We start from the raw sequence: 51515 nt of genomic DNA on the forward strand, positions 1-51515 counted from the left end.
CTTTGGCGCGGGCAATCGCGGCTTCAACAGCGGCTTTACGCGGATCGACCGCGTCCTGTTCAACCATCACCTGCTGATCCCCGGCCTTACGGGCTTTGGCACGGGCAATCGCCGCCTCGACAGCGGCTTTGCGTGGATCGACCTCCCCATCCGGTTGCGCTGTTTGCGCTTTTTCTGCCTGACGTGCGCGAGCCGCAGCCTTGCGTGCTTCACGCGCGGCGATGGCTTCACTGTTGTCAGGCTTCTCACCTGCAGGGATCACCACCGTCTGGGCAGCATTGGCTTTTTTCTCGCGAACGCGTGCCAGGGCGGCGTTAATGGCATCCTGATCTTTTTCGCCAGGCTGGACGGCGGCCTGCTTATGACGCTCCTGACGGGCCGCTTTTTCACGTTCCAGCCGCGCCTGACGTGCTTCAAAGCGCGCTTTGGCTTCTGCTGCACGTTTTTCTTCCATGGAGATGGCATAAATTTCGGCTTTCTCCTGGCGGAAGTATTGCACCAGCGGAATATTGCTTGGGCAGACCCAGGCGCAGGCGCCGCATTCGATGCAGTCGGCCAGGTTATGCGCTTTGGCTTTATCGTGTAGCTGGCCTTTGCTGTACCAGTAAAGCTGCTGCGGGAGCAGATCCGCCGGACAGGCATCGGCACAGGCGCTACAGCGGATACAGCCTTTCTCTTCCTGCACTTCGCCCATCTCGGTGGAAGAGGGAGCAAGCAGGCAGTTCGTGATTTTGACTACCGGGACATCCAGCCATGGCAGGGTAAAGCCCATCAGAGGGCCACCCATGATCACCATCTGATCGGTACCCGGGCAGAATTCAGCCTGCTCCAGTAAATGACGCACCGGCGTACCGAGGCGCGCCCAGACGTTACCCGGACGGGAGACCGATTCGCCAGTCAGCGTCACGACTCGTTCGGTTAACGGCTCGCCGTCAATTACCGCACGTTTCACGGCATAAGCTGTGCCGACGTTTTGCATCAGCACGCCGATATCCGAAGAACGTCCGCCGTGCGGCACTTGCTTCCCGGTGAGGATTTGCGTCAGCTGTTTTGCGCCGCCAGACGGGTACTTGGTCGGAATGACGCGCAGGGCGATATCATGGCTACCCGCCAGCACGGCGCGCAGCATGGAGATAGCCTGCGGTTTATTGTCTTCGATACCAATCAGCACTTCTCGCGGCTGCAAAATATGCGCGAGGATACGGATGCCTTCCACTACCTGAGCGGCGCAATCCTGCATCAGACGATCGTCGGCGGTGATATACGGCTCGCACTCTGCGGCATTGATAATCAGCGTCTGGATTTTATCGCTACCGCCGCGCAGCTTGACGCCGGTAGGGAAGCCCGCGCCGCCCAGCCCGGCAACGCCGAACTGGTGAATGCGCTCGATAAGCGCTTCGCGGCTCTGGCTGCGATAGTCGCTCCAGCCGTCACGTTCGATCCAGCGATCTTCGCCGTCGGCTTCAATGATCACGCTCAGCTCTGAAAGTGCCGACGGATGCGCCACCGTATGAGGGGCAATCGCGATCACTTTACCGGACGTTGGGGCGTGTACAGGCAGCATACGTCCGCGACCAAAGGTCAGCGGCTGACCGCGAAGGACGGTATCACCTTCTTTTACGCACAACTCACCTTCCGCGCCGATATGCTGCTTGAGCGGCATGACGTAACGCGTCGCCAGCGGAATCTGGCGCAGCGGCGTGCCGTTAGACTGGGTTTTCATCTCCGGCGGATGAATACCGCCGTCAAAGTCCCAGATCTTCTCTTTTCTGAAAGCAGAAAATAACTTAAGCATGTTGTTCCACAGGAATGTTGCGAACCGGAATGGTTTGAAGATCCCACTTCCAGCTTTCGGTAGTCGCTTCAACCGGGCGCAGCGTAATACATTGCGTCGGGCAGGGGGCTACGCAGAGGTTACAGCCGGTGCACAGATCCGCCACGACGGTGTGCATGGCGCGGGTGGCACCAACAATGGCGTCAACCGGGCAGGCCTGAATACATTTAGTGCAGCCGATGCAATTCGCCTCGTCGATCACGGCGAGGGCGCGGACCGGCTCCTGCACATCCGCATCGCCATCAACGGGCTGTGGGTCAACGTTAAGCAGGGCCGCAATTTTCAGCATCACCGCTTCGCCACCGGGCGCACAGCGGTTAATTTTCTCACCCTGAATGCCCACCGCTTCAGCGTAAGGGCGACAGCCAGGGTAGCCGCATTGCCCACACTGGCTTTGCGGCAGAAGCTCATCAATTTTTTCTACAACGGGATCGTCCTCTACCGCGAAACGGCGGGAGGCGTAACCGAGGATAAGGCCAAACGCTAACCCCAGGACGCTAATAGAGGCGATGGCAATCCAGATAGCATTCATTACAACTTCACCAGACCACTGAAGCCCATAAAGGCCAGAGACATTAAACCCGCGGTGACCAGCGCAATCGCGTTACCGCGGAAAGGCGCAGGGATATCCGCAGCGGCCAGACGTTCGCGAATCGAGGCGAACAGGACCATTACGAACGAGAAACCGACGGCGGCGGAAAAACCGTACAGCGCCGACTGCATAAAGTTATGGCCAAGGTTGATGTTCAACAGCGCCACGCCGAGTACCGCGCAGTTGGTGGTGATCAGCGGCAGGAAGATACCGAGCAGGCGATAGAGCGCCGGACTGGTTTTACGCACCACCATTTCGGTAAATTGCACAACAACGGCAATGACCAGAATAAAGGCCAGCGTACGGAGGTAGATTAACCCCAGCGGGATGAGGATCCAGGTATCTATCAACCACGCGCAAATCGATGCCATCGTCATGACGAAGGTGGTTGCCAGCCCCATGCCCATCGCCGTTTCCAGCTTTTTGGAAACGCCCATAAACGGGCACAGGCCAAGGAACTTCACCAGAACGAAGTTGTTAACCAGCACAGTGCCGACAAAGAGCAGTAAGTAATCGGTCATTATTTAGCCTGAAATAAAAAAGCCGCCTATTATCGGACAAACCGGGTCAGGCGACAACAGGTTATCTGTAAGGTTATTACGGGTTCACGAAGGTGTTTTTTACCCGCGTCGACCGTTTGAAATAGGGCACCAGCAGCGCCGCGGCCAGTAACGGGAAAAGTAGCTGGCGGACCGCAAGCACGTCAGACACCGGCGAGAACGCAAACGCCTTGACTGCCAGCAGGACTGAGATTAACAGCCAGATAATATAGTGCTTAGGCACCCCTTTGCGGCGTTTGAAGAAGGCGATGGTCAGCCACAGGGTGTAGTACCACATGCCGATCGCGAAAACGAAGGACACAAACCACATCGCAATATTAAGCACACTTTGCGACATCAGGGTCTGAATAGCGTGAGGGGTGATCAGTGCGGTAGTATAAAGCAGCAGCGCAAGCGATGCGCTTAACAAGGCAACCAGCAGCCATGCCAGTGGGGCGATTAACCAGCCTCCAATGCGTTCTCCAGGCGTTGCGGTCATGAACTCTCCCATAATCTGCGCGAAATGTTGTACAGCCAGTTTGCAGGGCGGAGAGTATATAACATTTCGCGCGGATGGCTACTTTCTTATAAAACGTAACGCCAGACAGACTTAGGCACTTCACCTACGTTGAACAAACGACCGCCGGAGACCAGCTCCGCACGGCGATGATCGGCGGCGCGATACATATTGATGATGTCCTGATTATCCGACAGGGTGTAGTTCAGGTGGTCAAACAGTTTTTCCAGGCTCTCAAGCGAATTGATCTTGCGAAATTTTAATAAATAGTCCTGAACTGTCATATTAATAAGTTTCCATATAAAAGTGAGTAATACCCGTTAAGGTAATTCGTTCGAATAATAAACGGATTAATAAAGACGTAAACAGCCCACTCAGGTAACGCGACGAAATTAGGAGTTTTCTTTGCTGAAATTCAGGCATCAGACGATGCCTGGAAGAGAAGGTTAACCGTGTTCACCTGGGCTGGCAATACGTAACTGACATAATATGTCACTCGTTATTGCAGTAACCGGTTACTTAGGTTGGGCGACTGTGACAGGCTCCGGCGGCTGGTAGTTATCGATGTGGCTGGCAACGCCGAGCAAAATGACCGATACCCCAAGAACAATCCATCCCGCTAATTCAATGATTCGATTAATAATTGATGTCATGACTCGTAATTGTACTTTATCCATAAATACAGGGAGCAAATGTTACAGCGAGGCCTCACCAACGGCAAGCGCTTTGGGAACGGTTCCCTTAAACAAAATCAGAAGGTTAATACTATGTAACGAAAACAACCGCCACAACCTGCTATTTTAAGTCATACGGCACATTATTAATCTGCGCTTATGCCAGGCTTGCCAGTGTGAAATAAGAACGTCATAAAAGAGGACGGCACTATGAGTGATAATATCCGCGTCGGTCTGATAGGTTATGGGTACGCGAGCAAAACGTTTCATGCACCTCTGATAGCCGGAACGCCCGGAATGATGCTGGCAGCAGTATCCAGTAGCGATGCTACCAAAGTCCATGCCGACTGGCCTTCCGTGCCGGTTGTCTCTGAGCCTAAACATCTCTTCAACGATCCGAATATTGATTTAATTGTCATCCCTACACCTAACGACACGCATTTCCCCCTGGCAAAAGCCGCGCTGGAAGCAGGAAAGCACGTCATTGTTGATAAACCTTTTACGGTGACGTTGTCACAGGCGCGTGAACTGGACTCGCTGGCAAAAGGCCTGGGCAGACTGCTTTCCGTTTTTCATAACCGCCGTTGGGACAGCGACTTCCTGACGGTAAAAACGCTACTCAGCGAAGGTACGTTAGGTGAGATCCTCTTTTTTGAATCGCACTTTGACCGTTTTCGCCCGCAGGTAAGACATCGCTGGCGGGAGCAGGCCGGTCCGGGGAGCGGCATCTGGTACGATTTAGCCCCTCATCTTTTGGACCAGGCTGTCAACCTGTTTGGTCTGCCGGTGAGCATGACGGTCGATCTGGCCCAGCTCAGACCCGGGGCGCAGACGACCGATTACTTCCACGCGGTGTTAAGTTATCCGCAGCGCCGCATCGTGCTGCATGGGACGATGGTCGCGGCCGCGGAATCTGCCCGTTATATCATTCACGGCACGCGGGGAAGCTATGTGAAGTTTGGCCTCGACCCACAGGAAGACCGTCTTAAAAACGGTGAGCGTTTGCCGCAGGAAGACTGGGGCTATGATATGCGCGACGGCGTGGTCACGCGGGTTGAAGGTGAGGTACTGGTTGAGGAAACGTTGCTGACGATGCCGGGCAACTATCCGGCCTATTATGCGGCTATTCGCGATGCGTTGAACGGAACAGGAGAAAATCCGGTTCCGGCCAGCCAGGCGATTCAGATTATGGAGCTGATTGAGCTGGGTATCGAATCTGCCAAACATCGCGCCACGCTCTGTCTGGCATAGGGTTCAGATACTGTAGGCCGGGTAAGGCGCAGCCGCCACCCGGCAAAAAGGCTTACGCGGTTGCCACTTTATTCCGCAGAGCCTGCTTCTCTTCCGGCGTCAGGAACGCAATTTCCAGACCGTTGATCTGCGCCTGACGGATCTGCTCGCGGCTCAGACCCGCCTGCGGTGCGGCGTTGTTGTACTCGTGGATGATATCCACGCCCTGTACCGCCGGATCGTCAGTGTTCAGCGAGGCCAGCACGCCGTGTTCCAGGAAGGTTTTCAGCGGGTGCTGCGCGAGCGTTGCCACGGTGCTGGTCTGAATATTGGACGTCAGGCACGATTCAATCCCGATACGCTGTTCTGCGAGGAAATCCATCAGGGCGCGATCTTCTACCGCCTTCACGCCGTGACCGATACGCTCGGCGCCGAGCTCACGAATGGCCTGCCAGATACTTTCCGGACCTGCCGCTTCACCCGCATGAACGGTAATGTGCCAGCCGGCATCGCGTGCGCGGTTGAAGTGAGAGAGGAACAGGCTGCCCGGGAAGCCCAGTTCATCACCGGCGAGATCGACGGCAGTGATGGCATCGCGATGGGCCTGCAGCGCCTCCAGCTCCTGCAGGCAGGCCGCTTCGCCAAACGTACGGCTCATAATACCAATCAGACGGGCCTGGACATCGTAGGTTTCACAGCCCTGGCGGACGCCTTCAATCACGGCTTCCACCACGCCTGCAACGGGCAGGTTGTGGGTCATCGCCATATAGCCCGGCGAGAAGCGCAGCTCAACGTAGTGCAGGCCGTTACGGGCCGCATCTTCAATGTTCTCAAACGCCACGCGGCGGCAGGCATCCAGCGAGGCCAGCATTTTCACGCCCCAGTCGAGTTTGCTCAGGAAGCTGACGAGGTCAGGTTCATTAGAGGTGACCTGAACGTGCGGGATCAATGACTCCAGCGTTTGAGCGGGAAGCGTTAAATTGTACTGGCGGCCAAGATCGAGGATGGTTTGGGCACGAATGTTACCGTCAAGGTGACGATGAATATCAGTTAAAGGCAGGCGTGTATCAATCATGGTCGCACTCTTTTCTGGTTAAAGTGCGCCATATTATAAAAACAAAACGGGGTAAAAAGCTATTTGCGCAAGGGAATATTCCGTTGCGCAAACTGATTACAGGAGCGTGTTAATTCCGGCAATGAGGCGTTTCACCCCTTGTTCCAGCTTGCTGCGCGGGCAGCCTGCGTTCAGGCGCACGAAACCGTTACCTTCGTTTCCGTAGGTATATCCCGGCATGATGGCCACTTTTTGGTGCTCAATCAGTACTTTTTGTAGCTCGTGGTCATCAATACTTAGCGGGCGCAGATCAACCCAGGCCAGATAGGTGGCCTCCGGCGGCTGCCAGTTCAGTTTCGGAAAAGCACTGTTTAATTCCTGCGCGATATACAGCAGATTTTCTTCGAGATAGTGCCTTAGGGCATCCAGCCACGGCGCTCCCTGCTGGTAGGCGGCGATATGTGCCGTCAGTGCCAGTACGGAGGGGGAAGAGAGTCCGTCCCGGCCTTTTAAGGCGCTGAGATAGCCGTTACGGCTCTCTTCTTCACCTATCAGGCCGTAAGCGCCCGTCAGCGCCGGAATATTAAAGCTTTTCGAGCCGGAGGTAAGCAGCGCCCATTTGCCGCGCGCCACCTCATTCCACGGCGTGTGACGATGCGCACCCCACACCATGTCCATATGAATTTCATCGCTGATGACCGCAACGTTATGGCGCACGCACAACTCTGCCATGTGGGTCAATTCTTCGCGGGTCCAGACCTTACCGGTTGGGTTTTGCGGGCTGCACAGGAGCAGGATTCTATTTTCCGGTTTCGCCAGTGCCGCTTCCAGAGCGGCCATATTGCCCAGCCAGCCAGAAGCATGCTTTTCCATCTCAACTGGCACCACATGACGCCCATTGCCTTCAATGGCTTTGTAAAACGCATCGTATGCCGGGGTGTGCACCACCACGCCGTCGCCAGGAGCGGACCAGAGACGAATCAGCTCGGATACCATGTAGATGACGGAAGGGCCATACACGATGGTTTCGGTATCAATGTGGCTGTTAAAGCGCTGGCGGAACCAGTGCGCGACGGCGGCGAGAAATTCATCGTTTTTCCAGCGGCTGTAGCCAAACACGCCGTGGTTGATGCGCTGGTGCAGCGCGTCAGTAATGCAGGGGGCGGTGGCGAAATCCATATCCGAGATGGTGAAGGGCAGCAGGTCGGGCGCGCCAAAACGGTCGGCGACGTAGTCCCACTGTGTACACCAGGTGCCGTGACGATCCACGACGGTAGAGAAATCAAACATCACGTGAGTCCTTAAAGTAAAACCCCCTCAGAGCGAGGGGGCGGGGCATCAGGCTTCTACTGTTCGCATCAGGGTTGCCAGCTCATCTTTCACCGACTGTACCTGCGGGCCGATAACCACCTGCAAATTGTGCTGATTTAACTGTACCACGCCGATCGCCCGGTTGGCTTTCAGGGCGTTGGTATCCACTTTTGACATATCCGCCACCGACAAACGCAGGCGGGTAATGCAGTTATCCAGCGAGGTAATGTTATCCGCACCGCCCAGCGCCGCCAGAATGGCAGGGGTGTTATAGCCGGATTTGCCCACGGTTCCTGCAACCGCCTGTTCGACGCTGGTGGCTGTTTCAACATCACGGCCTGGCGTTTTCAGGTTGAAGCGGGTAATGGCGAAGCGGAAGATGCCGTAGTACACCGCAAACCAGATGGCCGCCACGACCGGTACCAGATACCACTTGGTGGAAAGACCATGCAGGATACCGAACACCACGAAGTCAATCACGTTGCCGTCGGTATTACCGATAGTGACGCCCAGCACCGCCATGACGGTAAAGCCCAGACCGGTCAGCACGGCGTGGATGAGATACAGCACCGGCGCAACAAACAGGAACAGGAATTCGATAGGCTCAGTGGTCCCGCCGACGACGCAGGCGATCACGCCGGAGATCAGCAGCCCTTTAATTTTATGGCGGTTTTCCGGACGCGCGCAGTGGTACATCGCCAGTGCCGCACCCGGCAGGCCGCCAAGGAAGGCTGGCATTTTACCCTGAGACAGGAAGCGGGTGGCGCTTTCAGAGAAGCCATGAGTGGTCGGGCAGCTCAGCTGCGCCTGGAAGATGGTCAGCGCGCCGCTCACATCGTGACCGCACACCTCCATGGTACCGCCCGCTTCGGTGAAGCGAATCAGGGCGACCAGGATATGCTGCAGGCCAAACGGCAGCAGCAGACGCTCACCGGTACCGAAGATCATCGGACCAAAATCGCCCGCGCCGTTAATGATGCGGCCAATACCGTTGATGCCCATCGCAAAGACTGGCCAGATCAGCGGAATGATCAAACCAAACAGACCCATCACCACCAGGGTAATAATTGGTACAAAGCGGGTACCGCCGAAGAAGGCCAGGGCATCCGGCAGGCGAATATTGTGGAAGCGCTCGTGCAGCATCCAGATAATCACCCCGGCGATCACCGCGCCGAGGATCCCGGTATCAATCGACTGGATACCAATCACGCTCTGAATGTTATTGGCTTTCAGCACGGCAGCGTCGGTGGCCGGCAGAATGCCTTTCGCGGTCAGCCAGAAGTTAACCGCCAGGTTCATCACTGCGTAACCCACAAAACCGGCAAACGCCGCCACACCTTTGTTCTCGCGCGCCAGACCCAGCGGAATGGCGATACAGAACATCACAGGCAGGAAGCTAAATGCGAAGGAGCCGACTTTACTCATCCAGATGAAGATCGCCTGCAGTATGGGGGTACCGAGGAACGGGATCAGGGTAATGACGTCTTTACTGCTCAGTGAGCTGCCGATCCCGAGCATGATCCCACAGAACGAGAGGAGTGCCACGGGCAGCATAAAGGTTTTACCCAGTTGCTGGAAAAACTCCCACAGCGATATTTTTTGTGCTGCTTTCGCCGTCATAAAACGACTCCTTTATTGTTAAAATCAGTTTATCTGCTTCAATGCTGCGAGAAGATAAAACGTTTTATCAAAGTTTAGTGCGCGCTAAATCACATTCTCAGGCTTTGACTGGTAGTATAAAGATAACGTATTGATAAAACGTTTTACCGATCTCATTTCAGGGAGTCACGCCGACACATGGCTGTAGCGAAAAAAATCACCATCAACGATGTCGCGCTGGCGGCGGGGGTCTCCGTCAGTACCGTTTCTCTGGTGCTGAGCGGAAAAGGGCGCATCTCGCCTGCCACCGGGCAGCGAGTTAACGAGGCGGTTGAACAATTAGGCTTTGTGCGTAACCGCCAGGCGTCGGCGCTGCGCGGTGGGCAAAGCGGGGTGATTGGCCTGATTGTCCGGGATCTGACGTCTCCGTTTTATGCAGAATTGACCGCCGGGTTAACCGAAGCGCTTGAAGCGCAGGGGCGGATGGTCTTTCTGCTGCACGGCGGACGCGAAGCCGATCAGCTCCTTTCCCGGCTGGATATGCTGCTCAACCAGGGCGTGGACGGGGTGATCGTCGCCGGGGCGTCGGGCGTAGGTAGCGAACTGTGCGAGCGTGCCGCCGAAAAAGGCGTGCCGCTGGTCTTTGCTTCGCGCGCCAGCTACCTGGACGAAGCGGATACGCTGCGCCCGGATAACATGCAGGCCGCGCAAATGTTGACCGAGCATCTTATTCGTCGCGGTCATCAGCGCATTGCCTGGCTGGGGGGTAAAAGTTCGTCCCTGACCCGCGCCGAACGGGTCGGCGGCTACTGCGCGACGTTGATCAAATACGGTCTGCCGTTCCACAGTGAATGGGTTGTTGAATGTGAGTCCAGCCAGAAGAAAGCGGCTGAAGCGATAAATGCGCTGTTGCGAAGCAACCCGACGATCAGCGCCGTGATTTGCTACAACGATGTGATTGCTATGGGGGCCTGGTTTGGCCTGATCCGCGCCGGGCGGCAGAGCGGTGAGGGCGGGGTGGAAACTTTCTTTGGCCATCAGGTCTCGCTGGGGGCGTTCGCCGACGTCGGTGAAAACGCGCTGGATGACCTGCCGATCGTCTGGGCCACCACTCCCGCGCGGGAGATGGGTTATACGCTGGCGGACAGAATCATGCAGCGCATCGAGAATACGGATGTCCAGGCCGGGCACCAGATTGTGGCGGCGCGCCTGGTCACCGTGAAATAAACGCCTCTGCACATCGCCCGGCGGCAACGGCCCCCGATCGTAGGCCGGGTAAGCGTCAGCGCCACCCGGCAATAAAAAACCCCTCGCATGAGGGGTTTTGACGTTTACTGCTGCGGTGCCGCCGGTTCGGCTGGCGCTGCGGGTTCAGCCGGTTCCGGCATCCCCAGCGTCGGCATACCAAACATGCCGACGAAGTCTTCCAGCGGCATTTTGTCGCCGTTGAGCGTAACCTGACCATTGGTGTACTGCAGGCTGGTGGAGATGGTATTGTTTTCCACCTTCGTGATGCGGAACATCTGGCCCATCGCCGCCAGGCCTTTCACCTGCTGGTTCGCCAGTTTACCGGCGTCTTCGTCGCCGTAGCCTTCCAGCTTCGCAATCTGGGTCATAAACTCGGTTGCCATATCCATCGGGATAGTCAGCTTGCTGTCGAGGGACTTCACGCTGCGATCCACTTCCTGCGCCAGCGTCTGCGGTTCACCCGTTGCGGTTGCCGGATCTTTCAGGAACAGAGACAGGTTGAAGTTGGTTTCGCCTTTGCTGTTTTTCCAGCTCAGTGGTGCAACGGTGATCACCGGCTCGCCTTTCAGCAGGATCGGCAGGTTGTTGAACAGCACCGTCATCGCCTGCTGCTGATACGCTTCCGGATTCTGTTGCAGAGCGGTATTGGTCAGCAACGCCTGGCTCTCTTTGCTGTATTTCTGGCTAAATTCATGCCACGCCTGGCCGTCGATATTGCCGATCTTCAGCGAGAGTTTGCCGGTGCCCAGATCCTGGTTCTGGACCTTCAGGCTTTTCAGCGTGTAGTCCAGCTGGGTGTTGATGCTTTTCCCGTCTTTGGAAACGTCGGATTTGCCGTTGACGTCCATGCCTTCCAGCACGGCCATCTCTTTACCTTCAATCGCGATAGCAATCTTATCAACGGAGAGCGTCTGATCGCCGATACGCTCTTTAAAATCGGTCATACGGCTGTTGCCGTCGGCCTTCAGCTTATTGAAGGTGAGCTGAACTTTTTGGTTGTATTCGTTTACGGCGTTGACCAGGCCGCTTTCCGCTTCACCCGTCAGGGAGAAGACATTGCCATCCCGATCCGCGTCGACTTTGAAATTGCCGCCGCTGAAGGCGACTTTCTCATTCTCTTTCTCATAGTTCAGCGCTTTCAGAGCAATATCAGAACTCGTATCACCGGAGTAGCTGATGCGGGTGTTAATGTCGAAAGGGGATTCATTCTTTGCCAGGTCAAACAACGGTTTAGTGACGTCGTTATTCACCAGCACGGTGTGAACTGATGCCATGGACGGTATCAGATTAAACGATTTCAACTGTGCCAGCGGGAGCGGACCGTGGCTGACCACTTCATCCAGCACCACGCTCTGGCCTGGCTTCAGCCAGCCGTTTTCATTACCGGCCATTGGCTTCACCACCAGTTGCATATGGCTGGTGAACACGCCGCGCTGATAGTTCTGATAGCTCAGTTCCAGACCTGCTTCCGGCGCGCTGCGCTTAATCTCTCCATTAGCCTGTGCTACCATCTCAGCCAGACGGCCTTCCAGCTGTTTCCCGGTAAACCAGGAGGCACCCGTCCAGACCACGCCTAACGCTACAATCACTCCAACCGCTACGACCGATTTTTTCATTGCGACTATCCCTAAAATGAAACCAGGCGGTAAAAACCGCCCGGAGATATTAAGCCTGCAACTAGCTTAGCAAGAGTTGTTAAAAAATTCAGTAAGTGCTTAAAGCTTATTGAAAACGCGCGCCAGACGACCGGTACCGCTTACGCTAACCGGAGACTCATTCGCTGCAACGAACGCTGACTCACCGGGCTTAAGTACCAGACGCTGTTCACCTTTGTGCAGCGTGGCTTCGCCTTCGACACAGAACAGGATTGCTGCACTTTCCTGCGCAATGGTGGTTTCGGTCGGGCTCAGGTCGTGCAGGGAGAAGGCAAAATCGTCCACCGGGATCGGGAAGTCCAGCTCTGCACCTGTTTTGACAGGCTGGGTGAGCAGCTCACCTGCCGGTTTTGCCACAAACTTCACGTTGGCAACCAGCTCAGGAATATCGATATATTTCGGCGTCAGGCCCGCGCGCAGCACGTTATCGGAGTTGGCCATCACCTCCAGCGCCACGCCCTGCAGGTAGGCGTGCGGGGTTTCCGCGAACAGGAACATCGCTTCGCCCGGGTTCAGTTTCACCACGTTCAGCAGCAGGGGAGAGAACAGGCCGCTGTCGTCCGGGTAGAACGCGGAAATCAGACGGATGGTTTCCCACGGTTCACCGTGCTGGCTGTCCAGCGTCGCTTTCAGCACCGCCAGCGCGTGAGATTTCTCTTCACCCTGCATATTCAGCAGGCTGGCAAACAGCTGGCTCAGCGCGTCGGCATTCGGGTTTTCAAGGAAGTGGGCGATAGCCTTGTTAGCACCCGCGACCGGTTGCAGCAGGGAAACGATCTCGGAAAATTCGCGGAATGCGTTCATCGCCAGGAACGGGGTCAGCGCAAAGACCAGTTCCGGCTTGTGATTCGGATCTTTGTAGTTACGCTCGGCAGCGTCTAACGGGATACCCGCCGCGTTCTCTTTCGCAAAGCCGATTTCAGAGGCTTTTTTGTTCGGGTGAACCTGGATGGAGAGCGGCTGGTCGGCACACAGGACTTTAAACAGGAACGGCAGTTCACCGAAGCGCTGAGCAACGTTGTCGCCCAACAGCGCGGATTTATCGGCATCGATCACGTCACGCAGGCTGCGTACCTGGCCGCTGGCGTCTGCAATTTTTGAGCTGCTCTTCGGGTGTGCCCCCATCCACAGCTCTGCCATCGGCAGGTTGTTGGGGTTAGCGATACCGTAGAGATCCGTTAACGCAGTTTTACTTCCCCAGGCGTAGTTTTGCACTGAGTTAATGAGTTTTTGCATTATCAAGCCCTGATTCAATTGTGGAATTAACTTCGGGTATTAAAGCAATAAACCACATGGAAGTAACCTGTGGATGTAAAAAGTCGTACTAGTCTCAGTTTTTGTTAAAAAATTGTGTAGGATAAGCTGACTCGCTTTTAAGCCGGGCAGCGGAACATCTGCCCTGAATAAACAGACCGAAGCAGTAAGTGAGAGAACAATGTCGAATAAACCCTTCCATTATCAGGATCCTTTCCCCCTCAGTAAGGATCAGACCGAGTATTACCTGTTAACCCGCGATCACGTCTCCGTTTCTGAGTTTGAAGGACAAGAGATCCTTAAGGTGGATCCGCAGGCGCTGACGCTGCTGGCGCAGCACGCTTTCCACGACGCCTCGTTTATGCTCCGTCCTGCGCATCAGCAGCAGGTAGCCGATATTCTGAGCGACCCGGAAGCCAGCGAGAACGATAAATACGTTGCCCTGCAGTTCCTGCGTAACTCCGATATCGCGGCGAAAGGCATTCTGCCAACCTGTCAGGACACCGGCACGGCGATTATCGTTGGTAAAAAAGGCCAGCGCGTCTGGACCGGCGGCGGTGATGAAGCGGCGCTGGCCCACGGTGTTTACAACACGTATACCGAAGATAACCTGCGCTACTCGCAAAACGCGGCGCTGGATATGTACAAAGAGGTCAACACCGGCACCAACCTGCCCGCACAGATAGATCTCTACAGCGTCGACGGTGATGAGTACAAATTCCTCTGCATCGCCAAAGGCGGCGGTTCGGCCAACAAAACCTATCTCTACCAGGAAACCAAAGCGCTGCTCACCCCGGGCAAGCTGAAGAACTACCTGGTCGAGAAAATGCGTACTCTCGGTACGGCTGCATGCCCGCCGTACCACATCGCGTTTGTGATTGGCGGTACCTCGGCTGAGAGCACGCTGAAAACCGTCAAACTGGCCTCAACCAAATACTATGACGGTCTGCCAACGGAAGGTAATGAACACGGCCAGGCATTCCGCGACGTGCAGCTTGAGCAGGAGCTACTGGAAGAAGCGCGTAATCTGGGGCTCGGCGCACAGTTTGGCGGTAAATACTTTGCTCACGACGTCCGCGTGATCCGTCTGCCGCGTCACGGGGCATCCTGCCCGGTCGGCATGGGCGTTTCCTGCTCTGCGGATCGCAACATCAAGGCGAAGATCAACCGCGAAGGCATCTGGATCGAAAAACTGGAAAACAACCCAGGCAAATACATCCCTGAAGAACTGCGTAAAGCGGGTGAGGGGGAAGCGGTTCGCGTTGACCTTAACCGTCCGATGAAAGAGATCCTGGCCCAGCTTTCTCAGTACCCGGTGTCGACCCGACTCTCTCTGAACGGTACGATTATCGTCGGTCGTGACATTGCGCACGCGAAGCTGAAAGAGCGTCTGGATAACGGTGAAGGGCTGCCGCAGTACATTAAAGATCACCCGATCTACTACGCAGGACCGGCCAAAACGCCTGAAGGCTATGCTTCCGGCTCGTTAGGTCCTACCACGGCGGGCCGTATGGACTCCTACGTTGACCAGCTGCAGGCCAACGGCGGCAGCATGATCATGCTGGCAAAAGGCAACCGTAGCCAGCAGGTAACGGACGCATGCCATAAGCATGGCGGTTTCTACCTTGGCAGCATCGGCGGCCCGGCGGCGGTCCTTGCGCAGGGCAGTATCAAGAGCCTGGAATGCGTGGAATACCCGGAACTGGGTATGGAAGCCATCTGGAAAATTGAAGTGGAAGATTTCCCGGCGTTTATCCTGGTGGATGACAAAGGTAACGACTTCTTCAAGCAAATCCAGTCGTCCCAGTGTTCAGCGTGTGTGAAGTAAGTTAAAACCTTGTCGGGTGGCGTTAGCGCCACCCGACTCCAAGAAGAGCGCACAAAGCGCCATAACGTTTCTCAGAAGTCATCAATACTTATCTCTTAAGCATGTGAGCAATCCCGACAGTGTTATCAAGGAGAAAGTAATGACAACGGTACGCCATGAGAAAGACTCTATGGGCGCAATCGAGGTTCCGGCTGACAAGCTATGGGGCGCGCAAACCCAGCGTTCGCTGGAGCACTTCCGTATTTCGACCGAAAAAATGCCCGTCTCGCTGATTCAGGCGCTGGCACTCACCAAACGTGCAGCGGCAAAAGTAAACCAGGATTTAGGCCTGCTGGGCGCAGATAAAGCCAGCGCGATCATTAATGCCGCCGACGAAGTGCTAGCCGGTAAACATCCCGACGAATTTCCCCTCGCCATCTGGCAAACCGGTTCCGGTACCCAAAGCAACATGAACATGAACGAAGTGCTGGCGAACCGGGCAAGTGAACTGCTGGGCGGCGTGCGCGGCATGGAGCGTAAGATCCACCCGAACGATGACGTTAACAAAAGCCAGAGTTCCAACGACGTCTTCCCGACGGCGATGCACGTAGCGGCGGTGATCGCGATCCGCGAGCAGCTTATTCCGCAGCTCAACGTGCTCAAAACCACGCTCAACGAGAAAGCGCAGGCCTTCCGCGACATCGTTAAAATTGGCCGTACTCACCTTCAGGACGCTACGCCACTGACGCTCGGTCAGGAGATTTCCGGCTGGGTGGCGATGCTGGAACATAACCTGAAGCATATCGAGAACAGTTTGCCCCATCTGGCGGAGCTGGCGCTCGGTGGCACGGCGGTCGGTACCGGGTTAAATACGCATCCTGAGTACGCGGTGCGCGTGGCGAAGGAGCTTGCGGCCATTACCGGACAGCCATTCGTCACGGCGCCCAATAAATTCGAAGCGCTGGCGACCTGCGATGCGCTGGTTCACACCCACGGCGCGCTGAAAGGTCTGGCGGCTTCGCTGATGAAAATTGCCAACGACGTCCGCTGGCTGGCCTCAGGGCCGCGCTGCGGTATCGGTGAAATCAGCATTCCGGAAAACGAGCCGGGCAGCTCTATCATGCCGGGTAAAGTCAACCCGACCCAGTGCGAAGCCATGACCATGCTCTGCTGTCAGGTGATGGGCAACGACGTGGCCGTTAACCTGGGCGGCGCGTCCGGCAACTTCGAGCTAAACGTCTATCGTCCGATGGTGATTCATAACGTGCTGCAATCTGTTCGTCTGCTGGCCGACGGGATGGAGAGCTTTAACGAGCATTGTGCGGTGGGCATAGAGCCAAACCGCGAGCGCATCAGCCAGCTGCTGAATGAGTCTCTGATGCTGGTCACCGCACTCAATACCCATATCGGCTACGACAAGGCCGCCGAGATCGCCAAAAAGGCGCACAAAGAGGGGCTAACGCTGAAAGCTGCCGCTCTGGCGCTGGGTTATCTAACGGAGGCGGAATTTGACGCCTGGGTTCGCCCGGAAGCGATGGTCGGCAGTCTGAAATAATCATCCCGCCACATACAGGTGCAGCCGCGGAATAATCAGCTGTAGCGGCTGCGCCTGAGGCCGATAACGGTGCTGAACATTTTCAGCGTCGTAATTCAGCAGCTCACCAATATCCGGCACGATGGCGCCCTGATCGGCATCATAAAGCGCAATCAGCGGCGTCGGGCAGGCATATTGTACCTGTTTTTGCTGACCGGAATACCAGACGCGAGCGATAGGCTGCACCTTTACCGGACGCTTAATTTTGAGGCGCGTATCCGCCGGTAACGAGGCGATGCTGTGATACTCCTGCTCCAGACGCTCAATCCACTGTTCACGCGACCACGGTGCAACGGTACGCGGTGCCTTAAGACTTTTTTCCAGCTGCGCCAGCACCTCATCCCGGGTGAAGTTTTTAATGATGTGCTTATTCGCCCAGCCGAAGCGCAGCGTGGCGGGGTGACGCAGTGCGGTCAGCGTGCGGTAGGCATTAAGGGTAATTAATCCCGGAAGCTGGCGGTGCACCCACTCAAACCGGGCGGCCGGAGCGAGGCCGGACTCTTCGGTCACTATCTTCTCAAACGTTGCTTTCAGGGCGTTGATATGCGCAATCTGGTTTTCCAGCGCCTCGCGCGTGGTGGCATCGGTTTGCAGGCAGATCACGCCCGGCAGGCGCACGGCCGCCTTGCTGCTGCGCTGTTCCGACTGCTGCTGAATAAAAAGGTGGCGGTAGTGCTTCAGGGCCAGCTCAAGCGCGGCGCTGCCGATATGCTGCTTCACCTCAATGGCGTCGAGCGGATCGTGCTCCGCGCCTTTGGCGATATCGGGCAGGGTAAAGACGCGCGCGGCCAGCAGGCGGCAGGTCTGTAAACGCGCGGTCAGCGTCAGCAATTCGTGTTCTATTTCGCGGAACGTGCTGTTCAGCCGTTCGATGAGATCGTAGGTTGCCATAAGCACTCTCATTAGTTACAACATACTTATCATATAGCACAGCACGCCGGGTCAGGCCAGCGTGCGGTTAAGGTCAGACAGGGACGGGAAGGGCGATGTTATGGTACACCGGCCAGTTAAAGCAGAAGCGTGCGCCGCCGAGTTCGCTCTCCTCACAATGCACCGTGCCGCCCATGGCCTGCGCGATAGAGTAAACAATGGCCAGCCCCAGTCCGCACCCGCCGGTGGCGCGATCGCGGCTGGGATCGAGGCGGACAAACGGTTCAAATACGGTTTCTCGTGCTTCCGGGGCAATTCCCGGTCCATCGTCTTCAACTGTCAGGCTTGCCTGGTTACCCTGCAAATCCAGTCCAATCTGTAGCGTACTTTCGCTGTAGCGCATGGCGTTGTTCAGCAGGTTATCAAGCACGCGCTCCATCAGCCGCATATCGAGCGCGCCGTAATCGCCGGGTGTGACGCGCGTCAACAGCGTGCGTTGCGGGTTCACGCTCTGGACATCATCAATATGGGTTTGCAGCCAGGCGGGCAGATCTGGCGCACTGAGGTTCAGCTCGTTTTGTGGGCGGTCGAGGCGCGCGTAGGTGAGCAGCTCTTCAATCAGCGCTTCAAGCTGACCAATATCGCGGTTTAGCGCGAGTGACTCCGCTTCTGTCAGATTCTCGCTCATCTCCAGACGATAACGCAGGCGAACCAGTGGCGTGCGCAGCTCGTGGGCAATACCGTCGATTAGCTGTTTTTTACTGGCGATCAGGGCATTGATGTTATCGGCCATCTGGTTAAAGGCCACGCCCAGCCGCTCAAAGCTGGAACCGCTGTCGAAGTGAATGCGCTCGGTGAAATGCCCCTCGCCAAAACGCTGTGCGGCGGATTCCAGCTTCAGCATGTCCTGCCAGTGGGGACGCATCCAGATAAAGACCGGAAACGCGAGCGAAATGGCGATAAAGGCCATCAACGCCATGTCCAGCAGGCGCATCTGGTGAAGATAATAGAGATAAGGAACCGGCCCGACAGCCAGCACATAATGGCTGCGCGGAATACGCTGGATAAAGGTGTATTTCTCATCCAGCGCCACGATATCGCCATCGCGCAGGCGCTGCATTGCGGGCGGATCTAACTCGAAATCTTTTAATGGCTCGATGCGTAAATCAAATGACAGGTTCAGATCGAGTTCTTTGAGGGTGTTCGCCCAGTCGTGCGGCGGGATCTCTCTGAGTTCGCTCCGCATCAGATACAGCGAGCTTTTCATCAAATCGTCCAGCGACTGCCTGCCCGCACGTTCGGCGGTAAATTTATAGACCAGCCCGACCAGCATGGTCATGACCAGGAAGCAGACAAACAGTAAAAGATAAAACTGCACAAACAGCTTTTTCATTCCATCTCACCGGAAAAACGCGATAGGCAGAATATACATGAAAAACCCCACCTGTTTTCATGTCTGTGACGCCTCTTACATTGCGTGCGCACTTCTTTTGACCTTGGCGATGAGTTTTTCCGTGACGGCCAGACCTTCCGCAATGTGCGTATCAATCACGTCCGTTCCGAAGTCCCTGATTAAGTCCAGGAGCATTTCGTAAGACTGAATCAGTTCCAGCAGGTCAAAGAGCGCTTTTAGGTCGGTACCTGAGGGGGAGGATTGCTTAAAGGTTAGCTGATTAACAATCCATTCAAGATTGGTTTTGATGGCTTCTACTTCATGGTAGCTATACATATTTCATAGGCTTAAATCCTCACTTCAAGATTTCATGGGAGGGAATGTGCGGAAGAGGTGTAAGCAGGTAGCGGGGCCGGTGCGGCCTGAAGAAGAGACAATTGAACTTTAATTATGGATTAGATAGCGTGCTTAGCAAGTATTTGTTGCGCAAACGGGTAATTAAACGCGAGAAAGAGAAGGCATCGCGGTGTAATGCCTTCATTTCGAGCATGTTTGGTTAGCCGGTGAGCGTAATCAGGTTTCCCAGGCGTGCGGGGCAAACAGATAACCTTTGTTACGCACGGTTTTAATGCGGTAGGGCTCGGTGGCATTATCCTGCAACTTTTTGCGCAGGCGCGAAATCGCAACGTCGACGCTGCGGTCCATGCCGTCATAGCTCACGCCACGCAGGTTTTTCAGCAGCGCGTCACGGTCCATGATTTGCCCGGCATGCGTTGCCAGTTCCCACAGCAGGTCAAAATCGGCGGTGGAGAGGGCGATAAGCTCGCCGGAAAGCAGCACCTGGCGGTTGATCGGATCGATAGACAGCGTACCAAAACGCATCGCTTTGTGCGGCGTCAGAGAGGGGGCGGGCGATTCGCGTTCGACACTTGCGTGCTGGCGCAAATGCAGGCGCAGACGGGCAAGCAGAACGGCAGGCGGTGTGGTTTTCAGAATGTAATCGTTGGCACCCATCTCCAGCGACAGGATATGGTTCATATCGCTGTCCAGAGAGGTGAGCAACACGATAGGACCTTCCCAGCGGGCGCGCAGGTCGCGGCAGAGGGTCATGCCGTCTTTGCCAGGCAACATGATATCCAGCAGCACCAGGTCCGGGTTTTCACGGACGACCACCTCTTCGGCCCGATCGCCGCGAGGCTCAACAATGACGTCCATATCATGTTTGCCCAGATAGGCGGCGATCAACTGCCCGACTTCGGGTTCGTCTTCAACATAAACAATCTTATTCATACAACGTCTGTTTTCGTGAAAAAAGCCAACATACACCGCGGAACCTTAACCTTCCATTAATCTTTCAAAATTAACGCCGCTTCCGTTATTCTGGCTCATATTGTTATTTGATTGTTATAGGAAAAAGTATGGGGCTGGTGATCAAAGCGGCGCTGGGAGCGCTGGTGGTGTTACTGATAGGCATTCTGGCAAAAACCAAAAACTACTATATTGCCGGGCTGATCCCGCTGTTCCCGACCTTTGCGCTTATTGCCCATTATATTGTGGCGTCTGAACGGGGAACCGAGGCGCTACGCACCACCATTGTGTTTGGTATGTGGTCTATCATCCCCTATTTTCTCTACCTGCTTTCGTTATGGTATTTCACCGGTTTTCTACGGCTTCCCCTGGCGCTGGGCGGGGCAGTGGTTTGCTGGGGGCTCAGCGCCTGGGTGTTAATTTTCTTCTGGAGCCGCTTTCACTAGCGTAACGGGCGGCCGCCGTCCACGGCAAAGGTTCTGCCGGTGACATAGCAACTGGTGAGCAGGTAATCCACAAGGTCGATCACCTCTTTCTCGCCTGGGGCTATTTTCATGAGCGACTTATTGAGCGCCTGCTGGCGATACTCCGCATCATCGTTTTCATTAAATAAAATCATCGCCGGAGCGATGGCATTCACCTTCACCTCAGGCGCGAGCTTGCGGGCGAACGAACGCGTCATGTTATCCAGCGCGGCTTTACTGGCCGCATAGGCGATGTGCTTGTCGCTGCCGCGTTCCACTACATAGTCGGTGAAGTGAATAATGTCCCCCGCAGCATGACCATGGCCACGCAGCAGATCCTGCAGGGCGTGGTTAAGCAGATAAGGGGCATTGACGTGGATCTGCAGCATCGCGGAGAGCGTTTCGCTGAGTGACGTGCCGGGTTTCTCGGCCCGCCAGGCGCTGGCGTTATGGATCACGGCGCGCAACCCCGTGGTGGTGGCTTTCACCTTCTCAGCAAAGGCCAGAATGCCCTCATCAGTGGAAAAATCGGCCTGAATACAGACGGCTCCGGCTTTGCGCAAACCCTCAATTGACGGGTATTCCGTACGGTAACTGACAATGACCGGATGGCGAAGGTTGAGAAAATGATGGGCGAGGGCGAGGCCGATACGGCGGCCTCCACCCGTGATCAGTATTGGGCGAAGCGGTGTATTTCCCATCGTATTCTCCTTTACAGTTCAACAATGGGAAAGACGAGGGCTATCCCATTAACATCCAGGTTGCCGGAACGGCAGCAACCAGTAACAGTCCGATTAAGGCCATCTCACGCCGTCTCAGCGCGTTCTCCAGTTGATGCGTACGGCGGGCGTAGATAAACACCAGCAGACCCGGCGCATACAGCACTACCGACAGCAGCAGATGCATAGGCCCGGAAGCATACAACAACCACAGACCGTAAATACAGGCCCCGATACCCACGATATAATGCGCCGGACGCGTGGCGATTTTTAACAAATACGCGCCCACTAAGAAATAGGGTACCAGAATCATCTCTGAGGCGATGGTCAGCAGGGTGTTATAGTCTGAACCTGTGAGCCAGATCAGCACCAGACAGACCTGAACGCTAATATTGGTCAGCCAGAGAGACGCTGAAGGGGCATTATTTTGGTTTTGACGGGCAAACAGGCGTGGAAACGCTTTGTGCGTCGCGGCCAGGAACGGCACTTCAGCCGCCATGATGGTCCAGCTCAGGTACGCGCCGCAGACGGAGACGATCAATCCCGCGGCAATCACAACGTCACCCCACGGGCCAAGCATTTTCACCATCAGCCCGGCCATTGACGGGTTACGCATTTCGGCCAGTTCAGGACGCGCCACCACGCCCAGCGACAGCAGCGTGACCAGCAGATACACGCCCAACGCTGCCAGGACAGCCAGCAGCGTGGCACGGCCCACATCACGTTTGTTACGCGCGCGGGCAGAGACCACGACTGCCCCCTCAACGCCGATGAATACCCACAGGGTGATCAGCATCGTGTTTTTCACCTGCTCCCAGACCGGAACGCCCAGCGCAATGCCGCTGAAATCAAGCGTAAACACATCAAGACGAAACGCAATAAAGGCCAGTACGATAAACAGGCCGAGCGGCACCAGTTTCGCCAGCGTTGCCACCAGGTTGATGCTGGCGGCGGTCTGGACGCCGCGCAAAATCAGCCAGTGAACGACCCAGAGCAGCACCGAGGCACCGACAATTGATTGCCAGGTATTGCCGTCACCAAACAGACGCAGTTCAGGCGTATCGGTAAAGAAGCTGAGCGCTGAGAAAACGATCACCAGATAGGAGACGTTGGCGATCACCGCGCACAGCCAGTAGCCCCAGGCGGAGCAGAAGCCGATCAGCTCGCCAAATCCTTCACGCGCATAGGTGAAAATACCGCCGTCCAGATCGGGGCGAATGCGGGTGAGCAGCAGCATGGCGAACGCCAGCAGCAATATCCCGACGCCGGTAATCCCCCAGCCGATGAGTAACGCGGCGGGGCTTGCGACGGCAGCCATGTTCTGCGGTAAACTGAATACGCCCGCACCCAGCATTGAGCTTAAAACGAGTGCAGTCAGAGCACTCAGGCCAAGTTTCTTTTCCATTGGCTTCCTGTTATGAAAAGTCCAAATCCAGAATAATTATTTCGCTGCGGCGCATAAAAATGGTGGATTACACTAAGGCGCGGGATTTTACGGAGTGTCACGAAAGCATGCAATGATGTGTGGCAGAAATTCGAAAAAAGTAACAAAAAAAGGCGGCATTGCGCCGCCTTTGGTCAATGATTTTGTTACTTGTACAGATCGGCGCTGATGGTCACGTTGTTACCACGTTCCTGCCACTGGCGGGTGATATGGTAATACTTCGCCCCTTTCTTCGCCGCACGCTTCGCGACCTGGTAAGAGACTTCCGTCATGTTGCCGTAGTTGCCGGTAAACTTGATGCTGTCGAACGGCACCATCTGTGCAGCAGTGGCTTTGTTCAGCTCTTCAATTTTGGTGCCGTCTGGCAGCGTCACGGAATAGCGGCCACCTTTCGTGGATTGCGTTTCAAAGAAACGGCCCACTTCAGCGCTTGGTGCCGCAGTCGTCGCTACGCCTGGAATTTCAACTTTCTTCGCTTCTTCGCCGCCTTTCGCTATCGCCGCGCGACCCGCTTCGGAGTCAGCAGGGATGGCATCCGGGCTCTGCAGAACGCGTTTCTTCGCATCTTCTTTATAGATGAATGCGGTAATACGCTGGTTGCCGCCCTGGTTAGCATCCACCTGGCGCACGATATAGAACGAGTAGGCCCCTTTCTCTTTCGCGGCTTTGGTGATGGCATCGTTCACTTCAGGCTGGCTGCGATAGAAGCCCTGAACGGTAACGGTGTCGTACGGTTCCAGCTCAATCGCCTGATCTTTTGGCAGCTCAACGATACCGTTAATCACACGGTTTTTCGGTGCGTCTGCTTTTGGCGCATTGTCTTTATACAGCGCAATGGTTACGCGCTGGTTGCCGCTGTTGCCATAATCAGACTGGTCAACAACGTAAAACGAGGCCGCCCCGTTTTTATCAGCGGCTTTTGATGCGGCGGCGACGGCATCGCCAATAGAATTATAACGACCCACAATGACCGTATGGTCAAAAGGTTTTAACGCTGCCGCTTGCTCTGGCGTTAACTCTGTTGCGGCATTCGCAGACAGGGCGGTCGCACAGAGAAGTGCGGACGCCAGGAGTGTGTTCTTAAGCTTCATAAAAATAATCCTTCGCCTTGCGCAAACCATGTACTGGTATTGTTGTTAATTTGAGACGGCCCCGATTATGGCATTTAAAACCCGTCGCTGTCTGCGCCATTTTTCACTGCCTGTGCTCACTGAATTAACGAATTCGATAACATTTAGTGATATGTTGAAAAAACAGGCGTTTGACAAGTAAAACTGATAAAGCATATGACTTTTACAAGTTAATTTAATGTTAATAACTTGTTCTCTTATGGCGCTATATCATGTTTTTACCGCTTCGCTTGCGCTATTTATCGGTTCTGGCGATGAATTTAAGGTAAATATCACTGTCAGTGACGCCGATCGCTTATTTTTCACAGATAAAGTAAGAAATAGTGTTTTCTGGCGGTAGATCACGGGCGCTATTTTCAGTAGGTTATAGACAGTTTGTTACTGTTTTATTTTCCGGGGTTAATCATCTCTCATCGCTATGAGAATGGCGAAAATTGATACAAACCGCGGGCATTTATCGACAAACCATCATCAAAAACCGATGGAAGGGAAAACTATGCGTATTGGGGTACCAAAAGAACGGTTAGCCAATGAAACCCGCGTAGCGGCAACACCGAAAACGGTGGAGCAACTGCTTAAGCTGGGTTTTACCGTCGCGGTTGAAAGCGGCGCAGGCAAACTGGCGAGTTTCGATGACGAGGCCTTTATCCAGGCGGGTGCGGAAGTGGTGGACGGTGCTGAAGTCTGGCAGTCGCCGGTTATTCTGAAGGTTAACGCACCGGAAGAGAGTGAGATTGCGCTGCTGAATCCGGGCACCACGCTGGTGAGCTTCATCTGGCCTGCGCAAAATCCAGCGCTTATGGAGAAGCTGGCTGCACGTGGCGTGACCGTGATGGCGATGGACTCCGTGCCGCGTATTTCGCGCGCGCAGTCGCTTGATGCCTTAAGCTCCATGGCTAACATTGCGGGTTATCGCGCGATTGTGGAAGCGGCTCACGAATTTGGTCGTTTCTTTACCGGTCAGATCACCGCGGCGGGGAAAGTCCCTCCGGCAAAAGTCATGGTGATTGGTGCGGGTGTGGCAGGGCTTGCCGCAATCGGTGCGGCAAACAGCCTCGGCGCTATCGTGCGCGCATTTGATACCCGTCCGGAGGTGAAGGAACAGGTCCAGAGTATGGGTGCCGAATTCCTTGAGCTGGACTTCAAGGAAGAAGCGGGCAGCGGTGACGGTTACGCGAAAGTCATGTCCGAAGCCTTTATCAAAGCCGAAATGGAACTCTTCGCCGCTCAGGCGAAAGATGTCGACATTATTGTGACCACCGCGCTGATTCCGGGTAAACCTGCGCCGAAGCTTATCACCCGTGAGATGGTGGATTCCATGAAGCCGGGCAGCGTGATTGTCGACCTGGCGGCGCAAAACGGCGGTAACTGTGAGTACACCGTTGCTAATCAGGTGACGACCACCGCCAACGGCGTGAAGGTGATCGGCTATACCGATCTGCCAGGCCGCCTGCCAACGCAGTCGTCTCAGCTGTACGGCACCAACCTGGTTAACCTGCTGAAGCTGCTGTGCAAAGAGAAAGACGGAAACGTCACCGTTGATTTCGACGATGTCGTGGTGCGTGGTGTTACCGTTGTCCGTGATGGTGAAATCACCTGGCCGGCACCGCCGATTCAGGTTTCTGCTCAACCTCAGGCCGCGCCGAAAGCGGCGCCAGAGCCAAAAGAACCCGCTAAACCGGCGTCTCCATGGCGTAAATACGCCATCATGGCGCTGGTCATTATCCTGTTCGGCTGGCTGGCTGACGTCGCGCCGAAAGAGTTCCTCGGCCACTTTACCGTCTTCGCGCTCTCCTGCGTGGTCGGTTACTACGTGGTGTGGAACGTCTCCCACGCGTTGCACACGCCGCTGATGTCGGTAACCAACGCCATCTCCGGGATTATCGTGGTCGGGGCGTTACTGCAGATTGGTCACGGCGGCTGGATCAGCTTCCTGAGCTTTATTGCGGTGCTGATCGCCAGTATCAATATTTTCGGTGGTTTCACCGTGACTCAGCGCATGCTGAAAATGTTTCGTAAAGGCTAAGGGGTAGCATATGTCTGGAGGATTAGTCACAGCCGCATACATTGTTGCTGCAATCCTGTTTATTTTCAGTCTGGCGGGGCTTTCCAAACACGAAACGTCTCAGCAGGGGAATAACTTTGGTATCGCCGGGATGGCGATTGCGCTGATCGCCACCATCTTCGGGCCGGACACCGGCAACGTGGCGTGGATCCTGGTGGCGATGATCATCGGCGGCGCGATCGGTATTCGCCTGGCGAAACGCGTTGAAATGACCGAGATGCCGGAGCTGGTTGCTATTCTGCACAGCTTTGTGGGTCTGGCGGCCGTGCTGGTGGGCTTCAACAGCTACCTGTATCACGAACCGGGTCTGGAACCGATTCTGGTCAACATTCACCTGACCGAAGTGTTCCTCGGCATCTTTATTGGTGCGGTGACCTTCACCGGCTCAATTGTGGCGTTCGGCAAACTGCGCGGTAAGATTTCGTCTAAACCGCTGATGCTGCCAAACCGTCACAAGCTGAACCTGGCGGCGCTGGTGGTATCGTTTGTACTGATGGTCATCTTCGTGCGTACCGAAAGCGTGGGCCTGCAGGTGCTGGCATTACTGGTGATGACCCTCATCGCGCTGGCATTTGGCTGGCACCTGGTGGCGTCTATCGGTGGTGCGGATATGCCGGTGGTGGTCTCCATGCTGAACTCCTACTCCGGTTGGGCGGCGGCGGCGGCAGGCTTTATGCTGAGCAACGACCTGCTGATCGTCACCGGTGCGCTGGTGGGTTCATCTGGTGCGATCCTGTCTTACATCATGTGTAAGGCGATGAACCGTTCGTTTATCAGCGTTATCGCCGGGGGATTTGGTTCTGACGGCTCCTCTACCGGTTCTGATGAAGAAGTGGGTGAGCACCGTGAGATCAGCGCGGAAGATACCGCAGAGATGCTGAAAAACTCGCACTCGGTCATTATCACCCCGGGCTATGGCATGGCGGTGGCGCAGGCGCAGTATCCGGTCGCAGAAATTACTGAGAAGCTGCGCGCGCGTGGGATCAAGGTTCGCTTTGGTATTCACCCGGTGGCGGGACGTCTGCCAGGCCACATGAACGTGCTGCTGGCGGAAGCGAAAGTGCCTTACGACATCGTGCTGGAGATGGACGAGATCAACGATGATTTCGCCGATACCGACACCGTGCTGGTCATTGGCGCTAACGACACCGTTAACCCGGCGGCGCAGGACGATCCGCGCAGCCCAATCGCGGGTATGCCGGTTCTGGAAGTATGGAAGGCGCAGAACGTGATTGTCTTCAAACGCTCTATGAACACCGGCTATGCTGGCGTGCAGAACCCGCTGTTCTTCAAAGAGAACACCCACATGCTGTTTGGCGACGCCAAAGCCAGCGTGGATGCGATTCTGAAAGCACTGTAATTTCGCTTCACCCTGACAAACCGCTCTTCGGGGCGGTTTTCTTATTTCTGCGGTCAACTTTTCTCCTCTGTCTATACTTTACCCTTTGTGTAAGACGAGGAGGTGTAATGCAATTTCTGTCCCGCTTCGACATCATCGCGTTGATGATGACGCCGACATTTTGGGTAGGCGTCGCCACGGTTGTCTTTGTCACGCTGCTGGTGTACTGGCTGCTGACGCGCCTGATCGCGTTCGTTAAGAAAGGGATCACCACCTGGGGCGACAAACACCCGACCACCAACCGGATGCGTTTTATCCTGAGCGATATGCTTAACAGGACGAGTCGGATCCTGCTTTTTGTCGTAGCACTTCTGTTCAGCCTGCGTTTTGTTGACTTACCCGATCATCTTTTTGGCACGGTCAGCCATGCCTGGTTCCTGGTTTTCGCGATTCAGGTGGCACTGTGGATGGATCAGGGCGTTGTGTCGTGGCTACGTCACGTCATGCTGGCACCGGGAAGTCATAAAAACCCGGTTACGCTGGTGATCACGGGGCTTATTCTCCGTGCCATTGTCTGGTCAGTGATGCTGCTGTCTATTCTTGCTAACGCGGGCGTCAACATCACTGCTCTGGTTGCCAGCCTTGGGGTGGGGGGGATTGCCATCGCTCTCGCCGTACAAACGATCCTGAGCGACGTGTTTGCCTCCCTGTCCATTGGTTTTGATAAGCCGTTTGAAATTGGTGATTTTGTGGTGTTCAACGACGTGGCGGGGACGGTAGAGCACATTGGCCTTAAAACGACCCGCATACGCAGCCTGAGCGGGGAGCAGATCGTCTGCGGCAACGCCATTTTGCTCCAGCAAACGCTCCACAACTACAAACGTATGCAGACACGTCGTATCGTCTTTACCTTTGGCGTGGCCAGCGACACGGCGCCTGATAAGCTGCGCTACGTGGGGGATATGGTCAGGCAAATCATCACCGATGTGGGTGAGACAAAATTCGATCGTGCCCATTTTCTCGGATTTGACCGCGACCGTCTGACGTTTGAAGTCGTTCATATCGTCAATACCGCGGATTACAACAAATACATGGATATCCAGCAGGAGATCAATATCCGTATTCTTGAAGGGCTGAATGCTCAGGAGATTAAGCTGGCACTGCCGAGCATGGTATTGCACGCGCCGTGGATGCAGGATGAGCCGGGTGAACAGCCGAAGCCGGTGATGGAGAGCTGAAAAAAAAGCCCGCCGGAGCGGCGGGCTGACAGGGTTATATTAATCGTCTTCCGGATCGTCCAGCTCAATCGGCGTCTGGAACTCATCTGGCTTAATGACCAGCAGGTCACAGCGCAGATGGTCGATCACCTGTTCGGCGGTATTGCCGAGGAACGCGGCAGAAATACCGGTCCGGCCAATGGTCCCCAGGACCACAATCCCGGCCTGCAAATGTTCTGCTAAATCCGGGATCACCTCTTCAGGCAGCCCTTTCTCTACGTGCGTCATGTTCTCGTCAATGCTGAACTTCTGGCGCAGCGCTTTCATGGCCAGCAAATGCTGGCCGCGAATGGCGTCGTTATAGACGCTGGGGTCAAATTCAGGCAACTCAATGGCGATATTGATTGGGGTGACTGGATAGGCGCCCACCAGATGCACTTCAGTGTGATTGACCTGGTCAGCGAGCTGGATGGTTTCCTTCACCAGCTTCTCGTTGAGTGAATTATGATAATCCTCTTCGCTGGCGAGGTTTACTGCCACCACGGCTTTCCCGCCCTCCGGCCACGGCTGGTCTTTCACCATCCAGACCGGGCAAGGGCATTTACGCAGCAAGTGCCAGTCGGTTGGGGTGAAGATCACGGATTCCAGCTTGTCGTGCTGGTGCGCCATCTTCAGCAGCAGGTCGTGTCCACCGGCAACGACTTCCTGGATAATGGCTTCAAAAGGTCGGTTATGCCAGACCACTTTGATATCAATAGGAACCCCCGCTTCAAGGTAATACTTCGCCTGTTCACGGATCCACGCGGTACGCTGACTGATGACGCCCTGACGCATAGCGGTGCGCTCGTCAGGCGACAGAAGGGTGGTCATCTCATACGAGAAGTCATAGATCGGCAAAAACGCTTTGATTTTGCCGCCAATCCGTTGATGTAGATACACAGCACGTCGTAATGCCGGCTGATCGTCCTGATTAGGATCGATAGCTACCAGCATGTTTTGATACTTGGCCATACAGGTCTCCTTACTACTGTCACCACAGTCTGTAAGTAAAAGAGTAACCTATATATCCTGAATGAAACAGAGGAGAGCTTTTGTCAGATCAATAATTCATGAAAATTTATCAGAGGAAAAGCACCGTGGTTGTCACCGCGATAAACGCAATAAACAGCAGCACCATCACCGCTATTGCAAACGTCGTGGAGTCCTGAACGTAGGTTTTTTCCTCCCCCTTCATTGGGCCGACAAGCATGATCCAGATGAAGATAAAGGTCACTGAGGCAATCACGACTGAAACGAAAAACAAACTTTCTCTCAATTCATAACCTCAACGACAACCTTTCAGGCGCTGTGTGGGGATGTGCTACGGTGAAGACGGCTTAAAGCGGAAGTGATTATACCAGACTAATAAATCATGTGAATTTATCAGTCTGGTGATCAACATGCGGAGAGTTATGCCACGTTGCGGGCATGACCGGCAAGCACGGCCAGTGCTTCACCGTTTTCGATAGTGATGTATTTACCCTTAACGGCCAGCATCCCGCTTTTCTGGAAACGACCCAGCAGACGGCTGATGGTTTCCACGGTCAGGCCCAGGTAGTTACCGATATCACCACGGGTCATGGTCAGACGGAATTCGCGCGGCGAGAAACCCCGTTCGGCGAAGCGGCGGGAGAGGTTGTAGATAAACGCGGCCAGGCGCTCTTCTGCATTCTTTTTAGAAAGCAGCAGAATCATGTCCTGATCGCCTTTGATCTCACCGCTCATCAGACGCATCATCTGCTGACGCAGGTTAGGCATCTTACCGGACAGGTCGTCCAGCGTTTCAAACGGGATTTCGCAAACCATAGAGGTTTCAAGCGCCTGAGCAAAGCTCGGGTGATGGCCTGTGCCGATGGCATCAAAGCCCACCAGGTCACCCGCCAGATGGAAGCCGGTGATCTGCTCATCACCCTGTTCGGTGATGGTATAGCTCTTGATGGTGCCAGAGCGGATAGCATAGAGCGATTTCAGTTCGTCTCCGGCTTTAAACAGCGTCTGCCCTTTCTGAATAGGCTTTTTGCGCTCGATGATATTATCAAGCTGATCGAGTTCATGCTCATTCAGGGTAAACGGGATACAGAGCTGGCTGATGCTGCAATCCTGGCAATGGATAGCACAACCGCCAGACTGAATGCGTCGTATAATTCGCTTTTCCGGGATCATAGGTTTGCTCAAGCCTTAATTGATATTGGTCAATTTTAACATCTTTTTGGTAAGTACGTAAGCCTGACAAACCATCAATAAGGACAAGAGACGGCAATGTGTCGCCATCTTCTTGAAATTCCACAGCTTGATTATGGATTTTTAGCCTAACCGGTAGAAAATTAAGCACAAAAAGCCTGGGATCTACAGCAGAAGATATCCTTCGTGACGCAGCAACCACTCCTTGCGCTGCACGCCACCGGCATAGCCGGTCAGGGTACCGTTGCGTCCGATGACGCGATGGCAGGGAACGACAATGCTAACGGGATTAGAGCCATTGGCGGCCCCCACCGCACGCGCGGCGCCTGCGCTGCCCAGCTGCTCCGCGAGCTGGCCGTAATGCATGACCTGCCCGCAGGGAATGGCCCGCAGCGCCTGCCACACTTCACGCTGGAAAGGGGTGCCAGCCGTGGCGGTGGGGAGTGTATCGATGATGCTGAGATCGCCCTCGAAGTACGCCGCAAGCTTATCGCTCAGCCCACCCGGATTGGTGGCGCGGATACGTTCAAAACCTTGCGCCCGATAATGAATGTTCAGCAGCTCTTCCATGCGGTCGCTGTGCTCTTCCCATTCAACGGCGCGCAGACAAGACTGCTCGTCCGCGATCACCCACAGCGGCCCAAGCGGCGTCGCAATTTTATCTTCGAGTAATCTCAGCATCCTCATTCCTTTAGTTCAGCCTCGGGTAGATCCCCGGCCCAATCGGCAGGCCGACAAGATACCATGCCACCAGCATCACCAGCCATACCCCTAAAAAGATAAGCGGGTAGGGCAAAACCAGCGAATAGTAGGTACCCAGTTTTGCCTCGGGTTTATAGCGCTGCAGAAAGCCTAAAAACAGCGGGACAAACGGCGAAACCGGTGCAAGCGGGATCACTGACGAATCGGCGATGCGGAACAGGATCTGCGCAAACGCCGGATGGAAGCCCAGCATCATAAACATCGGCACGAAGATGGGGGCCAGAATCGACCAGATGGCGGAGCCGCTGGCGATGAACATGCACAGCAGGGACGACAATAGCGCCAGGCCGACAAACGCCGGTACGCCGCTTAATCCGGCAGCTTCCAGCGCGTCGGTCAGGCCCACGGCCATAAACTTGCCCATGTTGCTCCAGTTAAACATCGCCACAAACTGCGCCAGCGGGAACACCATGACGATAAAACCCGCCATCTCTTTCATCGGTTCGATCATCAGCTGCGGCAGATCGCCCTGACGGCGAATTTTGCCGGTGGCGATACCATAAGCGAGCGAAACGACAAAGAAGAAGAGAATGATCAGCGGCACAATACCCTGTATAAACGGCGAGGGCAGGACGGTATGTTTAACCGGATCGCGCAGAATACCGTTTTCCGGCACTACCATCAGCGCGACCATGGCGATGAATATCAGCGAGACAATACCGGCCACGCGCAGGCCGAATTTCTGCTCTTTGCTCAGCGTCTCCAGCGTTTCATCGCTACGGCCTTCCCATTTGCCCAGACGCGGCTCGATGATCTTGTCGGTAATCAGCCCGCCGACAATCGTCAGAACAATCACTGAGCTGGCCATAAAGTACCAGTTGTCAATTACGCTGACGTGCATTGCTGCGTCAATGGTTTTCGCCGCCTCCGTGCTGATGCCCGAGAGCAATACGTCGGTGGTGACAATCAGCAGGTTGGCGGTAAATCCGCAGCCGACACCCGCAATTGCCGACAGCAGGCCCGCCACCGGGTGCCGCCCGACGGCGAGGAAGATCAACGCCCCCATTGGCGGCATGATCACCAGCGCGGCGTCGGAGGAGATATGGCTGAAGAAGGCGATAAACAGCACCATATAGCTGGCGTAACGTGCGCTGACGTGGGATGCCATTTTTACCATCAATGCAGGCAGCAAACCCACGCGCTCTGCCAGCCCGGCCCCTAATACCAGTGCCAGAATGGCGCCCAGCGGGGCGAAGCCGCTGAAGTTTTTTATGACGTTAGGTAAAAACCAGTGCAGCCCGTCAACGCTGAGCAGGTTTTTCACCGCCACCAGGCTGCCATCGGCCGGACTTCGCACGCTCACGTCAAAGGCGGAGAGCACGGCGGTGGCAACCATCAAAATGACAATCAGATAGATAAACAGCAGGAAAGGGTGTGGCACTTTATTGCCGATCCTTTCAACCCAGCCATAGAGCTTACCGGATGGGGAATGCGAAGGTATGGATGACATACTCATGGGCGTTCCTCGGGAGTGTTGTGTTGTTGTGTTGTGTTTTTTTATTTTAAAGGTGACGGTGTCACGCCCTGTGGGATCGGACACACGTACGGTTTTTCTTGTATTTGTTGTTCGAACTCTTCACGACATTTTTTTAGCAGGGCTGCATCCTGCAGCAGATTCAGTGCCGTGGCGCCCATGACTTTCCCGGCCAGCAGCATGCCTTTGTGAGCAATGGAGGTTCGCCCCTGTGCCACCAGTTGCCAGGTATGCAGCGGCGTTCCCACGGTAAAGCAGGGGCTGAAGCACTGGGCGACCGGCATTTTCCAGCTGACGTCACCCACATCCGTTGAACCCGCCAGCACGTTATCGGTAATGGCATAGGGCGCAATCTCATCCACCAGGAGTGTCTCCTGATGATGGCGGGCAAAGGCTTTACCGGCGTCTCCGCCCGTGGCGGCTATATTTTTGAGGCTGTTCTGCAGGTCGTTGGGCGTGAGCGTAGCGCGGATCTCACGGGCAAAGTCGCGCTCTTCAGCAGTCCACGCCGGCGTGCCGTAGTGTTGTAATGCCCGATACATTGCCGCCTCAAGCGTGCGGTTCGGCAGGTAGCTGGAGCAGGCTTTATCAAAGCGACACTCCACGGTGGTTTCGGTCATCATTGCCGCGCCCTGGGCGATTTTCTCAATGCGTTCGTAGATCTGCTGCGCATCGGCCATCTCCGGGGCGCGGATCAGGTACAGCACTTCGGCCTGGGCCTGCACCACGTTGGGCGAAATCCCGCCGGTATCGGTGATGGCGTAATGGACACGCGCTTTCTCAATGATGTGTTCATTAAGGAAGTTGGTGCCGGTCGTCATCAGCGTCACGGCATCCAGCGCGCTGCGCCCCAGATGAGGGGAGTTGGCCGCATGCGCCGCCACGCCGTGAAAACGCCAGGCGGCCTGAATATTGGCCAGGGTGCTGACGTTAAACATGCCGGCAAAGGCTTCCGGGTGCCAGGTGACGGCGGCATCGACGTCATCAAACAGTCCTTCCCGCACCATAAAGGTTTTGCCGGAGCCGCCTTCTTCCCCGGGGCAGCCGTAAAAACGCACCGTTCCGCTACCGCCATGCTGTTCAAGCCAGCTTTTTACCGCCACCGCACCGGCCAGCGCCGCGGTGCCCAGGAGGTTATGCCCGCAGCCGTGACCATTCGCTCCCGGCGTGGCGGATTGCGCGGTTGCACAATGCGCCTGCTGGCTTAGCCCGGCCAGCGCATCGTATTCACCGAGCAGGGCGATAACCGGTTTCCCACTGCCGTAGCTCGCAATAAAAGCGTTTGGAATACCTCCAGCCTCGCGAGTCAACGTAAAGCCTTCGGCCTCCAGCGCGCCGGCGAGTCGTTCGGCGGACCAAAATTCTTCAAAGCGGGTTTCAGGGTGATCCCAGATGGCATCGGCTATATCGGTTAGCGTTTGACATCGCGTATCGATGGCATCGGCAATAAAAGCGTAGTTCTCCTGCATTACACACCTCGCGTCCACGGAAAATTGAGCGCAGTCCGCGCCAGCGTTTCGATGGCGATAGCCATAACCTGTTCATCGAAGTCGAATTTTTCGTTGTGATGGCCAGCGCTCAAATCCGTGCCGAATACCATATACGACGCCATGCCGCCGTTTTGCTGCACGCGGGCCATCATCAGCGTGGCGTCTTCGGAGCCGGCGGGGGCTTTGACCTTATCGATAGCGCGATCAATGCCGGAAACCTGGCTCGCCTGTTCGCGCAGATAATCAACCCAGGCCGGTGTGGGCGCGCTGGAGGTGGCGGCCCCCATCAGACGCATCTCCGCCTTCACGCCGTAGAGTGCGGCCGCCCCGGTAATGACGGCCTGCGCGCGTTCAAAGACATACTGATTTATGGCTTCGCTTTCCCCGCGGGTTTCCACTTTGATGAGCGCATTCGCGGGCACCACGTTGCGGCCGCTTCCGGCCTGCATGACCCCGACGTTGACGCGGGAAGCCCCTTCACTGTGCGGTGCGATGCTGTGTAAGGCGAGAGCGGCCTGCGCGGCGGCGAGCAGGGCGTTTCGCCCGTCCTCCGGTTTTCCGCCTGCGTGTGCGGCAACGCCCGTAAAATTCACGTCGAACTTGGTGGTCGCCATAAAGTTATCGCTGCCGCAGATCGCCGTTCCGGCAGGCACGCCGGTACCGATATGGATGGCAGTAAAATAGTCCACGCCATCCAGCGCCCCGGCGGCAACCATAGCGCGTGCGCCGCGCGTCCCTTCTTCGGCAGGCTGAAAGATGAGCCTGATGGTGCCGTTGAGCTGCGCTTCATTCTGCTTAAGCACCTGCGCCAGTCCCAGACCAATGGTGGTATGGCCGTCATGCGCGCAGGCGTGCATCATTCCCGGGTTGCAGGAGGCAAAACCGTCGCGGAACGGGCGATGGCTGTTGTCCTGCGCTTCGCTTAAATCAAGGGCATCCATGTCTACGCGAAACGCCAGGGTTGGCCCCGGGCGGCCAGTCTTAAGGGTCGCCACAATGCCGGTAAATCCGCCTTCAAACGGTGCCAGCCATTTTTCGGGGGCGCCTTGCGCACGCGCTCGGGCAAATTCTCGCGCCAGCGTTGCGTCATCGGGCAATCCCATTCGGCTTTCGGCATCCACCACATCACGCCCCATCGCCAGTTCGTACCCCAGCGAATCAAGAATTTCAGCGACTTTCGCTGCAGTTCTAAACTCTACCCAGCCGGATTCCGCAAAATGGTGAAAATCGCGACGCCACGCGCTCAGCTGCGGCGTTAATGTCTGGATGTACTGCGCCAGTGTGTCCATATCTCTTCCCGTCATCATTAAAAAATGTGAACTGCTTCACGCTGTGATAGTTTTTACTTATCACTAACCGATTTTTCACAGTTTTAACCGTTCAGGAATTACCCTCGCACATCCCTTTCCATTAAAGTAGATGACAGTTTCTTTACTCTGATAAACAACGGTTATCGGTCGGGCTATGACATTTCAGATTAAATTTCATCAAATCCGGGCGTTTGTTGAAGTCGCGCGTCAGGGCAGTATTCGCGGTGCCAGCAGGACGCTGAATCTTTCGCAGCCAGCGCTGACCAAATCGATCAAAGAGCTGGAAGAGGGTATGGCGGCACAGCTTTTTGTGCGCCGGAGTAAAGGTGTTGCCTTGACCGAGTGTGGCGAGGGCTTCTACCAGCGCGCCAGACTGATTCTGGAAGAGTTGCGTGCGGCGCAGGATGATATTCGCCAGCGGCAGGGGGAACTGGCCGGGCAGATCAATATCGGGATGGGCGCCAGCGTTTCACGCAGCCTGATGCCCGCCGTTATTACGCGCTTTCATGCACAACACCCCCAGGTCAAGGTGCGGATTATGGAAGGGCAGTTGGTGTCGATGATCAATGAATTACGCCAGGGTGAGCTGGATTTCACCATTAACACCTATTATCAGGGGCCTTACGACCATGAATTTACGTTCGAAAAGTTGTTTGAAAAACCTTTTGCGGTATTTTGCCGGGAAGGGCATCCGGCGACAGGGGCAACATCCATTAATGAACTTTTGCATTATAACTGGACAATGCCGACGCCGCGGGGAAGCTATTATAAGCAATTAGAAGATCTATTTCGCCACCGCTCGCAAATACCGCGAATTGGGGTGGTGTGTGAAACATTTTCGTCCTGTATAAGCCTGGTTGCGCAAAGTGATTTTTTAAGTATCCTGCCGCAGGAGTTGGGCTCTGACCCGCTTCTGGCGCACCGTCTCGTCATTCTGCCGGTTGTCGAATCGCTTCCAAAAGCCGCGTATTATTTAATTCAGCGACGTGATTCACGTCAGACACCTCTTGCCGAATCCTTAATTACGCAATTCAGAAGGGAAGCGATAAAAATAGACGCAGCGGAAAATTCAAAATAAAAAAACAGAGTCTGCCCGACATCAGACAGACCCTACAGTACACACAGCAGTACGTCCTTTTGCCAGTCCTGAGTATTATTTCCATGGGGCAGGTTTATTTAGTTATAACACCTTTTCCGAAAAAAGACAGGTTGACGAGTGATTGATTTCACGAATTTTTAACGTAAATCACTTATTTTACCTTCACTGAAGTTTTAGTTAAGTCTGGTTTAAGTGCGTATCACCCTTATTATATATTCGCCGGGTAAATATATATGCCGTGAGTGGGCCGCTGACGGTTATTGAGACACATGTCTGGCACAGGTATAGTACCTCCCTCAGAAGTAGCCGGAGGATCCCCATGAACCCTGACGACAAATCACTTTTTCTTGACGCCATGGAGGATGTCCAGCCCATGAAGCGCTGCTCGGATATCCACTGGCAGCCGATGAGAAACGCACGGGCGCGGCAGGAGATGGATACTGAACAGCTGGACAACTTTCTGACGCTGGGGTTTCTGGAACTCCTGCCCCTTGAAGAACCGCTGGCGTTCCAGCGCGAAGGGGTACAGCAGGGCGTTATAGAGAAGCTGCGTTCGGGGAAATACGACCGACAGGCCAGCTTAAACCTGTTGCGTCAGCCCGCCGAACGCTGCCGACAGATGCTGTATTCCTTTATCAGTCAGGCCCGTCGTGACGGATTACGTAACCTGATCATCATTCACGGGAAAGGGCGCGAACAGAATTCGCATCCCAATGTGGTGCGCAGCTATCTGGCACGCTGGTTAACTGAGTTCGAGGAAGTGCAGGCTTTCTGCGTGGCGCTGCCGCATCACGGCGGCAGCGGGGCATGTTACGTTTCACTGCGGAAATCCGATGAAGCGAAACAGGAGAACTGGGAACGGCACGCCAAGCGCAGCCGTTAAGGCGGTTTTCGCGGGCGAGGCGATCGCCCGCCTGTGACTCAGAAGGTTTCCCAGTGACTGTCAGGCGTGGCGTTAGCCGTTGCCGGACGCAGTAGTTGCGGCGTTTTCACATTTGCCGGACGTGAGGTGACCGCGTGTTCTTTTCCGTTCAGACGAAACGCGGCCACAGCCTGACGCAGCTGTTCGGACTGATCTTCCAGTGCCGCCGCCGCCGTAGCGGACTGCTGCACCAGCGCGGCGTTTTGCTGCGTCACGCTGTCCATTTGCGAAACGGCCAGGCTCACCTGTTCAATACCGCGGCTCTGCTCATCGGAGGCCGACGAAATCTCACCCATGATATCGGTTACGCGGGTCACGGCGGCGACAATCTCCTTCATGGTCGCGCCCGCTTCGCTAACCTGCTCAGAACCGGTATTCACCCGGCTGACGGAGTTCTCGATAAGCCCTTTGATCTCTTTCGCCGCCTGTGCACTGCGGCTCGCCAGCGTACGAACTTCGCCTGCGACGACCGCAAAACCACGCCCCTGTTCCCCGGCGCGTGCGGCTTCTACCGCGGCGTTAAGCGCCAGAATATTGGTCTGGAACGCGATGCTGTCAATCACGCCAGTAATGTGGGCAATCTGCTGGGAACTGTCGGCAATTTCGGTCATGGTGCGAACCACGTTATCCACGACGTGGCCACCACGTGCTGCGGTTTCAGAGGCATTCTTCGCCAGTAACGTAGCCTGACGGGCGTTATCGGAGTTCTGTTTAACCGTCGCGGTCAGCTCTTCCATGCTGGCGGCCGTCTCTTCGAGCGAGGCGGCCTGCTCTTCGGTGCGAGCGGAAAGATCGTTGCTGCCTGCGGCAATTTCACCTGCGCCGGTGTAGATGGAGTCGGTACTGCCGCGCACGGCGCTGACGGTAGTCACCAGAGATTGTTGCATCTCATGCAGGCCTGCGGCCAGTTGACCCATTTCATTGCGGCCAGAGAGCGCGATATTCTGCGTCAGGTCGCCCCCCGCAATGGCGCGAATATGGTTCATAATGGTGTTGAGTGGTTTTAACAGCAGGTGTTGTAACCCCTGCCAGATGACCACCAGCACGGCGATAACGGCCAGGAAAATGACTGCCAGCGTCCACTGCATTTGCGTAAAGCTGCTTTGGTTCTCTTCGGTTGCCGCTTTCAGCAGCGTGTTGTTTTCGGCGCGCCAGCGGTTGTAGACTGCTTCCATATCATCCTGAGCCTGCTGAGCATCCAGATCGCCATAGGCCTGGTAGTTGTCGGCGCGAAGATACTGAATCGACAAACGCATGACCTCATGCATCTGATTCCAGGATTTTTGCATCTCGTCAGTTAACGCCGCATTCTGGCCGTTAACCTGCGGCAGTTTCTGCCACGCTTTGTTATAGGTTTCTGCTTTAGCCAGCGAGTCACTTGCGGTATCAAGCAGTTTGTTGATCGCGGCAAGGGAAGCCGGATCGCGCTGGTTTTTCAGGTAGCGGATCGCCACGCGGGTCACGGTGACGCGCGTTTTTACCAGCGTGTTTACGCTGTCGCTCAGATTTTCCTGCTGGGCATTGAGCACGCCGGAGTTCTGGAAGTTATGGCGATCGTTGCTGACGGCGGAGTAGAACAACCCTCCCGTGACAACTTGCAGCAGACAGAATATGGTGAGGGCAAAGATAATACCGGTAATCACGTGCAGATTTTTCAGCATAGCGGTCGTCCGTTAGAGAAGAGGCAGAGGTACACCAATACTATCGTCGTATAGAATTTAAACTTTAATTTAACTCGCGCTTAACGAAGGGCTCCGGTCAGGAACCTGTTGTAAATCCGGATCATTTTTATGAGGAAGGTCAACATGAGCAGCATTGATAAAAGCGGGACGTACGCGCTCGGTACGCGGACGGTTAAACGACTGGGGTACGGCGCGATGCAGCTTGCCGGACCGGGCGTATTTGGCCCTCCGAAAGATAAAAATGCCGCGCTGGAGGTGTTACGCGAAGCCGTGGCGGCGGGGGTGAATCATATCGATACCAGCGATTTTTATGGTCCCCATGTGACCAATCAGCTGATCCGCGAGGCGCTTCATCCGTACCGGGACGATCTCACTATCGTCACCAAGATCGGGGCCCGCCGCAACGATAAAGGCGCCTGGCTGCCGGCCTTTTCCGCGCAGGAGCTGACTCAGGCGGTGCATGATAACCTGCGTAATCTGCAGGTGGATGTACTGGATGTGGTGAATCTGCGGATCATGTTTAGCGCTCACGGCCCGGCAGAAGGATCGATTGCTGAACCGCTTTCCACCCTCGCAGAGTTACAGCAGCAAGGGCTGGTACGCCACATTGGTCTGAGCAATGTCACGGCCACTCAGGTTGCGGAAGCGCAGAAGATGGTGCCTGTTGTCTGCGTGCAGAACATGTACAACATAGTGAACCGCGGCGACGATGCGCTGGTGGATTTACTGGCGCAGCAGGGGATTGCCTATGTGCCGTTTTTCCCATTGGGCGGCTTTACGCCACTGCAATCCAGCGATCTGCAGGCCGTCGCGGATTCCCTTGGCGCAACCGCGATGCAGGTTGCGCTGGCATGGCTGCTGCAACGTTCCCCGAATATTCTGCTGATCCCCGGCACCTCTTCCGTGGCGCATTTGCGGCAAAATCTCGCAGCAGGAGAACTGCAACTGCCGCCTGACGCTCTGGAAACGCTGAATACGCTGGTAGGCCGATCGTTGAACTAAATCCGTTCAAACTTCAATACGTTCGGCTTCACCGCCGGAAAGCATCTTGATCCTGGCCCATAATCCGTAATACTGTATTTATATACAGTATTGCGGCAGGAAAGCATTTATGGGCACTCTCTTTTCTTATCACTCTAATCAAGTCATTGAATTACCTCTCTTTCTGGAGCGCGTCGCCTGCGGCTTCCCCAGCCCGGCGCAGGATTATGTGGAGGATCGTCTCGATCTTAACCGGCTGGCGGTCAGGCACCCCAGTGCGACCTACTTTATAAAAGTGAGTGGTGACTCGATGATTGGGGCTGGGATCGGCGACGGCGATCTGCTGGTGGTCGATCGTTCGTTAAATGCCGAACATGGGGATATCGTCGTGGCGTCGGTTGCCGGTGAGTTTACGGTGAAAGAGCTACAGACCCGTCCGGTTTTGAGGTTGCTGCCGCATAATGCCCGCTATCAGCCGATTACCTTCCAGTCAGAAGAGGAGCTACAAATCTTCGGCGTTGTCACTCACACCCTCAAAACGTATAAACATGTTCGCACTGGTTGATGTGAATAGCTTTTATGCCTCCTGCGAGAGGGTGTTTCGCCCCGATCTGGAGGGCAAACCCATCGTGGTGGTCTCGAACAACGACGGCTGCATTATTTCGCTGTCGCGGGAGGCCAAACAGTTCGGCATAAAAATGGGTGAGCCCTACTTTAAATTCAAGGAGAAGGGTTATCCGGCGCGGGTGTATGTTTTTAGCTCGAACTATGCGCTGTATGCCGATCTCAGCAGCCGGGTGATGCAAACGCTGACCGATCTTGCTCCGGCAATTGAGATCTACTCGATTGATGAAGCCTTCGTGAACGTGTCGGGCGTCAGCCGCTGCATGTCGCTGGAGGCTTTTGGCCATCAGATGCGCAACCAGGTCGCTAAAAATACGGGGTTGACCGTTGGGGTCGGTATTGCCCCGACCAAAACGCTGGCGAAGCTGGCCAACTATGCGGCGAAGCGGTGGTCTGCCACCGGCGGCGTGGTCGATCTATCGGATCGCGAACGGCAGCGTAAGCTGCTGGCGAAGGTGCCGGTAGAGGAAGTGTGGGGTGTCGGGCGACGCATCACGAAAAAACTCAACGCCATGGGGATTACCACGGCGCTGGAGCTGGCGGAAGCGTCCTCCTGGGTCATTCGCAAACATTTTAACGTGGTAATGGAACGCACGGCGCGCGAGCTTCGCGGTGAGCCTTGTCTTGATCTGGAAGAGTTTACCCCGACGAAGCAGCAAATTATCTGTAGTCGTTCGTTTGGACACCGTATTACGCAATACGAAGAGATGCACCAGGCCATTTGTGCCTACGCGGAGCGTGCCGCCGAAAAACTGCGCGGCGAGCATCAGTATTGCCGCTTTATCAGCGTGTTTGTGCGCACCAGCCCGCATGCCGACAACGAAATTTATTACGGCAACCAGGCCTCAGTCACCCTGATGACACCCACTAATGACACGCGCGATATCATCCGTGCTGCCACGGAGGCGCTGGGGCGTATATGGCTTGACGGGTATCGCTATATGAAAGCGGGGGTGATGCTGGCGGATTTTTTCAGCAGCGGCGTCGCCCAGCTGAATTTGTTTGATGATAACCGCCTGTGTGCCAATAGCGCAGCGCTGATGGAGATAATCGACAGTGTAAACCATTCCGGCAAAGGGAAGATATGGTTTGCCGGGCAGGGGATTGAGAAATCCTGGGCGATGAAGCGTGAGATGCTGTCACCGGCGTATACGACGCGGTACGCAGATTTGCCGGTGGCAAGGTAGGATATTGTCATAAACGATCGCCGCGTTATACTCACGGCGTTAATAAGAATGTATGACGGGGCAGGGATATGTACGAGAGCCTAAAATGATATCAGTCGCGCTGCCCCTCATTGCGCTTTTCATCCTGTTAAGATTTGTTGTCAGACGTATTCGCCAGGCAAAGCGCCTTATTTCAGATCATAACGGGATGAAAAAGATATCTGCTAACCCCTCAATTTTTGGCGGGAATGCAGGTAAAACATGGTTTTATGATGACCAGTTTTTATATGAAGTTAAAAACAACGCCACCCGTAAGATTGCGCTGGCTACTATCATTAAAATCGGGCCGGGGAATATCGAGATAAATAACCGACGGGTCTGGATTGTTATTTACCGTGACGGTGCTAATGAAAAGCAGGTGCAGTTTTATAACAATCTCACCCTCTGGAATCATAACTTCACGGCTTTTCTGGCCGCGATAAAAAGAGCCAATCCTGACGCTGTCGTTAAAGAGCGCGCAATCCTCAATTTGTGAAAAAGGACCGCAGACCGTCACGGCCGCGCATCCGCCAGTTCATAACACAGCGCCCCAATCCGCTCCACGGCATTCAGCAGGCGGGGCGTCGGTTCGTTTGCGCAGTTTAGCCGCAAAAAGTGAGACAGCTCTGCGGCAGGGGAAAACAGCGGGCCGGGGCTGACGCCAATACCCAGCGCCAGCGCGCGACGATGTACCTCCAGCGCGTTGACCTGCAAAGGAAGTTCTACCCACAGCAAGTAACCCGCGGCGGGCGCGTTAACACGCGTGCCGGGAGGAAAACTTGCCTCGACTCGCGCCACGACGGCGTCTATTCCCTCCGCAACGCGACGCTTGAGCCGCCGCAGATGGCGATCGTAATCGCCGCTCGCCAGGACTTCGCTGGTTGCGGCTTCCAGCAGCGGAGCGCCTGCCCAGTCTCCGGCCATGCGGGCCTGTAAAACCTGCGGAAAGTAGCGTCCGGCGGCAACCCAGCCGATTCGCCAGCCGGGCGCAAGCGTTTTAGACAGGGAGCTGCAATAAATGACATTTCCACTCTGGTCGAACGCTTTACAGGCTGGGGGACGTTGTCCCTCGCCGACAAGATCGCCGTAAACATCATCTTCAATGAGAGGAATATCTGCCGCGTCAAGCAGGGCAACGAGTTCCTGCTTACGCGTGACGGGCATACTGGCGCCCAAAGGGTTTTGCACCGTAGGGGAGGCCAGAACGGCGGCCGGGCGGTGGCACCGAATGGCGTCCGCCAGCGGTTCCAGCAGCAGGCCCTCAACAGGATCGGTGGGGATCGATAAGGCCTTCAGACCCAAATCCTCCAGCAGCAGGAGCGTACCAAAGTAGGCTGGCTGCTCAATCGCCACCACATCACCGGGCTGGCAAACGGCTCGTAGCGCAAGGCGCAACGCCTGCGTTGCACCTGCGGTGATAATAAGGTCATCCGCGCTGAAACGGGCTCCCCACTGTGCAGAACGCGCGGCAATCTTGCTTCGCAAATCACGCCTTCCCGGCGGCAGGCTATAGCTCTGACCGTGCGCATCCAGACGTCGGCCCGCGGAGTGCAGCGCCCGCTGTAGCGTCTCGCCCGGCAGCCACGCAGGATCGGGCAGGGCTGCACCCAGAGGCACCAGACGGGCTTCTGAACTGCTGAACAGCGACCGGGCCATGGCCGACAGGGTGACGGGAACCGGGCCTAGCGGAGAACGAGAAGGCTCCACAGGCTGCGGAAGGCTGGTCTGGTGGATGTAATAACCTGAACGCGGACGTGCAACAATCAGCCCCTCGGCCTCAAGGCAGCGCAGCGCTTCCAGCGCCGTCGGAAGGCTAACATGCTCGCGTTCGGCCAGTTTACGCGCGGAGATTATCTTGTCACCAGCTCGCAACGCGCCGGACGTAATCGTAAGACGCAGCATATCCGCAATACGGCGATAGTGAGGCGAGGACGGGGATGGGGCAGACATGGTATCTGTTCAGGCTAATTTTCGATAAAACTGACTATACAGCCAATAATGCACGCCATCTATAGTGTCCGACATGTTCAGGACAAGGAGGCATTATGCACAGCGATAATTTTGATATTTCCACGTATTTCAAACGCATAAACTACACTGGCCCCGCGGCTGCCGATACGGGTACCCTGCATGCGCTTATGCGTCATCAGCTTTTTGCAATCCCGTTTGAAAATCTGGATGTACAGGCGGGGAAAATTGTCTCGCTGGCACCTGACGATATTGCCGATAAGCTGTTAACACAGGGGCGCGGCGGCTACTGCTATGAGGTGAACGGGGTGTTTGCCATGGCGCTGGAGGCGTTAGGTATTCCTTACCGTTTTGTGGCGGCACGCCCGATGTTCTATCCCGTACGGCGGCCAAAAACCCATATGGCGTTAATTGCTGAGTTGGAGAGCCGACAGTGGCTTTGCGACCTCGGGTTTGGCAGCTATGGCATTCGTGCGCCAATGGCTCTGGACACGCTTGATGTTGATATTGCACAGGATTTTGACACGTTCCGGCTTAGCCGCAGCGCTGAGGGCGAATATCTGCTTCAGGCGAAGGTGGCGGGAGAATGGGCCCGTCAGTACGGCTTTGATCTCACGCCACAGGAGTGGATTGATTTCGTTCCGGCCAACTACCTTAACTCCACGCACCCGGATGCCATTTTTGTGCAGAAGCGTGTGGTGGTGCAGCATCGACCGGAAAGACGCGAGATTTTACTGGGGAATATGCTGAAAATCATTACGGCGAAGGGCACGGAAACCCGGCAGCTGGCGGAGGACGACATCCCCCGTATTCTGAAAGAGCGTTTTGCGTTGATCGCGGCATAAAGCAGAAGGGGGCCTGTGCCCCCTGAGCCTCCCGCACCGCGGTTGAAGCATTACTTCTTCTTGTTCATCATCGCTTTTAAATCGGCAAACGGGTTAAACGTGGCGACGCCCACGTCTTTTTGCGCGTCTTCCCCGGCGACCACGGTGGTACCGTACTGATCCGCTTCGGTGTATTTCGAATGTTCGTGATCGTGGCAAAACAGGCACAACAGCTCCCAGTTACTGCCATCTTCCGGGTTGTTGGTATGGTCGTGATCGATATGGTGAACCGTCAGTTCGCGCAGATTGGAATAGACAAACTCGCGCGAGCAGCGTCCGCATACCCAGGGATAGATTTTTAACGCTTTTTCGCGATAGCCACTTTCAAGTCTCGCGTAGTTTTTGGGGATCAGAGCCATTGCTGGTTTTACCTGTGATAAAAATAGTGTGCCAATATATCCCATCAGGCACGGTAAATGTACAGGACCTTCCTCCGCTAGAGCGAGAATGTGCCTTCAAGCGTCATCACGCAATTTCCGCCAACGCGAACCACCGCCTCTCCCGACGAGGCATCGTATCCCGCGAACAGCACGCTTGCTCGTCCCATATCAACGCCCTGACTGACGTTAAGGTTAAGCGTTGTTTTATTGCGGTGCAACGCCAGCAGCGCTGTCGCAGCGGCAGTCGCGCTGCCTGTGGCAGGATCTTCTGTCATGCGGGGAGTAAACATGCGGGCCTGCACATCATGAGGTTCATCAGCATTCGTATCCAGGGTGTAGGCATAGAGGGAAACGGCGCCATCCAGCGGTAAGGTCGCGCGAAAACCCTGTAAATTCGGCACGCATCGACGAAGCGCCTCACGAGAAGCCAGCTCGGCTATCAGAAAGGGCAGACCTACCGACGCGACCACAGGCCTATGTACCTCGGTACGGATATCTTCCGTGTTCAGGGATAAGCAGGCAGCCACGCTTTCCGGGCTGACTTCAGAGCGGCACGAGAGTGCCTCAGGCACCAGGAGTTCTGCGCCAGTGATCGTATCGTTGTCGCGCAACAGACGAACGGGCACCACACCGGCTATTTCCTCGAAGTGTAGCGTATCAGGCAGGCGCTGATGATTCATCGCGGCGTAATGGGCAAGCACGTAAGCCGTTCCAACATTCGGGTGCCCGGCGAAGGGGATCTCGCGCGAGGGCGTAAAGATTCGCACGCGTGCTGTATGGGAAGGATTGTCTGGCGGCAAAACGAACGTGGTTTCGCTGTAGCCAAATTCAACGGCGACCTGCTGCATTTGTGCTTTGTTCATGCCTTGAGCATCGAGTACGACGGCAACAGGGTTACCCAGAAACGGAGTGTCAGTAAAAACATCCGCAACAACATAGCGTCTTTTCATTTTCTGTCCGATGTAAAAGTCCTGATATAGAGATGTAACGTTAAATCAAACCGATAACCAGCCGTTTTTCACCCGACGGACCTGAAAAAAATTCAATCAATTTATTTGAATCATTCCGTTAAAGAAACGCCATTTATTCTCCACAGGTAATGCGTACAGTAGGGAGAACGCAACGCATTATCAGGACACAGGATTATGAAAAAGATCGGCTTTTTATCGTTTGGTCACTGGACGCCTTCTCCGCAGTCCGGCACGCGCTCGGCAGCAGACACCCTGCTGCAGTCCATTGACCTGGCCGTGGCGGCCGAAGAGCTGGGGGCGGACGGCGCCTATTTTCGCGTGCACCACTTTGCTCGTCAGCTGAGCTCTCCGTTCCCTCTGCTGGCCGCAATTGGGGCCAAAACGAAAACCATCGAGATCGGTACCGGCGTGATTGATATGCGCTATGAAAACCCGATGTACATGGCCGAGGATGCCGGTGCGGCGGATCTGATTTCCGGCGGTCGTTTGCAGCTTGGCATCAGCCGGGGCTCCCCGGAGCAGGTCATTGATGGCTGGCGCCATTTCGGCTATGTCCCGCAGGAAGGGGAAAACGAATCAGATATGGCACGCCGTCATACCGAGGTGCTGCTTGAGGTTCTGCGCGGCGAAGGATTTGCAAAGCCGAATCCACAGCCGATGTTTCCGAATCCACCGGGGCTGCTGCGACTGGAACCCTATTCCGAAGGGCTGCGCGAGCGTATCTGGTGGGGCGCCGGTTCGAATGCGACCGCGGTATGGGCCGCTAAGCTCGGCATGAATCTGCAAAGTTCTACGCTGAAAGATGATGAAACCGGCGAGCCGTTCCATATTCAGCAGGCAAAACAGATCCGCGCGTACCGCCAGGCGTGGAAAGAGGCAGGGCATACGCGTGAGCCGCGCGTGTCGGTCAGCCGCAGTATTTTTGCCCTGATGGACGATCGTGACCGGATGTACTTTGGTGCCAGCCGCAACGACAGCGATAGCGTGGGGTATCTTGACGAGAAAACGCGCGCGATCTTCGGACGCAGCTATGCCGCGGAGCCGGACAAGCTTATCGAACAGCTGAAAAAAGACGAGGCGATTGCCGAAGCGGATACGTTACTGTTGACCGTACCGAACCAGCTCGGTGTGGATTACAATGCGCACGTGATTGAGTCCATTCTCAAACATGTCGCACCGGCAATGGGCTGGCGCGAGTAGTCGACGCGCTGGGATAAGCCCGTCGCCGCGCGTGGCGTGAATCTCCATTTGTAACTATCCGGGCGCTTATCGCGAAGACAGGAGGATCTATACATTCCTCCTGTCAGCGCTATTTCTGGCTCATATCGCTCAGCAGCACGGCGATGCTTTGTCCGCCCTCGGTCTGCTCCAGACCAATCTTCACAATGATGGTCAGCGGAACGGAGAGCAGCATACCGACGGGACCGAGCAGCCAGCCCCAGAAAATCAGTGACAAAAAGACGACCAATGTGGATAGCCCCAGCCCGCGTCCCATCATCCGTGGCTCAAGAATATTTCCGAACACCAGGTTAATGGCCAGATATCCGGCCAGCAGAACCAGCGCGTCATAAAGCCCGCTGAAAACCAGCACCTGGAGGATAGGGGGGATCGCTGCCAGCACGGAACCGATGTTGGGAATGTAGTTGAGCGCGAAGGCCAGTAATCCCCAGACGAACGCGAAGCGGACGTCCAGCGCCAGCAGCATCACCCAGACGACACCACCCGTAACCAGGCTAATGGCGGTTTTCAGCACCAGATAGCGTGAGACGCTGTCCAGCGCGCGTTGAATCGCCCCCATGCCCTCAACCGGACGGACCATTATCTGCTGCAGCTTTGCCGGCAGTTGAGGCACCTCCAGCAGCATAAACACCACCGTTAAAAACAGCAGGAAAATGGAGGTCATGGCATTCGAAAGCTGCGCCAGCAGGCTGGTGACGATCGTCATGGCCGCATTGGGGTCGATATATTTAAGGAGTTCCTCAACCGAGACTTCGATACCCGCGCGCTGCAGCCAGGGTTCAAGCTGCAGCAGCGGTATCGCCAGCGACGATCGGTACTTCGGTAACGTGCGCGCCAGTTCATTCAGCGAGGTACCGAGATAGGCAACCAGCAATACCATCGCAACAATAATCACGCTGATGAGCAGGGTAATCGCCAGCACGCGCGGGATGCGTAGCCGCGTCATGCGCCGTACCAGCGGGTTAAGGATCACCGCAATGAACAGCGCCAGAATAAAGGGCACGATGATGTCGGCTGCAAATCGCACGCCCGTCAGTATGATCACCAGCATGCCCAGCATGATGACAATTTTTAACCCGTTCAGGGTAATAATGGGTTTAGCCATGGTGACTCCGAAATACGCTTTTTATTTATAATAAAGGTGAAACGCGTTGCAATAAACTAACCAAAATCAAACGGTGTGGGTAAAGAATTGCAAAGACTTTGAGTAAAATCCTGGCTTATGGTACAAATTTAGCGTGTTTAACTACCGAGGACAATTTTCATCCGCAAAGACGAGAAGCAACAACGCGGATAATTGTAATTTTATGGACAATGTGTTCAGGACGTATTCTTCAAACAACACCGCTGTATTTTTCACCTCCTTCTGCCTGGTTGCTGGTGAGCAACACTGGCGCACCGCCCTATAGTTATCTCTTCTGCCTGAGCTGGCGCTACGCGCTTAGCTGTCTGATTTAATTTCATATTTTTTGGGTTTGCCGCATGCGGCGAGCCACGATGGATTATATTCTCAAGCAGGAGAAAAACATGTTTTACTGGATTTTACTCGCTCTGGCTATTATCGCTGAGATTACCGGCACGCTGTCGATGAAGTGGGCGAGCGTCAGCGATGGCAATACCGGTTTTATTTTAATGCTGGTGATGATTTCACTCTCCTATATTTTCCTCTCATTTGCGGTGAAAAAAATTGCGCTGGGTGTGGCGTATGCGCTGTGGGAAGGGATCGGTATTTTATTGATTACACTCTTCAGCGTCCTGATATTTGACGAAACATTAACAACAATGAAAGTCGCCGGGTTAACGACGCTGGTCGCGGGTATTGTGCTGATTAAATCAGGTACCCGTAAACCGACCAAACAGCAGAAGGAGCAAAACCATGCAACAGTTTGAATGGGTTCATGCGGCCTGGCTGGGTTTCGCCATCGTGCTGGAAATTTTCGCCAACGTTCTGCTGAAATTCTCCGACGGTTTTCGTCGTAAAGTCTATGGCTTGATGTCGATAGCCGCGGTTCTGGGGGCGTTCAGCGCCCTGTCGCAGGCGGTCAAAGGTATCGATCTTTCGGTGGCCTATGCGCTGTGGGGCGGTTTTGGTATCGCCGCCACCCTTGCCGCCGGTTGGGTACTGTTCGGCCAGCGGTTAAATAACAAAGGCTGGATAGGACTGATATTGCTGCTGGCGGGTATGGTCATGATAAAACTCGCCTGATAACCCGTTACCCCTTTTTCTCCCGCAGCCGCGCTGGCTTACTCTTGAGCCAGCGCTTCCAGCTTATCGCGAAAACCGGTGACGGATAGGGCCCGGTTATCGGCTCGCCATCGGTCTTTCGCCGCCGGAGCGGAGCTTTGAACACCAATCAATTGCCAGCCGTTATCGGTTTTCAGCATCAAGGGCGAACCACTGTCACCCGGTAACGTATCGCACTGGTGCGACAGCACGCTGGTTTGTGCCCAGCCCGTTACAACACAGTCGGTATGGGTGTAAAGCGCATCCAGATGATCGACCGGGTAGCCTGACTGCGTGACCTTACGGTCGGCGGCTTTCAGCGCGGCGGTGAGCGCCGCTTTATCTCCGTCGAATAACGGCAGTGGCGTAATGCCTGAAGGCGGGTAGCGCAGAATGATCAGGCCAAAATCCCATGACGCTGCCGCGGGCGGCACTATCCAGCCATCACCATCCGGTTTCAGTCGTTTACCCAGAGAAGGATCAACCCGGCCTTCGATGCCGTGGATTTCATAGCGCCAGACACCTTTTTGCGACACAAACCGTAAGGCTACCGCTTTGTCTGGCTTTCCGTTAGGGGGCGTCAACAGGCAGTGGCCTGCCGTCAGGGCTAATTGCGGGGTGATCAACGTCGCGGTGCACAGATTGCCGCTGGCGGTTTCCAGTTGTCCAATAGCATCCCAGGGGGCCTGTGTTGGGTCGGTGACGCGAGTACGATCGTCATGACCGAAAAAAAGCGTCTTAAGCTCTTTCGCGCTAATGGCGTCATCGCCGCCATCATCCGCCTGTGAAAATCCAGAAAAAAGACCAAACGTTCCCAGCAACAACACAACAGATTTACGCATATCACACTCTGGTGGGGGTAATTATGATTATTAAAAGTGAACCCTATGAAAATACTATAGACGGGACAGCACGAAAGTGGGAGTAAAATCAGCGTGCTACAATCAGGAAAGATAAAAATGGCTTGCGATGAGCGCGCATAAAATAAGCAGGAACAGAATGAGCTCAAACCGATAGCGTCGCAGCATACGCCCTCCGGATAAAAAAACGGCGCAGAACCTTTTCCGGTTCAGCGCCGGTTTACCAACGTGCCCCGAAGGGCACGGTTAAGCTTGTACCTTACGCAGCTGGCTGAGCAGCTGGTTTAGCAGCTTCGTGTTTTACTGCTTTTTTGTGATGCTTTTTAGCGGCCTGGGCTTTCTGCTCTACAGCAGGTTTAGCGG

The 51515-nt window shown here is 55.2% G+C and carries 50 protein-coding genes and 1 pseudogene; 19 read left to right on the top strand and 32 right to left on the bottom strand.

The genetic code is table 11. The features are described 5' to 3' along the window. From rsxC to blr, 6 genes are all read right to left on the bottom strand, one after another. The coding region (gene rsxC, locus L977_RS05290; RefSeq protein WP_047625153.1) for an electron transport complex subunit RsxC at positions 1-1795 on the bottom strand (1795 nt) is incomplete at its 3' end. Next, positions 1788-2366 carry an electron transport complex subunit RsxB gene (gene rsxB, locus L977_RS05295; RefSeq protein ID WP_023337191.1) on the bottom strand — a complete coding sequence of 193 codons (579 nt, stop codon included), beginning with the start codon at positions 2364-2366 and terminating at the stop codon, positions 1788-1790. The genes rsxC and rsxB, both read right to left, overlap by 8 nt. Then, complete coding sequence (rsxA, locus tag L977_RS05300) at positions 2366-2947, bottom strand: electron transport complex subunit RsxA (protein WP_014883581.1); 582 nt, start codon at positions 2945-2947, stop codon at positions 2366-2368. The genes rsxB and rsxA overlap by 1 nt, the downstream gene beginning before the upstream one ends. 76 nt (positions 2948-3023) lie before the next feature. After that, positions 3024-3464, bottom strand: coding sequence for a DUF2569 domain-containing protein (locus tag L977_RS05305; RefSeq protein ID WP_023337192.1), 441 nt, complete (start codon positions 3462-3464; stop codon positions 3024-3026). Between the two features lie 86 nt (positions 3465-3550). After that, the gene (gene ydgT, locus L977_RS05310; protein WP_013096896.1) at positions 3551-3766 is read right to left on the bottom strand and encodes a transcription modulator YdgT; all 216 of its coding nucleotides are present in this window, start codon (positions 3764-3766) and stop codon (positions 3551-3553) included. 231 nt (positions 3767-3997) lie between these two features. Next, the gene (blr, locus tag L977_RS23110; protein ID WP_168112406.1) at positions 3998-4123 is read right to left on the bottom strand and encodes a division septum protein Blr; all 126 of its coding nucleotides are present in this window, start codon (positions 4121-4123) and stop codon (positions 3998-4000) included. Between the two features lie 243 nt (positions 4124-4366). Here blr and L977_RS05315 point away from each other — a divergent pair, with 243 nt between their 5' ends. Further along, a complete protein-coding gene (locus L977_RS05315) occupies positions 4367-5407 on the top strand; it encodes an oxidoreductase (RefSeq protein WP_047625159.1) in 1041 nt (346 codons plus the stop codon). Positions 5408-5459: 52 nt separating this feature from the next. Here the strand turns inward: L977_RS05315 and add are convergent, their stop codons facing one another. From add to malX, 3 genes are all read right to left on the bottom strand, one after another. Then, the gene (add, locus tag L977_RS05320) at positions 5460-6461 is read right to left on the bottom strand and encodes an adenosine deaminase (RefSeq protein ID WP_047625161.1); all 1002 of its coding nucleotides are present in this window, start codon (positions 6459-6461) and stop codon (positions 5460-5462) included. Positions 6462-6557: 96 nt separating this feature from the next. Beyond that, positions 6558-7730, bottom strand: coding sequence for a MalY/PatB family protein (locus L977_RS05325; RefSeq protein WP_047625162.1), 1173 nt, complete (start codon positions 7728-7730; stop codon positions 6558-6560). A gap of 48 nt (positions 7731-7778) precedes the next feature. Next, on the bottom strand, positions 7779-9371 hold the full coding sequence (gene malX / locus L977_RS05330; protein WP_047625164.1) for a maltose/glucose-specific PTS transporter subunit IIBC: 1593 nt from the start codon (positions 9369-9371) through the stop codon (positions 7779-7781). A 177-nt stretch (positions 9372-9548) separates the two neighbouring features. Here malX and L977_RS05335 point away from each other — a divergent pair, with 177 nt between their 5' ends. Beyond that, on the top strand, positions 9549-10577 hold the full coding sequence (locus tag L977_RS05335; protein ID WP_014883587.1) for a Mal regulon transcriptional regulator MalI: 1029 nt from the start codon (positions 9549-9551) through the stop codon (positions 10575-10577). A 104-nt stretch (positions 10578-10681) separates the two neighbouring features. Here the strand turns inward: L977_RS05335 and L977_RS05340 are convergent, their stop codons facing one another. Both L977_RS05340 and manA read right to left on the bottom strand, forming a co-directional pair. Continuing rightward, a complete protein-coding gene (locus L977_RS05340; RefSeq protein WP_047625167.1) occupies positions 10682-12214 on the bottom strand; it encodes a YdgA family protein in 1533 nt (510 codons plus the stop codon). 99 nt (positions 12215-12313) lie between these two features. Beyond that, on the bottom strand, positions 12314-13489 hold the full coding sequence (gene manA, locus L977_RS05345) for a mannose-6-phosphate isomerase (RefSeq protein ID WP_014883589.1): 1176 nt from the start codon (positions 13487-13489) through the stop codon (positions 12314-12316). Positions 13490-13688: 199 nt separating this feature from the next. On the opposite strand from manA, the gene fumA reads away from it, so the two are divergent. Continuing rightward, entirely contained in the window at positions 13689-15335 is a 1647-nt protein-coding gene (fumA, locus tag L977_RS05350) for a class I fumarate hydratase FumA (protein WP_014883590.1), read from the top strand. A 139-nt stretch (positions 15336-15474) separates the two neighbouring features. Next, positions 15475-16869 (top strand): class II fumarate hydratase, encoded by a 1395-nt coding sequence (fumC, locus tag L977_RS05355; RefSeq protein WP_047625170.1) that lies wholly within the window; start codon positions 15475-15477, stop codon positions 16867-16869. Here the strand turns inward: fumC and tus are convergent, their stop codons facing one another. From tus to rstA, 4 genes are all read right to left on the bottom strand, one after another. Further along, positions 16870-17799 (bottom strand): DNA replication terminus site-binding protein, encoded by a 930-nt coding sequence (tus, locus tag L977_RS05360; protein WP_023330261.1) that lies wholly within the window; start codon positions 17797-17799, stop codon positions 16870-16872. It lies immediately after the preceding gene. Between the two features lie 73 nt (positions 17800-17872). Continuing rightward, the gene (gene rstB, locus L977_RS05365; protein WP_014883593.1) at positions 17873-19171 is read right to left on the bottom strand and encodes a two-component system sensor histidine kinase RstB; all 1299 of its coding nucleotides are present in this window, start codon (positions 19169-19171) and stop codon (positions 17873-17875) included. A 75-nt stretch (positions 19172-19246) separates the two neighbouring features. Continuing rightward, positions 19247-19507, bottom strand: a complete 261-nt coding sequence (locus tag L977_RS05370) for a hypothetical protein (protein ID WP_014883594.1) — start codon at positions 19505-19507, stop codon at positions 19247-19249. 237 nt (positions 19508-19744) lie between these two features. Then, the gene (gene rstA / locus L977_RS05375) at positions 19745-20461 is read right to left on the bottom strand and encodes a two-component system response regulator RstA (protein WP_032636775.1); all 717 of its coding nucleotides are present in this window, start codon (positions 20459-20461) and stop codon (positions 19745-19747) included. 128 nt (positions 20462-20589) lie between these two features. Here rstA and L977_RS05380 point away from each other — a divergent pair, with 128 nt between their 5' ends. Beyond that, a complete protein-coding gene (locus tag L977_RS05380) occupies positions 20590-20925 on the top strand; it encodes a GlpM family protein (protein WP_014883596.1) in 336 nt (111 codons plus the stop codon). Here the strand turns inward: L977_RS05380 and folM are convergent. The 3 genes from folM to ydgH form a co-directional block, all read right to left on the bottom strand. Then, a complete protein-coding gene (gene folM, locus L977_RS05385; protein ID WP_014883597.1) occupies positions 20922-21644 on the bottom strand; it encodes a dihydromonapterin reductase in 723 nt (240 codons plus the stop codon). The two genes, L977_RS05380 and folM, sit on opposite strands and share 4 nt — an antisense overlap. A 40-nt stretch (positions 21645-21684) precedes the next feature. Then, positions 21685-23067 carry an amino acid permease gene (locus L977_RS05390; RefSeq protein WP_023330267.1) on the bottom strand — a complete coding sequence of 461 codons (1383 nt, stop codon included), beginning with the start codon at positions 23065-23067 and terminating at the stop codon, positions 21685-21687. Positions 23068-23252: 185 nt separating this feature from the next. Beyond that, positions 23253-24197, bottom strand: a complete 945-nt coding sequence (gene ydgH / locus L977_RS05395; RefSeq protein WP_014883599.1) for a DUF1471 family protein YdgH — start codon at positions 24195-24197, stop codon at positions 23253-23255. A 535-nt stretch (positions 24198-24732) separates the two neighbouring features. Between ydgH and pntA the strand changes: the two genes are divergently transcribed. From pntA to L977_RS05410, 3 genes are all read left to right on the top strand, one after another. Continuing rightward, positions 24733-26262 carry a Re/Si-specific NAD(P)(+) transhydrogenase subunit alpha gene (pntA, locus tag L977_RS05400; protein WP_023330268.1) on the top strand — a complete coding sequence of 510 codons (1530 nt, stop codon included), beginning with the start codon at positions 24733-24735 and terminating at the stop codon, positions 26260-26262. Between the two features lie 10 nt (positions 26263-26272). Further along, on the top strand, positions 26273-27661 hold the full coding sequence (gene pntB, locus L977_RS05405) for a Re/Si-specific NAD(P)(+) transhydrogenase subunit beta (protein ID WP_023330269.1): 1389 nt from the start codon (positions 26273-26275) through the stop codon (positions 27659-27661). 107 nt (positions 27662-27768) lie between these two features. Further along, the gene (locus tag L977_RS05410) at positions 27769-28878 is read left to right on the top strand and encodes a mechanosensitive ion channel family protein (RefSeq protein ID WP_023337201.1); all 1110 of its coding nucleotides are present in this window, start codon (positions 27769-27771) and stop codon (positions 28876-28878) included. Positions 28879-28917: 39 nt separating this feature from the next. On the opposite strand, the gene uspE is transcribed toward L977_RS05410, so the two are convergent. The 7 genes from uspE to L977_RS05445 all read right to left on the bottom strand — a co-directional run bounded on the left by uspE (position 28918) and on the right by L977_RS05445 (position 36092). After that, the gene (uspE, locus tag L977_RS05415; protein WP_014883603.1) at positions 28918-29868 is read right to left on the bottom strand and encodes a universal stress protein UspE; all 951 of its coding nucleotides are present in this window, start codon (positions 29866-29868) and stop codon (positions 28918-28920) included. Positions 29869-29977: 109 nt separating this feature from the next. Beyond that, positions 29978-30160: a hypothetical protein gene (locus L977_RS05420; protein ID WP_014883604.1), complete on the bottom strand. Its 183-nt coding sequence runs from the start codon at positions 30158-30160 to the stop codon at positions 29978-29980. A 146-nt stretch (positions 30161-30306) separates the two neighbouring features. Continuing rightward, on the bottom strand, positions 30307-31059 hold the full coding sequence (gene fnr, locus L977_RS05425; RefSeq protein WP_006174991.1) for a fumarate/nitrate reduction transcriptional regulator Fnr: 753 nt from the start codon (positions 31057-31059) through the stop codon (positions 30307-30309). Positions 31060-31242: 183 nt separating this feature from the next. Beyond that, positions 31243-31758, bottom strand: coding sequence for a methylated-DNA--[protein]-cysteine S-methyltransferase (gene ogt, locus L977_RS05430; protein ID WP_047625180.1), 516 nt, complete (start codon positions 31756-31758; stop codon positions 31243-31245). Positions 31759-31768: 10 nt separating this feature from the next. After that, positions 31769-33295 (bottom strand): p-aminobenzoyl-glutamate transporter, encoded by a 1527-nt coding sequence (gene abgT / locus L977_RS05435; RefSeq protein ID WP_023330270.1) that lies wholly within the window; start codon positions 33293-33295, stop codon positions 31769-31771. A gap of 41 nt (positions 33296-33336) precedes the next feature. After that, entirely contained in the window at positions 33337-34782 is a 1446-nt protein-coding gene (locus L977_RS05440) for a M20 family metallopeptidase (RefSeq protein ID WP_047625182.1), read from the bottom strand. Further along, the gene (locus tag L977_RS05445) at positions 34782-36092 is read right to left on the bottom strand and encodes a M20 family metallo-hydrolase (protein WP_023330272.1); all 1311 of its coding nucleotides are present in this window, start codon (positions 36090-36092) and stop codon (positions 34782-34784) included. The genes L977_RS05440 and L977_RS05445 overlap by 1 nt, the downstream gene beginning before the upstream one ends. A 175-nt stretch (positions 36093-36267) precedes the next feature. Here L977_RS05445 and L977_RS05450 point away from each other — a divergent pair, with 175 nt between their 5' ends. After that, a complete protein-coding gene (locus L977_RS05450) occupies positions 36268-37191 on the top strand; it encodes a LysR family transcriptional regulator (RefSeq protein WP_047625186.1) in 924 nt (307 codons plus the stop codon). A 340-nt stretch (positions 37192-37531) separates the two neighbouring features. Then, entirely contained in the window at positions 37532-38095 is a 564-nt protein-coding gene (gene smrA / locus L977_RS05455; protein ID WP_014883610.1) for a DNA endonuclease SmrA, read from the top strand. Between the two features lie 38 nt (positions 38096-38133). Here the strand turns inward: smrA and tcp are convergent, their stop codons facing one another. After that, positions 38134-39795, bottom strand: a complete 1662-nt coding sequence (gene tcp / locus L977_RS05460; RefSeq protein ID WP_047625189.1) for a methyl-accepting chemotaxis citrate transducer — start codon at positions 39793-39795, stop codon at positions 38134-38136. Between the two features lie 144 nt (positions 39796-39939). Between tcp and L977_RS05465 the strand changes: the two genes are divergently transcribed. The 4 genes from L977_RS05465 to L977_RS05480 all read left to right on the top strand — a co-directional run bounded on the left by L977_RS05465 (position 39940) and on the right by L977_RS05480 (position 43122). Beyond that, entirely contained in the window at positions 39940-40818 is an 879-nt protein-coding gene (locus tag L977_RS05465) for an aldo/keto reductase family oxidoreductase (protein ID WP_023337208.1), read from the top strand. Positions 40819-40927: 109 nt separating this feature from the next. Further along, entirely contained in the window at positions 40928-41362 is a 435-nt protein-coding gene (gene umuD, locus L977_RS05470; RefSeq protein ID WP_014883613.1) for a translesion error-prone DNA polymerase V autoproteolytic subunit, read from the top strand. After that, on the top strand, positions 41346-42608 hold the full coding sequence (umuC, locus tag L977_RS05475; RefSeq protein ID WP_014883614.1) for a translesion error-prone DNA polymerase V subunit UmuC: 1263 nt from the start codon (positions 41346-41348) through the stop codon (positions 42606-42608). Before umuD ends, umuC begins: the two co-directional genes overlap by 17 nt. 52 nt (positions 42609-42660) lie before the next feature. Continuing rightward, positions 42661-43122, top strand: a complete 462-nt coding sequence (locus L977_RS05480) for a hypothetical protein (protein WP_047625193.1) — start codon at positions 42661-42663, stop codon at positions 43120-43122. A gap of 17 nt (positions 43123-43139) precedes the next feature. Here the strand turns inward: L977_RS05480 and L977_RS05485 are convergent, their stop codons facing one another. After that, positions 43140-44576 carry an aminotransferase-like domain-containing protein gene (locus L977_RS05485; RefSeq protein ID WP_047625194.1) on the bottom strand — a complete coding sequence of 479 codons (1437 nt, stop codon included), beginning with the start codon at positions 44574-44576 and terminating at the stop codon, positions 43140-43142. Between the two features lie 95 nt (positions 44577-44671). Here L977_RS05485 and L977_RS05490 point away from each other — a divergent pair, with 95 nt between their 5' ends. Beyond that, positions 44672-45439, top strand: a complete 768-nt coding sequence (locus tag L977_RS05490) for an arylamine N-acetyltransferase family protein (RefSeq protein ID WP_047625197.1) — start codon at positions 44672-44674, stop codon at positions 45437-45439. Between the two features lie 50 nt (positions 45440-45489). Here L977_RS05490 and yajD read toward each other — a convergent pair whose 3' ends face one another. Together yajD and L977_RS05500 are read right to left on the bottom strand one after the other, a co-directional pair. After that, positions 45490-45837, bottom strand: a complete 348-nt coding sequence (gene yajD / locus L977_RS05495) for an HNH nuclease YajD (protein WP_006808895.1) — start codon at positions 45835-45837, stop codon at positions 45490-45492. A gap of 77 nt (positions 45838-45914) precedes the next feature. Then, positions 45915-46808 carry a PhzF family phenazine biosynthesis protein gene (locus L977_RS05500; RefSeq protein ID WP_047625205.1) on the bottom strand — a complete coding sequence of 298 codons (894 nt, stop codon included), beginning with the start codon at positions 46806-46808 and terminating at the stop codon, positions 45915-45917. A gap of 195 nt (positions 46809-47003) precedes the next feature. Between L977_RS05500 and L977_RS05505 the strand changes: the two genes are divergently transcribed. Next, positions 47004-48029 carry an LLM class flavin-dependent oxidoreductase gene (locus tag L977_RS05505; protein WP_014883619.1) on the top strand — a complete coding sequence of 342 codons (1026 nt, stop codon included), beginning with the start codon at positions 47004-47006 and terminating at the stop codon, positions 48027-48029. A 109-nt stretch (positions 48030-48138) separates the two neighbouring features. Here L977_RS05505 and L977_RS05510 read toward each other — a convergent pair whose 3' ends face one another. Continuing rightward, on the bottom strand, positions 48139-49173 hold the full coding sequence (locus tag L977_RS05510) for an AI-2E family transporter (RefSeq protein WP_047625208.1): 1035 nt from the start codon (positions 49171-49173) through the stop codon (positions 48139-48141). Between the two features lie 133 nt (positions 49174-49306). Between L977_RS05510 and L977_RS25210 the strand changes: the two genes are divergently transcribed. The 3 genes from L977_RS25210 to mdtI all read left to right on the top strand — a co-directional run bounded on the left by L977_RS25210 (position 49307) and on the right by mdtI (position 50274). Further along, positions 49307-49477, top strand: coding sequence for a protein YdgV (locus L977_RS25210; protein WP_086527785.1), 171 nt, complete (start codon positions 49307-49309; stop codon positions 49475-49477). A 118-nt stretch (positions 49478-49595) separates the two neighbouring features. Continuing rightward, entirely contained in the window at positions 49596-49958 is a 363-nt protein-coding gene (mdtJ, locus tag L977_RS05515) for a multidrug/spermidine efflux SMR transporter subunit MdtJ (RefSeq protein WP_014883621.1), read from the top strand. After that, positions 49945-50274 carry a multidrug/spermidine efflux SMR transporter subunit MdtI gene (mdtI, locus tag L977_RS05520; protein WP_014883622.1) on the top strand — a complete coding sequence of 110 codons (330 nt, stop codon included), beginning with the start codon at positions 49945-49947 and terminating at the stop codon, positions 50272-50274. The genes mdtJ and mdtI overlap by 14 nt, the downstream gene beginning before the upstream one ends. Before the next feature lie 38 nt (positions 50275-50312). Here mdtI and L977_RS05525 read toward each other — a convergent pair whose 3' ends face one another. After that, positions 50313-51134: a trypsin-like serine peptidase gene (locus tag L977_RS05525; RefSeq protein WP_014883623.1), complete on the bottom strand. Its 822-nt coding sequence runs from the start codon at positions 51132-51134 to the stop codon at positions 50313-50315. 277 nt (positions 51135-51411) lie between these two features. After that, a pseudogene (locus L977_RS24905) lies at positions 51412-51515 on the bottom strand (acid resistance repetitive basic protein Asr); the annotation flags it as partial.

It is taken from the genome of Enterobacter sp. ZOR0014 (assembly GCF_000798855.1).
Taxonomy (GTDB): Bacteria; Pseudomonadota; Gammaproteobacteria; order Enterobacterales; family Enterobacteriaceae; genus Enterobacter; species Enterobacter kobei.

Coding starts and splice junctions, on each gene's coding strand:
- rsxB (WP_023337191.1), bottom strand. CDS start 2,366: ATGAATGCTATCTGGATTGCCATCGCCTCTATTAGCGTCCTGGGGTTA.
- rsxA (WP_014883581.1), bottom strand. CDS start 2,947: ATGACCGATTACTTACTGCTCTTTGTCGGCACTGTGCTGGTTAACAAC.
- L977_RS05305 (WP_023337192.1), bottom strand. CDS start 3,464: ATGACCGCAACGCCTGGAGAACGCATTGGAGGCTGGTTAATCGCCCCA.
- ydgT (WP_013096896.1), bottom strand. CDS start 3,766: ATGACAGTTCAGGACTATTTATTAAAATTTCGCAAGATCAATTCGCTT.
- L977_RS05315 (WP_047625159.1), top strand. CDS start 4,367: ATGAGTGATAATATCCGCGTCGGTCTGATAGGTTATGGGTACGCGAGC.
- add (WP_047625161.1), bottom strand. CDS start 6,461: ATGATTGATACACGCCTGCCTTTAACTGATATTCATCGTCACCTTGAC.
- L977_RS05325 (WP_047625162.1), bottom strand. CDS start 7,730: ATGTTTGATTTCTCTACCGTCGTGGATCGTCACGGCACCTGGTGTACA.
- malX (WP_047625164.1), bottom strand. CDS start 9,371: ATGACGGCGAAAGCAGCACAAAAAATATCGCTGTGGGAGTTTTTCCAG.
- L977_RS05335 (WP_014883587.1), top strand. CDS start 9,549: ATGGCTGTAGCGAAAAAAATCACCATCAACGATGTCGCGCTGGCGGCG.
- L977_RS05340 (WP_047625167.1), bottom strand. CDS start 12,214: ATGAAAAAATCGGTCGTAGCGGTTGGAGTGATTGTAGCGTTAGGCGTG.
- manA (WP_014883589.1), bottom strand. CDS start 13,489: ATGCAAAAACTCATTAACTCAGTGCAAAACTACGCCTGGGGAAGTAAA.
- fumA (WP_014883590.1), top strand. CDS start 13,689: ATGTCGAATAAACCCTTCCATTATCAGGATCCTTTCCCCCTCAGTAAG.
- fumC (WP_047625170.1), top strand. CDS start 15,475: ATGACAACGGTACGCCATGAGAAAGACTCTATGGGCGCAATCGAGGTT.
- tus (WP_023330261.1), bottom strand. CDS start 17,799: ATGGCAACCTACGATCTCATCGAACGGCTGAACAGCACGTTCCGCGAA.
- rstB (WP_014883593.1), bottom strand. CDS start 19,171: ATGAAAAAGCTGTTTGTGCAGTTTTATCTTTTACTGTTTGTCTGCTTC.
- L977_RS05370 (WP_014883594.1), bottom strand. CDS start 19,507: ATGTATAGCTACCATGAAGTAGAAGCCATCAAAACCAATCTTGAATGG.
- rstA (WP_032636775.1), bottom strand. CDS start 20,461: ATGAATAAGATTGTTTATGTTGAAGACGAACCCGAAGTCGGGCAGTTG.
- L977_RS05380 (WP_014883596.1), top strand. CDS start 20,590: ATGGGGCTGGTGATCAAAGCGGCGCTGGGAGCGCTGGTGGTGTTACTG.
- folM (WP_014883597.1), bottom strand. CDS start 21,644: ATGGGAAATACACCGCTTCGCCCAATACTGATCACGGGTGGAGGCCGC.
- L977_RS05390 (WP_023330267.1), bottom strand. CDS start 23,067: ATGGAAAAGAAACTTGGCCTGAGTGCTCTGACTGCACTCGTTTTAAGC.
- ydgH (WP_014883599.1), bottom strand. CDS start 24,197: ATGAAGCTTAAGAACACACTCCTGGCGTCCGCACTTCTCTGTGCGACC.
- pntA (WP_023330268.1), top strand. CDS start 24,733: ATGCGTATTGGGGTACCAAAAGAACGGTTAGCCAATGAAACCCGCGTA.
- pntB (WP_023330269.1), top strand. CDS start 26,273: ATGTCTGGAGGATTAGTCACAGCCGCATACATTGTTGCTGCAATCCTG.
- L977_RS05410 (WP_023337201.1), top strand. CDS start 27,769: ATGCAATTTCTGTCCCGCTTCGACATCATCGCGTTGATGATGACGCCG.
- uspE (WP_014883603.1), bottom strand. CDS start 29,868: ATGGCCAAGTATCAAAACATGCTGGTAGCTATCGATCCTAATCAGGAC.
- fnr (WP_006174991.1), bottom strand. CDS start 31,059: ATGATCCCGGAAAAGCGAATTATACGACGCATTCAGTCTGGCGGTTGT.
- ogt (WP_047625180.1), bottom strand. CDS start 31,758: ATGCTGAGATTACTCGAAGATAAAATTGCGACGCCGCTTGGGCCGCTG.
- abgT (WP_023330270.1), bottom strand. CDS start 33,295: ATGAGTATGTCATCCATACCTTCGCATTCCCCATCCGGTAAGCTCTAT.
- L977_RS05440 (WP_047625182.1), bottom strand. CDS start 34,782: ATGCAGGAGAACTACGCTTTTATTGCCGATGCCATCGATACGCGATGT.
- L977_RS05445 (WP_023330272.1), bottom strand. CDS start 36,092: ATGGACACACTGGCGCAGTACATCCAGACATTAACGCCGCAGCTGAGC.
- L977_RS05450 (WP_047625186.1), top strand. CDS start 36,268: ATGACATTTCAGATTAAATTTCATCAAATCCGGGCGTTTGTTGAAGTC.
- smrA (WP_014883610.1), top strand. CDS start 37,532: ATGAACCCTGACGACAAATCACTTTTTCTTGACGCCATGGAGGATGTC.
- tcp (WP_047625189.1), bottom strand. CDS start 39,795: ATGCTGAAAAATCTGCACGTGATTACCGGTATTATCTTTGCCCTCACC.
- L977_RS05465 (WP_023337208.1), top strand. CDS start 39,940: ATGAGCAGCATTGATAAAAGCGGGACGTACGCGCTCGGTACGCGGACG.
- umuD (WP_014883613.1), top strand. CDS start 40,928: ATGGGCACTCTCTTTTCTTATCACTCTAATCAAGTCATTGAATTACCT.
- umuC (WP_014883614.1), top strand. CDS start 41,346: ATGTTCGCACTGGTTGATGTGAATAGCTTTTATGCCTCCTGCGAGAGG.
- L977_RS05480 (WP_047625193.1), top strand. CDS start 42,661: ATGACGGGGCAGGGATATGTACGAGAGCCTAAAATGATATCAGTCGCG.
- L977_RS05485 (WP_047625194.1), bottom strand. CDS start 44,576: ATGTCTGCCCCATCCCCGTCCTCGCCTCACTATCGCCGTATTGCGGAT.
- L977_RS05490 (WP_047625197.1), top strand. CDS start 44,672: ATGCACAGCGATAATTTTGATATTTCCACGTATTTCAAACGCATAAAC.
- yajD (WP_006808895.1), bottom strand. CDS start 45,837: ATGGCTCTGATCCCCAAAAACTACGCGAGACTTGAAAGTGGCTATCGC.
- L977_RS05500 (WP_047625205.1), bottom strand. CDS start 46,808: ATGAAAAGACGCTATGTTGTTGCGGATGTTTTTACTGACACTCCGTTT.
- L977_RS05505 (WP_014883619.1), top strand. CDS start 47,004: ATGAAAAAGATCGGCTTTTTATCGTTTGGTCACTGGACGCCTTCTCCG.
- L977_RS05510 (WP_047625208.1), bottom strand. CDS start 49,173: ATGGCTAAACCCATTATTACCCTGAACGGGTTAAAAATTGTCATCATG.
- mdtJ (WP_014883621.1), top strand. CDS start 49,596: ATGTTTTACTGGATTTTACTCGCTCTGGCTATTATCGCTGAGATTACC.
- mdtI (WP_014883622.1), top strand. CDS start 49,945: ATGCAACAGTTTGAATGGGTTCATGCGGCCTGGCTGGGTTTCGCCATC.
- L977_RS05525 (WP_014883623.1), bottom strand. CDS start 51,134: ATGCGTAAATCTGTTGTGTTGTTGCTGGGAACGTTTGGTCTTTTTTCT.